Annotated in this window: 50 protein-coding genes and 1 tRNA gene (2 of these 51 cut by a window edge); 27 read left to right on the forward strand and 24 right to left on the reverse strand. The window is 69.2% G+C overall.

What is annotated here, in order from left to right; all coding sequences use genetic code 11:
• The 4 genes in view from PBN85_RS15655 to PBN85_RS15670 are tightly spaced (at most 60 nt apart) and all read left to right on the forward strand, a layout consistent with a single transcriptional unit that may run on beyond the window.
• A protein-coding gene (locus PBN85_RS15655; RefSeq protein ID WP_271299563.1) for a sialate O-acetylesterase crosses the window boundary here: on the forward strand, positions 1-564 show its 3' end. 1,380 nt of this gene lie to the left of the window's left edge; 564 of the gene's 1,944 nt are visible here — the last part of the coding sequence; the start codon falls outside the window, past its left edge; the stop codon is at positions 562-564.
• Positions 565-606: 42 nt separating this feature from the next.
• Positions 607-3,279: a glycoside hydrolase family 3 C-terminal domain-containing protein gene (locus PBN85_RS15660; RefSeq protein ID WP_271299564.1), complete on the forward strand. Its 2,673-nt coding sequence runs from the start codon at positions 607-609 to the stop codon at positions 3,277-3,279.
• Positions 3,276-5,156, forward strand: a complete 1,881-nt coding sequence (locus PBN85_RS15665; RefSeq protein ID WP_271299565.1) for an NPCBM/NEW2 domain-containing protein — start codon at positions 3,276-3,278, stop codon at positions 5,154-5,156. Before PBN85_RS15660 ends, PBN85_RS15665 begins: the two co-directional genes overlap by 4 nt.
• A 60-nt stretch (positions 5,157-5,216) precedes the next feature.
• Complete coding sequence (locus PBN85_RS15670) at positions 5,217-5,984, forward strand: FadR/GntR family transcriptional regulator (RefSeq protein WP_037535535.1); 768 nt, start codon at positions 5,217-5,219, stop codon at positions 5,982-5,984.
• A gap of 6 nt (positions 5,985-5,990) precedes the next feature.
• Here PBN85_RS15670 and PBN85_RS15675 read toward each other — a convergent pair whose 3' ends face one another.
• From PBN85_RS15675 to PBN85_RS15690, 4 genes are read right to left on the reverse strand one after another with little or no spacing between them, the layout of a single operon-like run.
• Positions 5,991-7,553, reverse strand: coding sequence for a glycoside hydrolase family 43 protein (locus PBN85_RS15675; protein ID WP_271299566.1), 1,563 nt, complete (start codon positions 7,551-7,553; stop codon positions 5,991-5,993).
• Positions 7,550-8,608, reverse strand: coding sequence for an alpha/beta hydrolase (locus PBN85_RS15680; RefSeq protein ID WP_271299567.1), 1,059 nt, complete (start codon positions 8,606-8,608; stop codon positions 7,550-7,552). The genes PBN85_RS15675 and PBN85_RS15680 overlap by 4 nt, the downstream gene beginning before the upstream one ends.
• Positions 8,609-8,628: 20 nt before the next feature.
• Complete coding sequence (locus PBN85_RS15685) at positions 8,629-10,065, reverse strand: arabinan endo-1,5-alpha-L-arabinosidase (RefSeq protein ID WP_271299568.1); 1,437 nt, start codon at positions 10,063-10,065, stop codon at positions 8,629-8,631.
• A gap of 16 nt (positions 10,066-10,081) precedes the next feature.
• The gene (locus PBN85_RS15690; protein ID WP_271299569.1) at positions 10,082-10,783 is read right to left on the reverse strand and encodes an acetylxylan esterase; all 702 of its coding nucleotides are present in this window, start codon (positions 10,781-10,783) and stop codon (positions 10,082-10,084) included.
• Positions 10,784-11,115: 332 nt separating this feature from the next.
• Between PBN85_RS15690 and PBN85_RS15695 the strand changes: the two genes are divergently transcribed.
• A complete protein-coding gene (locus PBN85_RS15695) occupies positions 11,116-12,744 on the forward strand; it encodes a glycoside hydrolase family 43 protein (protein WP_271299570.1) in 1,629 nt (542 codons plus the stop codon).
• A 57-nt stretch (positions 12,745-12,801) separates the two neighbouring features.
• Here PBN85_RS15695 and PBN85_RS15700 read toward each other — a convergent pair whose 3' ends face one another.
• The gene (locus PBN85_RS15700; RefSeq protein WP_373276437.1) at positions 12,802-14,226 is read right to left on the reverse strand and encodes a sugar porter family MFS transporter; all 1,425 of its coding nucleotides are present in this window, start codon (positions 14,224-14,226) and stop codon (positions 12,802-12,804) included.
• A gap of 41 nt (positions 14,227-14,267) precedes the next feature.
• The gene (locus tag PBN85_RS15705; protein WP_037535545.1) at positions 14,268-16,046 is read right to left on the reverse strand and encodes an IlvD/Edd family dehydratase; all 1,779 of its coding nucleotides are present in this window, start codon (positions 16,044-16,046) and stop codon (positions 14,268-14,270) included.
• A 337-nt stretch (positions 16,047-16,383) separates the two neighbouring features.
• On the opposite strand from PBN85_RS15705, the gene PBN85_RS15710 reads away from it, so the two are divergent.
• The 7 genes from PBN85_RS15710 to PBN85_RS15740 all read left to right on the forward strand — a co-directional run bounded on the left by PBN85_RS15710 (position 16,384) and on the right by PBN85_RS15740 (position 23,791).
• Positions 16,384-17,439 carry a glycoside hydrolase family 43 protein gene (locus PBN85_RS15710; protein ID WP_152542380.1) on the forward strand — a complete coding sequence of 352 codons (1,056 nt, stop codon included), beginning with the start codon at positions 16,384-16,386 and terminating at the stop codon, positions 17,437-17,439.
• 7 nt (positions 17,440-17,446) lie between these two features.
• Positions 17,447-18,889: a xylulokinase gene (xylB, locus tag PBN85_RS15715; protein ID WP_271299571.1), complete on the forward strand. Its 1,443-nt coding sequence runs from the start codon at positions 17,447-17,449 to the stop codon at positions 18,887-18,889.
• Positions 18,889-20,196, forward strand: a complete 1,308-nt coding sequence (xylA, locus tag PBN85_RS15720; RefSeq protein WP_037535551.1) for a xylose isomerase — start codon at positions 18,889-18,891, stop codon at positions 20,194-20,196. The genes xylB and xylA overlap by 1 nt, the downstream gene beginning before the upstream one ends.
• Positions 20,197-20,394: 198 nt before the next feature.
• Positions 20,395-21,279: an alpha/beta hydrolase gene (locus PBN85_RS15725; protein WP_271299572.1), complete on the forward strand. Its 885-nt coding sequence runs from the start codon at positions 20,395-20,397 to the stop codon at positions 21,277-21,279.
• A gap of 24 nt (positions 21,280-21,303) precedes the next feature.
• Positions 21,304-22,266 (forward strand): alpha/beta hydrolase, encoded by a 963-nt coding sequence (locus PBN85_RS15730; RefSeq protein WP_271299573.1) that lies wholly within the window; start codon positions 21,304-21,306, stop codon positions 22,264-22,266.
• A 108-nt stretch (positions 22,267-22,374) separates the two neighbouring features.
• Entirely contained in the window at positions 22,375-23,376 is a 1,002-nt protein-coding gene (locus tag PBN85_RS15735) for a glycosyltransferase family 2 protein (RefSeq protein ID WP_271299574.1), read from the forward strand.
• 46 nt (positions 23,377-23,422) lie between these two features.
• Positions 23,423-23,791: a hypothetical protein gene (locus PBN85_RS15740; protein ID WP_271299575.1), complete on the forward strand. Its 369-nt coding sequence runs from the start codon at positions 23,423-23,425 to the stop codon at positions 23,789-23,791.
• 8 nt (positions 23,792-23,799) lie between these two features.
• Here PBN85_RS15740 and PBN85_RS15745 read toward each other — a convergent pair.
• Positions 23,800-23,875, reverse strand: a tRNA-Lys gene (locus PBN85_RS15745).
• Between the two features lie 20 nt (positions 23,876-23,895).
• On the reverse strand, positions 23,896-24,372 hold the full coding sequence (folK, locus tag PBN85_RS15750; protein WP_271299576.1) for a 2-amino-4-hydroxy-6-hydroxymethyldihydropteridine diphosphokinase: 477 nt from the start codon (positions 24,370-24,372) through the stop codon (positions 23,896-23,898).
• A gap of 22 nt (positions 24,373-24,394) precedes the next feature.
• On the opposite strand from folK, the gene PBN85_RS15755 reads away from it, so the two are divergent.
• Positions 24,395-25,081 (forward strand): uracil-DNA glycosylase, encoded by a 687-nt coding sequence (locus tag PBN85_RS15755; protein ID WP_271299577.1) that lies wholly within the window; start codon positions 24,395-24,397, stop codon positions 25,079-25,081.
• Here PBN85_RS15755 and aguB read toward each other — a convergent pair.
• The 5 genes from aguB to PBN85_RS15780 form a co-directional block, all read right to left on the reverse strand.
• On the reverse strand, positions 25,069-25,929 hold the full coding sequence (gene aguB, locus PBN85_RS15760; RefSeq protein ID WP_037535447.1) for an N-carbamoylputrescine amidase: 861 nt from the start codon (positions 25,927-25,929) through the stop codon (positions 25,069-25,071). The two genes, PBN85_RS15755 and aguB, sit on opposite strands and share 13 nt — an antisense overlap.
• A gap of 187 nt (positions 25,930-26,116) precedes the next feature.
• Positions 26,117-27,106, reverse strand: coding sequence for an agmatine deiminase family protein (locus PBN85_RS15765; protein ID WP_271299578.1), 990 nt, complete (start codon positions 27,104-27,106; stop codon positions 26,117-26,119).
• The gene (locus PBN85_RS15770) at positions 27,103-28,743 is read right to left on the reverse strand and encodes a M28 family metallopeptidase (RefSeq protein WP_271299579.1); all 1,641 of its coding nucleotides are present in this window, start codon (positions 28,741-28,743) and stop codon (positions 27,103-27,105) included. Before PBN85_RS15770 ends, PBN85_RS15765 begins: the two co-directional genes overlap by 4 nt.
• Before the next feature lie 400 nt (positions 28,744-29,143).
• The gene (gene rpsD, locus PBN85_RS15775; RefSeq protein WP_037535444.1) at positions 29,144-29,758 is read right to left on the reverse strand and encodes a 30S ribosomal protein S4; all 615 of its coding nucleotides are present in this window, start codon (positions 29,756-29,758) and stop codon (positions 29,144-29,146) included.
• 169 nt (positions 29,759-29,927) lie between these two features.
• Positions 29,928-30,167, reverse strand: a complete 240-nt coding sequence (locus PBN85_RS15780; RefSeq protein ID WP_037535443.1) for a hypothetical protein — start codon at positions 30,165-30,167, stop codon at positions 29,928-29,930.
• A 107-nt stretch (positions 30,168-30,274) separates the two neighbouring features.
• Between PBN85_RS15780 and PBN85_RS15785 the strand changes: the two genes are divergently transcribed.
• Positions 30,275-30,580 carry a chorismate mutase gene (locus PBN85_RS15785; protein WP_271299580.1) on the forward strand — a complete coding sequence of 102 codons (306 nt, stop codon included), beginning with the start codon at positions 30,275-30,277 and terminating at the stop codon, positions 30,578-30,580.
• Here PBN85_RS15785 and PBN85_RS15790 read toward each other — a convergent pair.
• The 5 genes from PBN85_RS15790 to rpiB are packed head-to-tail and all read right to left on the reverse strand — an operon-like array spanning position 30,550 to position 33,717.
• Positions 30,550-31,308, reverse strand: coding sequence for an RNA methyltransferase (locus PBN85_RS15790; RefSeq protein WP_271299581.1), 759 nt, complete (start codon positions 31,306-31,308; stop codon positions 30,550-30,552). The two genes, PBN85_RS15785 and PBN85_RS15790, sit on opposite strands and share 31 nt — an antisense overlap.
• On the reverse strand, positions 31,305-31,781 hold the full coding sequence (gene nrdR, locus PBN85_RS15795; RefSeq protein WP_271299582.1) for a transcriptional regulator NrdR: 477 nt from the start codon (positions 31,779-31,781) through the stop codon (positions 31,305-31,307). The genes PBN85_RS15790 and nrdR overlap by 4 nt, the downstream gene beginning before the upstream one ends.
• An 8-nt stretch (positions 31,782-31,789) precedes the next feature.
• On the reverse strand, positions 31,790-31,963 hold the full coding sequence (locus PBN85_RS15800) for a hypothetical protein (RefSeq protein WP_271299583.1): 174 nt from the start codon (positions 31,961-31,963) through the stop codon (positions 31,790-31,792).
• 4 nt (positions 31,964-31,967) lie between these two features.
• Entirely contained in the window at positions 31,968-33,278 is a 1,311-nt protein-coding gene (gene glyA, locus PBN85_RS15805) for a serine hydroxymethyltransferase (RefSeq protein WP_037535439.1), read from the reverse strand.
• 4 nt (positions 33,279-33,282) lie between these two features.
• Positions 33,283-33,717, reverse strand: a complete 435-nt coding sequence (rpiB, locus tag PBN85_RS15810) for a ribose 5-phosphate isomerase B (protein WP_271300912.1) — start codon at positions 33,715-33,717, stop codon at positions 33,283-33,285.
• A 177-nt stretch (positions 33,718-33,894) separates the two neighbouring features.
• Between rpiB and PBN85_RS15815 the strand changes: the two genes are divergently transcribed.
• On the forward strand, positions 33,895-34,371 hold the full coding sequence (locus tag PBN85_RS15815; RefSeq protein WP_037535449.1) for a DUF3429 domain-containing protein: 477 nt from the start codon (positions 33,895-33,897) through the stop codon (positions 34,369-34,371).
• Positions 34,372-34,378: 7 nt separating this feature from the next.
• On the opposite strand, the gene hemA is transcribed toward PBN85_RS15815, so the two are convergent.
• On the reverse strand, positions 34,379-35,620 hold the full coding sequence (hemA, locus tag PBN85_RS15820; RefSeq protein WP_271299584.1) for a 5-aminolevulinate synthase: 1,242 nt from the start codon (positions 35,618-35,620) through the stop codon (positions 34,379-34,381).
• Between the two features lie 184 nt (positions 35,621-35,804).
• The gene (murI, locus tag PBN85_RS15825) at positions 35,805-36,599 is read right to left on the reverse strand and encodes a glutamate racemase (RefSeq protein ID WP_271299585.1); all 795 of its coding nucleotides are present in this window, start codon (positions 36,597-36,599) and stop codon (positions 35,805-35,807) included.
• 117 nt (positions 36,600-36,716) lie between these two features.
• Here murI and plsY point away from each other — a divergent pair, with 117 nt between their 5' ends.
• From plsY to topA, 3 genes are all read left to right on the forward strand, one after another.
• Positions 36,717-37,355, forward strand: a complete 639-nt coding sequence (gene plsY / locus PBN85_RS15830) for a glycerol-3-phosphate 1-O-acyltransferase PlsY (RefSeq protein ID WP_271299586.1) — start codon at positions 36,717-36,719, stop codon at positions 37,353-37,355.
• The gene (gene dprA / locus PBN85_RS15835) at positions 37,348-38,427 is read left to right on the forward strand and encodes a DNA-processing protein DprA (RefSeq protein WP_271299587.1); all 1,080 of its coding nucleotides are present in this window, start codon (positions 37,348-37,350) and stop codon (positions 38,425-38,427) included. The genes plsY and dprA overlap by 8 nt, the downstream gene beginning before the upstream one ends.
• 102 nt (positions 38,428-38,529) lie before the next feature.
• The gene (gene topA / locus PBN85_RS15840) at positions 38,530-41,130 is read left to right on the forward strand and encodes a type I DNA topoisomerase (RefSeq protein ID WP_271299588.1); all 2,601 of its coding nucleotides are present in this window, start codon (positions 38,530-38,532) and stop codon (positions 41,128-41,130) included.
• Positions 41,131-41,169: 39 nt separating this feature from the next.
• On the opposite strand, the gene PBN85_RS15845 is transcribed toward topA, so the two are convergent.
• Both PBN85_RS15845 and PBN85_RS15850 read right to left on the reverse strand, forming a co-directional pair.
• Positions 41,170-41,853, reverse strand: coding sequence for a type 1 glutamine amidotransferase domain-containing protein (locus tag PBN85_RS15845; protein WP_271299589.1), 684 nt, complete (start codon positions 41,851-41,853; stop codon positions 41,170-41,172).
• A 397-nt stretch (positions 41,854-42,250) separates the two neighbouring features.
• Positions 42,251-43,111 carry a hypothetical protein gene (locus PBN85_RS15850; RefSeq protein WP_271299590.1) on the reverse strand — a complete coding sequence of 287 codons (861 nt, stop codon included), beginning with the start codon at positions 43,109-43,111 and terminating at the stop codon, positions 42,251-42,253.
• Positions 43,112-43,443: 332 nt separating this feature from the next.
• Here PBN85_RS15850 and PBN85_RS15855 point away from each other — a divergent pair, with 332 nt between their 5' ends.
• Positions 43,444-43,962, forward strand: coding sequence for a hypothetical protein (locus tag PBN85_RS15855; RefSeq protein WP_271299591.1), 519 nt, complete (start codon positions 43,444-43,446; stop codon positions 43,960-43,962).
• Here the strand turns inward: PBN85_RS15855 and PBN85_RS15860 are convergent.
• Positions 43,941-45,023: a glycosyltransferase family 2 protein gene (locus PBN85_RS15860; protein WP_271299592.1), complete on the reverse strand. Its 1,083-nt coding sequence runs from the start codon at positions 45,021-45,023 to the stop codon at positions 43,941-43,943. The two genes, PBN85_RS15855 and PBN85_RS15860, sit on opposite strands and share 22 nt — an antisense overlap.
• Positions 45,020-47,512 carry a DegT/DnrJ/EryC1/StrS family aminotransferase gene (locus tag PBN85_RS15865; RefSeq protein WP_271299593.1) on the reverse strand — a complete coding sequence of 831 codons (2,493 nt, stop codon included), beginning with the start codon at positions 47,510-47,512 and terminating at the stop codon, positions 45,020-45,022. The genes PBN85_RS15860 and PBN85_RS15865 overlap by 4 nt, the downstream gene beginning before the upstream one ends.
• A gap of 193 nt (positions 47,513-47,705) precedes the next feature.
• Here PBN85_RS15865 and PBN85_RS15870 point away from each other — a divergent pair, with 193 nt between their 5' ends.
• The 8 genes from PBN85_RS15870 to PBN85_RS15905 all read left to right on the forward strand — a co-directional run.
• Positions 47,706-48,179, forward strand: a complete 474-nt coding sequence (locus PBN85_RS15870) for a MarR family winged helix-turn-helix transcriptional regulator (RefSeq protein WP_271299594.1) — start codon at positions 47,706-47,708, stop codon at positions 48,177-48,179.
• A complete protein-coding gene (locus PBN85_RS15875) occupies positions 48,176-49,579 on the forward strand; it encodes an efflux transporter outer membrane subunit (protein WP_271299595.1) in 1,404 nt (467 codons plus the stop codon). The genes PBN85_RS15870 and PBN85_RS15875 overlap by 4 nt, the downstream gene beginning before the upstream one ends.
• The gene (locus tag PBN85_RS15880) at positions 49,576-50,736 is read left to right on the forward strand and encodes an efflux RND transporter periplasmic adaptor subunit (protein ID WP_271299596.1); all 1,161 of its coding nucleotides are present in this window, start codon (positions 49,576-49,578) and stop codon (positions 50,734-50,736) included. Before PBN85_RS15875 ends, PBN85_RS15880 begins: the two co-directional genes overlap by 4 nt.
• A 121-nt stretch (positions 50,737-50,857) precedes the next feature.
• The gene (locus PBN85_RS15885) at positions 50,858-52,399 is read left to right on the forward strand and encodes a DHA2 family efflux MFS transporter permease subunit (protein WP_271299597.1); all 1,542 of its coding nucleotides are present in this window, start codon (positions 50,858-50,860) and stop codon (positions 52,397-52,399) included.
• A gap of 69 nt (positions 52,400-52,468) precedes the next feature.
• Positions 52,469-53,179, forward strand: a complete 711-nt coding sequence (locus tag PBN85_RS15890) for a response regulator (RefSeq protein ID WP_037534976.1) — start codon at positions 52,469-52,471, stop codon at positions 53,177-53,179.
• A gap of 304 nt (positions 53,180-53,483) precedes the next feature.
• A complete protein-coding gene (locus PBN85_RS15895; protein WP_037534975.1) occupies positions 53,484-54,794 on the forward strand; it encodes an ATP-binding protein in 1,311 nt (436 codons plus the stop codon).
• Between the two features lie 136 nt (positions 54,795-54,930).
• Positions 54,931-55,629 (forward strand): carbonic anhydrase, encoded by a 699-nt coding sequence (locus PBN85_RS15900; protein WP_271299598.1) that lies wholly within the window; start codon positions 54,931-54,933, stop codon positions 55,627-55,629.
• Positions 55,626-57,081, forward strand: partial view of a SulP family inorganic anion transporter gene (locus tag PBN85_RS15905; protein ID WP_271299599.1) — the 5' portion only. The gene runs 62 nt beyond the window's last position; only the first 1,456 of its 1,518 coding nucleotides appear in the window; it begins with the start codon at positions 55,626-55,628; the stop codon falls past the right edge of the window. Before PBN85_RS15900 ends, PBN85_RS15905 begins: the two co-directional genes overlap by 4 nt.

Genomic DNA, 57,081 nt, shown 5'->3' on the forward strand with positions numbered 1-57,081 from the left:
TTCGCCAGCCCGCGCGCCGCCGCGGGCATCGTCCAGCTCGCCTCCTACGGCACGCCGGAGATCGCGCCCTCCGACAGCGGCTGGGGTATCGTCCGCGACGCGCAACGCCGCGTCGCCGCCGCCGACCCGCTCGCCGGCATCGCGGTAGCGCTCGACATCGGCGACGTGCTCGACATCCATCCCGGCGAAAAGCACGAGGTCGGCCAGCGGCTCGCGCGGGTGATGCGTGCGACCGTCTATAAGGAAAGCATAGCCGCCTCCGGTCCGGCGATCGCCGGGGCGAGTGCGGCGGCGGGTGGCGGTGTCACGCTGCGCTTCTCGGGCGTCACCGGTGCGCTGCACGCGCGGGGCGCCGACCGCGCGATCGGCTTCCAGCTGTGCGACGCGGCGCCCGGCAGCTGCCGCTATGCGAGCGGCACCGTGGCGGGGACGACGGTGACGCTGCCGGGGGACGGCAAGCCGGTGACGCGCGTCCGCTACGCCTGGGCCGATTCACCGGCGACCAATCTCGCCGACGAGGCGCAATTGCCGGTCGGCACCTTCGAGGTGCCGGTAACACGATAAGCGGCAAATGCCGCGACGGGAGAGACAATGAAGGCGATCACCATGCGAGCGACGGCCCTGGCCACGGCGGGCGTCGCGCTCGCCCTCACCCCGGCGCTGGCCCGCGAATCCACGACGCCCGCCCAGACGCCGGCGCCGGCCGCGGCGCAAGGCGACGAGGCGATCCGCCTCGCCACCGCGACGGTCGCGCGCATGACGATCGCCGAGAAGCTGCCGCAATTGCTCAACGTCGCGCCGGCGATCCCGCGGCTGCGCATCCCCGCCTATAATTGGTGGACGGAATCGCTCCACGGCGCCCTCGGCGCGCGCAACACCACCAACTTTCCCGAACCGATCGGCCTTGCCGCCAGCTTCGACGCGCCGCTCGTCCATGATGTCGCCGGCGCGATCTCGACCGAGGTGCGCGGCCTCCATACGCTCGCGCGCGAGACCGGCCGGGTCGGGCGGATCGGCACCGGACTCGACACCTGGTCGCCCAACATCAACATCTTTCGCGATCCGCGCTGGGGGCGTGGACAGGAGACCTATGGCGAGGACCCGTTCCTCACCGCCACGATGGGCGTCGCCTTCGTCCGCGGCATGCAGGGGCCGAACCCCGATCGCCCGCAGGTGATCGCCACGCCCAAGCATTTCGCGGTACACAGCGGCCCCGAGGGCACACGGCACGAGGCCAACGTCTTCGTGTCGCCGCACGATCTTGAGGACACCTATCTGCCCGCCTTCCGCGCCGCGATCGTCGACGGGCGTGCCGGATCGGTGATGTGCGCGTACAACCGTATCGATGGCCAGCCCGCCTGCGCGAGCGACCTGCTGCTCAAGGAGCATCTGCGCGGCGCCTGGGGTTTCACCGGCTATGTCGTCTCCGACTGCGACGCGGTGAAGGACATCGCGGACAATCACAAATACGCCCCCGACAGCGCCACCGCGGTTGCCGCGGCGCTGCGCACCGGTGTCGACAGCGAGTGCAACAACGCCTCGACCGCCGATACCGCCGGTCTGGAGACCCGCTATCGCGAGGCGCTCGACCGCGGCCTGATCAGCGAGGGGGATGTCGATCAGGCGCTGATCCGCCTATTCGCCGCGCGCTACCGCAACGGCGATCTGCCCGGCCTGGCCGGCGCCCCCGCCGCGATCCCGACCGGCGCGATCGGCAGCCCTGCGCATCGCGCGCTCGCGCTCGCCGCCGCGGAACGATCGATGGTGCTGCTCAAGAACGACGGCGTGCTGCCGCTGCGCAGCGGCGTCAAGGTGGCGGTGGTCGGGCCGCTCGGCGATGCGACGCGCGTGCTGCGCGGCAATTATTCGTCGGGCCTGTCCGGGCCGCCGGTCTCGGTGCTCGAAGGCCTGCGCACCACGCTCGGCGCGAGCCAGGTGACGCTGGTGCCTTTCGGCGAGTCGATGACCGACGGTGACCGCGTGCCGACCAGCGCGTTGCGCACCCCCGACGGCAAGCCCGGCGTACTCGCCCGTTACTATAATCCGGCGACGCCGCTGCCGGCGCTGTTCGCCCCCGGGACGCGCGAGAAGACGATCGCCGCGGTCCGCTATCAGGCCAAGCCGGTGGTGACGCGGATCGAACCCGATGTCGGTGACCGCAACCTCGACCTCGCGCGCGTCGCCGACGTCCATCGCACGGTGTTCACCGGCTTCCTCGTCCCGCCTGCGACCGGCCGCTACCGCGTCGGCCTGTCGGGGTCGGGCGGGACGCTCGAGCTCGACGGGCGGATCGTCTCGGATCGGACCAAGGCGCGCTGGAACGATCTGCCCGGCATGACCACGATCGAGCTGACCGCGGGCAAGCGCTATCCGTTCACTGTCACCGGCGGCGGCGGCGACCTCGTCTGGAAGCGCGTCTCGGCGACGCCCGACGCCGATCTCAAGCGCGCCGCCGCCGCAGCCGACGTGCTCGTCGCGGTGGTCGGCCTGACCTCGGACCTCGAAGCGGAAGAGACCGGGGTGACGATGCCGGGCTTCTCCGGCGGCGACAAGACGACGCTCGACCTGCCTGCCGACCAGCTGGCGATGCTCGACCAGGCGCGCGCCACCGGCAAGCCGATCGTCCTCGTCGCGATGAACGGCAGCCCGATCAACCTCGCCTGGGCGAAGGATCATGCCGCCGCGGTGCTGGAGGCCTGGTATCCCGGCGAGGCGGGGGGGCTTGCCGCCGCCAATATCCTGACCGGCCGCACCAATCCATCGGGCCGGCTGCCGCTGACCTTCTACCGCAGCGTCGCCGACCTGCCGCCGTTCGGCGATTATGCGATGACCGGCCGGACCTATCGCTATTTCAAGGGCACGCCGGTCTATCCCTTCGGCCACGGCCTCAGCTACACGCGCTTCGCCTTCGCGCCGCTCACCGTCACCCCCGCGCCGGGCGGGGCCGAGACCGGCCTCAGCGTCGCCACCCGCATCACCAACAGCGGCGAGCGCGCCGGGGAAGAGGTGGCGCAGCTCTACCTCGACTTCCCGGATGCGCCCGGCGTGCCGCGCGTTGCGCTGCGCGGCTTCCAGCGCGTCGCGCTGCGCCCGGGCGAGGCGAAGGACGTGCGGTTCGACCTGTCGCCGCGCGATCTCAGCGCGGTGACGCCCGACGGCCGGCGGATGGTGATGGCGGGGCGCTACCGCGTTACCGTCGGTGCCGGCCAGCCGGGGACCGGCGTTCCCGGCCAGTCGGCCGCCTTCACCGCCCGTCAGTCCGCGGAGCTGCCGAAATGATCCGCCGCCTCCTGCTCGCCGGCGCCGCGCTGGGGCTGTTCGCGACTCCGGCTCTCGCCGCCGATCCGCTCGCCGCCACCGGCCGATGGAGCGCCAATACCGACGGCAGCGCCCCGACGCCGCCTATGGGCTGGAACAGCTGGAATGCCTTCAACAGCGATGTCGACGAGGAGAAGGTGCTCGCCTCGGCCCAGGCGCTGCTCGACACCGGCCTCGTCAAGCTCGGCTATCGCTACGTCAACATCGACGACGGCTGGTGGCTCAAGCGTCGTCAGCCCGACGGGCGGATGCTGATCCGAACCGATCACTTCCCCTCCGCCGCGACGGGTCGCGACCCGAGCTTCCGCCCCTTCACCGACCGGCTGCACGCCATGGGGCTGAAGGCCGGCATCTATTCGGACATCGGCCGCAACAGCTGCGGCCAGATCTACACGCCCGATTTCAAGAACCAGCCCGAGGGCACCGTCGCCGAACGGGAGATCGGCCTGTACGGCCATATCGACCAGGACATCGCACTCTACTTCCGCGACTGGAACTTCGACTTCATCAAGGTCGATGCCTGCGGTATCCGCGGCCTGCCCGCCGATGCGCCGCGCGTCCGATCGGGCCTGTACCGGGCTCTGCCGCCGCTGGTCGACATGCAGTCGCTCGGCGGCTCCGACGTCGCCGGCATCCGCGGCCTGTACCAGCAGGTCGGCGGCGCGATCCGCCGTTATGCGGGGGACCGGCCCTATGTCTTCTCGCTATGCCTTTGGGGTGCGGGCGACGTGCGCGCCTGGGGCAAGGACGTCGGCAACAGCTCGCGGACCAGCGACGATATCCAGCCGATCTGGACGCGGATGCTGACCAATTTCGACACGGTGACGCATCGCGCGCTCTACGCGCACCCCGGTTCGTGGAATGATCCCGACATGCTGTTCGTCGGCACCGGCGACTTCGATACGGCGCATCCGGTCGAGGCACGCTCGCACTTCTCGCTCTGGGCGATGCTCAACGCGCCGCTGATCATCGGCTATGACCTGCGCAAGCTGACCCCCGAGCTGCTGACGATCTTCGGCAATGCCGATCTCGTCGCGCTCAACCAGGATGCGGCGGGCAATCAGGCGGTACTCGCCTATGATTCAGATGACGTGCAGATCTTCGCCAAGACGCTGGCGGACGGCAGCAAGGGCGTCGCGATCTTCAACCGCACCGCCGCCCCGACCAGGGCGGTGCTCACCGCCGACCACCTCAAGCTGCTCCCCTCGGCCGACGTGCGGCTGCATGACCTGTGGAGCAAGGCCGACAGCCGCTTCCGCGGCGAGACGACGCTGACGCTCGCCCCGCACGAGACGCGCGTGTTCCGCGCCAGCGGCACGCGGCGGCTGGCGAACGGCCTCTATCTTTCCGAACAGACCGGCCGGGTCAATCCGGCGGTCGACGGCGTGGCGACGCCACAGGCCGATCCCACCATCCATCATTCGCCGACGCCCTGGGGTGGCACCCGCGGCACCGGCGACCATCCGCAATATGGCGGCTGGGGCGGTGCCGAGGCGGATCGCGCGCCTTATGGCAAGCTGATGCGCGTCGCCGGGCGGGAGTATGACACCGGCATCGGCATCCTTGCCAATTCGCGGCTGGAGGTCCGCAACCAGGGCTTCACCCGCTTCAGCGCGCAGGTCGGCGTCAACGACTCCGGACAGAAGGCCGGCAAGGTCACGTTCGAGATATGGGGTGACGGGCGGTTGCTCGGCCGTTCGCCGGCGATGGCGTTCGGCACGCCGGCCGCTCCCATGCAGGCCGACGTGCGCGGCGTGGCGATCGTCGAGCTGGTCGCGCGCGCCAGCGATGGCGCGATCCAGCCGGCAACCTGGGCCGAGGCCGCGCTGTCCCGCTAAGCACTATGCCAATACCTTCCGCTTATTGACTTATCCTGTGATCCGCGCCTTGTCTGTCGGGTGGCCAGCGAAGATGAGACCGACGGGGCAGCCGTGCCCGCACCCGATCCGCGGACGCGGCGACCGGGCCGGCGTCTGCGCGGCGCGGTCGCCAACAAGCTCGGCATCGCCATCCTGTCGGGCGAGTATCGCCCCGGCGACGTGCTGACCGGCGAAATCGCCGCGGCGGAGGCGCTCGACGTCTCGCGAGGCGCCTATCGCGAGGCGGTGCAGGTGCTGACCGCCAAGGGGCTGGTCGAAAGCCGCCCCAAGACCGGCACGCACGTGCTGCCGCGCGAACGGTGGAACCTGCTCGACCCCGATGTGCTCGCCTGGGCCTTTGCCGGCGAGCCCGATCCACGGCTGATCCGCAGCCTGTTCGAACTGCGGCTGGTGGTCGAGCCCGCCGCCGCCGCGCTGGCCGCCGATCGCCGCACGCGCGCGGATCTCAGCCGGATGGGCGAGGCGCTCAAGGGCATGCGCCGCCACACGCTGGCGACCCCGGAGGGCCGCGCCGCGGATCGCGACTTCCATGATGCGCTGCTGCACGCGACCGGCAATGATGCGATGATCGTGCTCGGCGCGTCGATCGGCGCGGCGGTGGCGTGGACGACGCAGTTCAAGCAGCGCACCCGCGCGCTGCCGCGCGACCCCATCCCCGACCATGCGCGCGTCTATGACGCGGTCGCGGCCCGCGATATCGCCGGCGCGACCGCGGCGATGCAGGCGCTCGTCGACCTCGCGCTCAACGACACGCGCAGCGCGATGCCCGCCGAAACGCGGGTCTGACGGTCGTCAGGGGCGCACCGGCCCGGCCGGCGCCAGCTTCGACAGGGTGAAGCCGTCGACGTCGATCCAGCCCCGGCTCGGCGCGGCGTTATAGCAGAACAGCGCATATTGCTCGCCCTGGAAGGTGCCCGTCCGCCACGCGAAGGCGAGCGGCACGTCACCGCCGAGCGCGGTCCAGCGCCGCCCGTCGAGGCTGTAGGCGAAGCGGCTGCGATCGGTGGTGAAGTCCATGTCGGTGCGCAGCCACAGCGCGTCGCTGCGCGGCAGAGCGGCGCTCGCCTGTGTCGTCGTGACCGCGCCCTCGACGCGATCCTCCGTGGTTTCCGCCAGCAATGTGGTCCGGCCGGCGGCATCGCGCGTCACCGTCAGATTGCCGCTATACTGGCCGAGCGTCCCGAAGCCGCAGCGGTCGCCCGCGGCGAAATGGCGGATGTCGAGCTTGACCTCGCCACGGCTTGCCGGCCCCTGCCCCTTCTGGGTCAGCGTGTTGCGCGCCGACCAGAAGCGCGGCGCCAGCGTCGGGTGCAGCCGCAGCCAGCCCGGGCGCTCGGTCAGCGACCAGCGCGCGGGATCGGGATTGTGGTTCCACTGCCATTGCAGCCCGAGCCGCGGGGCGGTGAACGTATCTGAGGTGCCGGGCTCGGCGAAGCGGCCGCCGGGAATCGGCTTGGCGGCGCGGCGCGGCACGCGGCCGGGCGCGGATGGCGTGCCCCAGACGGGCCAGCCGTCCTGCCAGAACACCGGGCTCATGTTGGTCATCCGCCCGATCGCGCCGCTGTCTTCCATGACGAAGCCGAACCAGCGCCCGTCGGGCAGATCGACCAGCGCACCCTGATGGCCGCCGGTCTTGTCGTCGATCTGGTCGCGCGTCTCCCACGGCCCAAACAGGCTGCGCGACCGCGACACGCTGAGCGCGAGGCGCGGCGGCAGCGCATTGAACAGATAATAATAGTCGCCGCGGCGGATGATCTTCGACCCTTCCGCCCCCTTGATATAGTGGATGCGCCGCGCGTCGGTGACATGCGCCAGCGCCGCATCGAGCGTCAGCAGCGTGATCGTGCCGTCGGCGGTGGAGGCGGTGGCGAGGTAGGCGCGGCCGTCGGGCTCGATGAACAGGCCGGGATCGAACGCCTCGCGCTCCAGCTCGTGATAGCGCCACGGCCCGCGCACGTCCTTGGCATACCAGATGCGCGTCTTCTGCCCGACCGGCGTGTTGGCGAGATAATAGGTGCCGGCATGATAGCGCAGGCTCGAGGCGAAGAGCCCCTTGCGATAGGCGTTGCCGCCCTGAAGATCGTATTGCGGCAGGCCTTCCAGCCGATCGACGAGATGCGAGACGATCGTCCAGTTGATCAGGTCGCGGCTGTGCAGGATGGTGATCCCCGGCACGTTGGCGAAGGTGGTGCTCGCCATATAATAATCGGAGCCGACGCGGATCACGTCGGGATCGGGATAGTCCGCGTAAAGCACCGGGTTGCGGAAGCTGCCGTCGCCCTGATCCGAACGCCACACCTGCGCCGACGCCGCGCCGGCGATCAGCAGCGCCGCACCCAGCAGGCCGAGCCTCATCGGCCGAACGCCAGCGCCCGGCCGAAGAAGGGCAGCATCACCCCCTGCACCCGCCCGGCGACGCCGCTGACGTGATCGCCCGGATAGACGGTGAAGCTGTTGGCGATACCGTAGCGGTCGAGCCCGTCGTGCAGCCGCGCGGCATCGTCCTTCAACCCGTCACGATCGCCGACGTCGATCCCGATCGCGGCATACCGTTTGAGATTGCCGGCATATTGGTCGAGCATCGCGAGCGGCGCATTCGCCGCCCAGCGGGCCAGCACGTCGGGCTGCGAGACGCCGTCCTTGACCGGCAGGTCGAGGAACAACGGCGGCGCCTTGGGATCGGGCGACCAGGCCGCCGCGGTGGCGAGCTGTGCCCGCAGCCCCCACGGCAGGCTCGCGCTGTCGGCGGGCGAGCGCAGCGCACGGATCGTCGCCTCGGCCGCCGCATCGGTCTGGCCGAGCGCGCGGGTGGAGAGACAGCACGGGCTCATCATGTAGAGCGCGCCGAACGTCTCGGGATGCTTCATCCCGATCCGTGCGGTGCCGTATCCGCCCATCGAATGACCGGCGAGCCCGCGGCTGCGCCGGTCGGCGAGGGTGCGGTAATGGCCATCGATATAGGCGACGAGATCGCGGGCGACGAACGTCTCGAAATCGCCGACCGTCACCGAACTCGAATAGAAGGAGCCGTTGTGCATCGTCTTGCTGTCGGGCAGCACGACGATCATCTCGCGCGTGCCTTGCGCAAAGGCGCCCTCGATCGTCTGCGGCACATGGATCTCCTTGACCCATTGCTCGACGCCGATCGAATAGCCGTGCAGCGCATAGACGACCGGATAGCGCTGCTTGGGATGGCTGCGATAGCCGGGCGGCAGCACCACCAGCACCGCGCGATCGGCGCTGTTGCCCTCCAGATTGCCTTCGACGCTGGGCGCATGGACGGTGATCCGCTCGACCGTCACCGGCTTGGCGCCGGCGACCGGCGGGGGCGCGGGCGTCGCGACCTGCGCCGGGGCGGAGGCAGCGCCGAACAGCGCGAGCGCGGCGGCGAGCAGGGGCAGTCGGATCATGCGGAGTCCTCGGTTTGCGCTCATGGCCGTCGGAAGGTCCAGCGCCCGGCCGGGCTCGCCGGATCGAAGGCGGCGAGCGACGGCGTGCTCGCGCCGATCGCGACCAGCGCCAGGTCGCGGCGGCCGCCCGGCACCGTCTTGGGCATGATGCGATAGCTGCCGTCGGTCAGTTGGTCGATCTGCCACAATTGCTCGGCCGCGCCGGTGAAGACGGGCACCGCCTCCACCTCCCCCGCGGCGGTCGCGGCCAGCGCCCGCGTCGTGCCGGCGATGATCAGCTTGTAATAGGGTGCACCGAACCAGCCGCCGGCCCCGGCGACCGGCGTGATCGTCCAGAGCTGATGCGGCCGGACCATATAATCGGCGAGGTCGACGCGGACCCGCCCCTGCGGCCAGCCGGCGCTGTCCTGCGCGAGGCTCTGGTCGGGCAGCGGCGCGACGGGATCGCTCGGCTTGGCCATGAAGCTCGCCCGCGCGTCGAACGGGATGCGGACGAAGTCGGTCGCGAGGCCGAGCGCATAGCCGCTGCGCTCCGAGGCGATCTCATAGGTGCCGGGCACGACATTCTCGCCCGCCACCGGCCAGCCGTCGCGCCACAGCAGCGGCTGGATGCCGAGCACGCTGCGCCCGCTGCGATCCATGTCCGCTTCGTAATGCATCGAAAATTTCTCGACCCCGCCGTCGAGCTGGATGCGGCCGAAATGCCCCGGTCCGATCGACCGGCCGCGCGCGCTCACCACCAGCTTGCCGCCGCCGCGCAGCAACGGCACGCCCATATGATCGAGATACGGCCCGAGCGGACTGCGCGCCCGGCCGACGCGGATATGATAGGTGGAGTTCGGGCCGTCGCAGCAGGTGCCGTGCGTGCCGAGCAGGTAATACCAGCCGTCGCGATACATCATCGCGGTCGCTTCCATGTCGATCGCGACATCGACCGGCTGGTTGCCGGCGACGCGCAGGCCGGTCTTCGGATCGAGCTCGACGATGCGGATCGGCCCGAAATAGGTGCCGTAGGTCAGCCACAGCCGCCCGTCGACGAGCAGGAAGGCGGGATCGATCGCATCCGCGGTCTCGACCCCGTCGCTCGACGCGACGACGCCGACGTCGTGGTAGCCGAAGCGTGGCGACTTGGGGTCGAGCGACAGCGTCCACATGATCTTGACCTGGCTGGCATGGCCGCCCGACATGCCGCCGCCGCCGACCGCATAGGCGACGTAATAGCGCTCGCCGATCTTGATGACGTCAGGCGCGACGCCGCCGCCGGGGCGGACGGGCCCGCCATGCCAGGTCCAGCCGTCGTCGGAGACGAGCCCGCCCTGCCGCGTCCCGAAGGTATACCAGCGGCCGTCCGACAGCGTGACGGTGGAGGGATCGTGGATGAACGGCTCGCCCGCCAGCTGCGCGGCGGCCGGAGTGGCAGATGCGAGCGCGAGCAGCAGGGCGGCGGAACGGATCATGGCGTCTCTCCCCGGATCAGCGCAGCACGGTGGACATAGCGGTGATCGGCTTGCCGTCCGCATCGAGGAAGCGGAGGCAGAAGTCGCTCAGCCCCGGGCCGTTGATCACCGCGCCACGGATGACGTTGCGGCCCTTGCGCAGCGTCAGCCGGTCCGACAGCACGTCGTCCATCACCATCCTCCGGTCGTTGAACAGGCCGACCGCCTCCTTGCCGTTGAGCCACCAGATCGACGCGGCGTTGGACCCCACCGCCATCCGCACGTCGCGCATCTCGCGCGGGGAATCGACCACGGTATAGGCCCAGAAGATCACGCCATAGGTCGGCTTGCCGAGCCCCTGGGCCAGGTTGAACAGCTTGATGTCGAAGCTGTTCGAATCAAGCGCATGCCAGCGCAGCGGTTCGGCGGCGCGCACCGTATCGCCGTCGCGCGGCGTTGCGGTGAACTGGCCGGGGAAATAGTCGGTGGTGAGCGCGGTACGCACATAGCTGGCGGTGAAGCCGGCGTTGCTGCGATTGGGCTTGGTGATCGGTTCGAGCAACAGCCAGCGACGCAGGAAGCCGTCACCGTCCGGCGTCGCGGGGGCCGCGGCGGCGGGCGTGAAATAGGGTGCGATCCCGGCTGCCGGAGCCGCCTGCTGCCCGGCGGATGCAGGCGTCGCACCGATCAGCAGCGCCGCCGTCGCTGTCGTCAGCCAATGCGGCAGCGACGCACGCATCTGCGATCCCCGAAGGAACGAGAATCGCCAGCGGAAGCGGCGATTACTCCGAGCGTCACGGTCGATGGGCATCGCGGTCATCCCCTCCTGTCGTCACGCGGGCTGCAGTCTGCGATCGTCCGATCGCGCCGCCTCTGTCGTCCCGTGCGTGATGCGGAACCTATGCTGGTAACGCTATCGTGTCTATCGGCTGCGACGCTATTTCTTGGAGTAATAGTCTTTTACCCCGACGCACTTGCTGGCGCGCCGCCTTGGTAGCGGTATAACTCGGGCAACGGCCGACGCATCCGGCGTCAGGACGATCGGGAGAGACGAGGATGGCAAGACGAGCCATGGTTTTGGCGCTGGCGCTGGCCGGCAGCAGCGCGGCGATGGCAAGCGAGGCGCCGCGCTTCAGCCGCTTCACCTATCAGGGGCAATCGCAGGAGCAGGCGACACCGGCGGCAGGCGAATATCGCAACCCGATCCTGTCCGGCTATTATCCCGATCCGTCGGTGACGCGCGTCGGCGACGATTATTATCTGGTCAATTCATCCTTCGCGCACTTCCCCGGCCTGCCGGTCTTCCACTCGAAGGATCTCGTCCACTGGACGCAGATCGGCAATGCGATCGACCGCCCGGGCCAGCTCGACTTCACCGGCCGCCGCACCTCGGAAGCCGTCTTCGCGCCCGACATCACCTATCACGCCGGCACCTTCTACATCGTCAACACCTGCGTGTCGTGCAAAGGCAATTTCGTCATCACCGCGAAGAACCCGGCGGGGCCGTGGTCCGACCCGATCTGGCTGCCGTTCGAGGGGATCGATCCGTCGATCTATTGGGAGGGCGACCGCGCCTATATCGTCAACAACCGCGCCCCCGCCGAACCGCCGCGCTACGAAGGCCATCGCGCCATCTGGGTGCAGGAATATGACTGGCGCGCCGGCAAGATGGTCGGCGAGAGCACGCAGCTGATCAACGGCGGCGTCGACATAGCCAAGAAGCCGGTGTGGATCGAAGGGCCGCACATCTTCCGCAAGGACGGCTATTATTATCTCACCGCGGCGGAGGGCGGCACCAGCGTCAACCATTCGCAGGTCGTGTTCCGCTCGCGGGAATTGCGCGGTCCGTATCAGCCGTTCGCGGGCAACCCGATCCTGACGCAGCGCGATCTCGATCCGGCCCGCCCCAATCCGATCACCTCGGCCGGTCATGCCGAGCTGGTGCAGACGCAGACCGGCGACTGGTGGGCGACCTTCCTCGCGGTGCGGCCCTATCAGGGCAATTACTATAATATCGGGCGCGAGACCTTCCTGCTGCCGGTGACGTGGCGCGACGGCTGGCCGATCATCCTGCCGCACGGCCAGACGATCCCCTTCACCGCCGCCGCACCCCGGCTGCCGCAGCAGCGCCCGCCGGCGCTGCCGACCAGCGGCGACTTCGCCTATACCGACACCTTCGCCGGACCGAAGCTGGCGATGCAGTGGATCGGCGTGCGCACGCCGCAGACGCCGGTCTATCATATCGACCGTCACGAACTGGTGCTCGACCGCGGCGCGGCGATGGGCGACCTCACCGGCGTGCCCGCCTTCGTCGCGCGCCGTCAGCAGCATCATAACGCGACGATCAGCACCACCGTCCGCTTCACCCCGGATGCCGATGGCGAACGCGCCGGCCTCGCGGCGATGCAGAGCGACCAGAACTTCCTGTTCTTCGGTATCACCCGCCTCGCCGGCAAGCCGATGGTCGCGCTCTATACCAGCGACAAGGGCGCCGAACGGCTCGTCGCCTCCGCCCCGCTCGCCGCGGCAGGCCCGGTGACGCTGACGATCCGCGCCACCGGCGGCACGATGGCCTTCGCCTATCAGGCGGGCGGCGCGACGCGGACGCTCGCCAGCGACGTCGATGCGCGCTTCCTTAGCACCGAGGCGGCGGGCGGGTTCGTCGGCACGCTGATCGGCCCCTACGCCTTCCGGCGCTGAAACGAAGGGGGGCGGCCCCGCAGGACCGCCCCCCCGTTCATTGCGATGACCGGCGGATCAGCCCGCCATGTCCTCCAGTTCGCGACCGGCGGTCTCGTTGACCATCTTACGGACGAAGAAGAACGACGCCGCCGCGAAGAAGGCATAGCCGAAATAGGTCACCGACAGGCCCGGCGACACGGCCAGCGCCGGGAAGCTGACCGAGATCGCCGCATTGGCGATCCACTGCGCGAAGCCCGACACCGCAAGACCCGAGCCGCGGATCTGGTTCGGGAACATTTCGCCGAGCATCACCCACATCACCGGGCCCCAGCTGCCGTTGAAGAAGATGACGTAGAGGTTGGCGGCGATCAGCGCGATCATGCCGTTATGCCCCGGCAGCGAGACGGCGCCCGCCGCATCGGTGACCGCGGTCGAGAAGGCCCAGGCGACCACCGCCAGCGTCACCGCCATGCCCGCCGACCCGACGAGAAGCAGCGGCTTGCGGCCGATCTTGTCGACGGTCGCGATCGTGAACAGACACGCCGCGATCGACAGCACGCCCGACAGGATGTTGATCTGCAACGCATTGTCTTCGGTGAAGCCGACCGCTTCCCACAGCACCGCGCCATAATAGAAGACGACGTTGATGCCGACGAGCTGCTGGAAGATGGCAAGGCCGATGCCCGCCCACAGGATGGGACGGATCTTGCCGGTGCGCTTGTCGCGCAGGTCCGACAGCTTGGGCTTGTGGTGATCGGCGGCGAGCGAGTTGCGGATCTCGCCGACCTTGCGATCGGCCTCGGCCTTGCCGAACAGGCGGGTGAGCACGGTGTGCGCCGCCTCCTCACGCCCCTTGGCCATCAGGAAGCGCGGGCTTTCCGGAATGACGAACAGCGCGACGAGATAGATCGCCGCCGGGATCGCCTGCAGCCAGAACATCCAGCGCCACGCCGGATAGCCGAGCCAGAACGGCGCGGTCGAACCGCCGGCATAGCGGGCGAGGACGAAATTGGCGACGAACGCGCCGGTCAGGCCGGTGATGATCATCACCTGCTGCACGCTGGTCAGCCGGCCGCGGATCGAGGCGGGGGTGACTTCCGAGATGTAGACGGGCGAGATGACGCTCGCCGCACCGACGCCGAGGCCGCCGATGATGCGCGCGAAGATGAAGATTTCCGACCCGCTCGCCGCGCCGGCGAGCAGCGCGCTGACCAGGAACAGCAGGGCGGCGAGCATCATCACGTTGCGGCGGCCGATCGCATCGGCCATCCGCCCGGCGCCGAACGCGCCGATCGCCGAGCCGACCAGGATCGCGCCGACGTTGACGCCGATGCCGAGCCGGCCGAGCGCGAACGCTGCCTCCAGCCCCTTCTGGGTGCCGTTGATCACCCCCGAATCATAGCCGAACATGAAGCCGCCGATCGTCGCCACCGCGACGATCGCGGCGATGAAGCCGTGATTCGTGGCGGTCCCCCCCGCCCCCCTTGCCATATCCGTCATCGTCTCTCCTGTGCCGGTCACCGCCGGCGAATGAATGGACCTTAGTGGTTATGCCGTGGCGTACGCGCGGCGATACCCCGATATTTGAGTGCGAAGTCGAGGACGCCGCCCTGCCCGAGCTGGCCGGTCTTTTCCCGATACAGTTCCTCCCACGGCGTGTGGCTTTCGGCAATGGGGGGCGCATCACCGCCGCGCCGGATCGCGATCTCGGCCGCGTCGACCAGGGCGTCGCACCGTCCCGTATTGAGATCGACGCGGATCCTGTCGCCGGTCCGCAGCCAGGCGAGCCCGCTGCCGACCGCGCTTTCGGGGCTGGCGTTGAGGATCGACGGGCTGTCCGACGTGCCCGACTGCCGTCCGTCGCCGAGCGTCGGCAGCGTCAGGATACCGCGCTGGATGAGGTGATCGGGCGGCTGCATGTTCACCACCTCCGCCGATCCCGGCCAGCCGATCGGGCCGGCGCCTCGGATGACCAGCATCGAATTCTCGTCGATCCCGAGCGCGGGATCGTTGATGCGATGGTGGTAATCGTCCGATCCCTCGAACACCACCGCCTTCGCCTCGAAGACGTTCTCGCGCCCCGGCACGGTGAGATAGCGGTCGCGGAAGGCGGGGGAGATCACGCTGGTCTTCATGATCGCGAAGTCGAACAGATTGCCGGTCAGCACCAGGAACCCCGCCTGCTCCTTGAGCGGCTGGTCATAGGGCCGGATCACCTCGCGGTCGCTGGCAACGCGGCCGGCGCAATTCTCCGCGACGCTGCGGCCGGTGACGGTCAGGCAGTCGCCGTCGAGCTTGCCCGCGGCGAGCAACTCGCTCATCACCGCCGGTACGCCGCCGGCGCGGTGGAAGCGTTCGCCGAGGAACCGCCCCGCCGGCTGGACGTCGACGATCAGCGGCAGGTCGTAGCCATGATCCATCCAGTCGCTGGCGCGCACCTCGATCCCGGCATGCGCCGCCATCGCCTGGATATGCGGCTGCGCGTTGGACGATCCGCCGATCGCGGTGACCAGGCGGATCGCGTTGAGGAAGCTTTCACGGCTGAGGATGCGCGACGGGCGCAGATCCTCATAGGCCATGTCGACGATGCGACGGCCGGTCTCATAGGCGATCTGGCCGCGCTCGCGATACGGGGCGGGAATCGCGGCGCAGCCGGGCAGCGACAGGCCGAGCACCTCGGCGACCGCATTCATCGTCGAGGCGGTGCCCATCGTGTTGCAATGGCCCGCCGAGGGCGCGCTGTCGGTGGCACGCTGGAGGAACTCCTCCTCGTCGATCTCGCCCGCGGCGAGCTTCCGGCGCGAGCGCCAGATGACGGTGCCCGAACCGACCAGCTCGCCTTCATGCCAGCCGTCGAGCATCGGCCCGCCCGACAGGACGATCGCTGGAATGTCGACGGTGGCGGCGGCCATGATCCCCGACGGCGTCGTCTTGTCGCAACCGGTGGTCAGCACCACCGCGTCGATCGGATAGCCATACAGCGTCTCGACCAGTCCGAGATAGGCGAGGTTGCGGTCGAGCGCCGCGGTCGGCCGGCGGCAGTTTTCGAAGATCGGATGAACCGGAAATTCGAGCGGGATGCCGCCCGCGTCGCGGATGCCGTCGCGCACCCGCCGCGCCAGGTCGAGGTGGATGCGGTTGCACGGGCTGAGGTCGCTGCCCGACTGGGCGATGCCGATGATCGGCCGGCCCGAGCGCAGTTCCGCAGGGGTCAGGCCATAATTCATGAAGCGTTCGAGGTAGAGCGCGGTCATGTCGGCGCGGGCCGGGTCGGCGAACCAGTCGCGCGAGCGGAAGGGACGGACCGGTTGGCGTGACACGCTATACTCTCCACCTGGGCGATGCACTCGCTCACCCCTGTTGGTATCGCTATCAGGCCAAGCCCGCACGTCAAGGCCGCAAACGGTCGTACCCGAGACGCCGACCTCCCCGCAACCGGCGCAATCCCGTTTCGATACGATCGATCGACGATCGATGCGCGGGCACCGCCTCCGACATCGAAATCCCCGGCCCGAACCGCTTGCGGAAAATCGATCGCCTGCATATGGTAGCGCTATCCCGCACTCGCGGCAGCTGCAGGCCTCGTCAGAAGGCCGTCATTAGGAAGGATCATCCGCCATGAGGCTTCGCCTCGCACTCTGCCTGACCGCCGCGACGATGGGCGCGACCGCCACGCTCGCCCTCGCGCAGGTCGCCAAGCCCGCCGCCAGCGAGCCGCGCAGCCCGGACGGCAAGCGCTATACCGCACAGCCGCTGGTCAAGAACCTCTATTTCGCCGATCCGTCAGCGCACGTCTTCAACGGCAAGCTCTACGTCTATCCCAGCCATGACGTCGACGCGGGCATCCCCGACGACGATCTCGGCACGCAATATGCCATGCATGACTATCGCATCCTCAGCATGGATCGCCCCGGCGGTCCGGTGACGGTGCATCCGGTGGCGATCGACGTGAAGGACATCCCCTGGGCGTCGAAGCAGACCTGGGCGCCCGACGCGGCCTATAAGAACGGCACCTATTATCTGTACATCCCGGCGCGCGACAAGGACGGCGTGTTCCGCATCGGCGTCGCCACCGGCAAGTCGCCGACCGGCCCGTTCAAGGCCGAGCCGCAGCCGATCAAGGGCAGCTTCTCGATCGACCCGGCGGTGTTCACCGACAGCGACGGCCAGAGCTATATGTATTTCGGCGGCATCTGGGGCGGCCAGTTGCAGCGCTGGACCACCGGCCGGTTCGACCCCAATGCCGGCGACACCGACCTCAAGCAGGACGACAAGCCCGCGCTGTCGCCCAAGATCGCGCGCCTGACCCCCGACATGAAGCAGTTCGCCGAGGCGCCGCGCGACGTCGTCATCACCGACGAGACCGGCAAGCCGGTGCTCGGCGGCGACCATGATCGCCGCTTCTTCGAGGCGTCGTGGACGTTCAAGCGCGGCGGCAAATATTATTTCACCTATTCGACCGGCGACACCCATTACCTCAATTACGCGATCGGCACGTCGCCCTACGGCCCGTTCCGCTATACCGGTCATTTCCTGATGCCGGTGCAGGGCTGGACCTCGCACCATTCGATCGTCGAGTTCAAGGGCAAGTGGTGGCTGTTCTATCACGACACGCAATTGTCGAATAAGAACTACCTCCGCTCGGCCAAGATGACCGAGCTGACGTTCAATAGCGACGGCACGATCCGTCCGATCAACCCGTTCAAGGACTAAGACCGGCATGTTCCTCGGCATCGATATCGGCACGTCCGGCGTCAAGGCGGTGGTGCTCGATACGCACGGCAGCGTCGTCGGTCAGGGTACTGCCGCGCTGACCGTGCAGCGGCCGCAGCCGCTCTGGTCCGAACAGGATCCGGACGCCTGGTGGCAGGCGACCACCGCCGCGGTCCAGGCGATCGACCCGGACGTGCGGCGCGCGGTACGCGGCATCGGCCTCGCCGGGCAGATGCACGGCGCGACGCTGCTCGACGCGGACGACCAGCCGCTGCGCCCGGCGATCCTGTGGAACGACGGCCGCTCCTTCGCCGAATGCGCCGAGCTCGAGGTGGCGACGCCCGATTTCCACACGGTGGGCGGCAACCTCGTCATGCCGGGCTTCACCGCGCCCAAGCTGCAATGGGTCCGCCATCACGAGCCCGAGCTGTTCGATTCCGTCGCCACCGTGCTGCTGCCCAAGGACTATGTCCGGTTGCAGATGACCGGCGACAAGGTCTCGGACCTGTCCGATTCGGCGGGCACTCTGTGGCTCGACGTCGCCGGGCGGCGCTGGAGTGAGACGCTGCTCGCCGCCACCGGCCTGACCGAGGCGCAGATGCCGACGCTGGTCGAGGGCAGCGCGGCGACCGGCCGGCTGCGGCCCGAGATCGCCGAGCTGTGGGGCATGGCCGCGGTGCCGGTCGCCGGCGGCGGCGGCGACAATGCCGCGGGCGCGGCGGGCGTCGGCGCGGTGCGCGACGGCGATGCGTTGCTGTCGCTCGGCACGTCGGGCGTGATCTTCGTCGCCACCGATCGCTTCCGCCCCAATGTCGCGGGCGCGGTCCATGCCTTCTGCCACTGCCTGCCCGACCTGTGGCACCAGATGGCCGTTCACCTGTCCGCCGCCTCGTGCATCGACTGGGTTGCCAGGATCACCGGCGCGGCGGGCGCCGCGGACCTGTTCGCGCGTGCCGAGCGCGCGGGGCCGGGTGCCGGACCGGAGCTGTTCCTCCCCTATCTCTCCGGTGAGCGCACCCCGCACAATGACGCGCAGGTCCGCGGCGCCTTCCTCCGGCTCGACAATGACACCGGTCCCGACCGGCTCGCGCAGGCGGTGCTGGAAGGCGTCGGCTTCGCGCTCGCCGACGGCCTGCGCGTGCTGCGCGACGCCGGCACGACGATCGAGCGCCTGTCGGTGATCGGCGGCGGCGCCCGCTCGCGCTACTGGGGCGAGACGCTCGCCGCGGCGATGGACGTCGAGCTCGTCTACCTTCAGGGTGGCGAGGTCGGGCCGGCACTCGGCGCCGCGCGCCTCGCCCAGCTCGCCGTCGACGGCGGCAATCCTGCCGAGGTCTGCGCCGCGCCGCCCGTCTCGCACGTCATCACGCCCGATCCGGCGCTCGTCGAGCGCCTTGCTCCCAAAGCCGCCGCCTTCCGCGACGCATACACCCGCATAAGGACCCTCTAATGGCCGACTTTTTCGCCGACATCCCGCAGATCCGGTACGAAGGACCGGACAGCGACAATGAACTCGCCTACCGCTTCTACGACAAGAACCGCGTCGTGCTCGGCAAGACGATGGAAGAGCATCTGCGCTTCGCCGCCTGCTTCTGGCACACCTTCTGCTGGCCGGGTTCCGACGTATTCGGCGGCGGCACCTTCAACCGCCCGTGGCACCGTGGCGCCAACGACAGCGCCGCCGCGGCGGAGAAGCGCGAAGTCGCGTTCGACTTCTTCCAGAAGCTCGACGTGCCCTTCTATTGCTTCCACGACGTCGACGTGATGGCCGATGCCGCCAATGTCGGCGAGCATCGTCGCTATTTCGCCGAAGCGGTCGACCACCTCGAAAAGCTCCAGGCCTCGTCAGGCCGCAAGCTGCTCTGGGGCACCGCCAATCTGTTCAGCCACCCGCGCTTCGCCGCCGGCGGCGCGACCAACCCCGATCCCGAAGTCTATGCCTTCGGCGCGATGCAGGTGCGCGACGCGCTCGAAGCGACGCATCGCCTCGGCGGCCAGAACTACGTCCTGTGGGGCGGCCGCGAGGGCTATGAGACGCTGCTCAACACCGACATGAAGCGCGAGCTCGACAATTTCGGCCGCTTCCTCAGCCTCGTCGTCGAGCACAAGCACAAGATCGGCTTCACCGGCACGATCCTGATCGAACCGAAGCCGCACGAGCCGACCAAGCATCAGTATGACTTCGACACCGCGACGGTCTACGGCTTCCTCAAGCGCTACGGCCTCGAGAACGAGGTGCGCGTCAACATCGAGGCGAACCACGCGACGCTGTCGGGCCACACCTTCGAGCATGAGATCGCCACCGCCGGCGCGCTCGGCATCTTCGGGTCGATCGACGCCAACCGCGGCGATCCGCAGAACGGCTGGGACACCGATCAATTCCCCAATTCGGTCGACGAGCTGACGTTGGCGATGATCGAGATCATCCGGGCGGGCGGCTTCACCACCGGCGGGTTCAACTTCGACGCCAAGGTGCGCCGCCAGTCGATCGACGCGGTCGACCTGTTCCACGGCCATGTCGGCGGCATCGACGTCGTCGCCAAGGGCTTGCTCAACGCCGCGGCGCTGATCGAGGACGGTCGTCTCGATGCCGCCAAGGAAGAGCGTTATGCCGGCTGGACGGGTGAGTTCGGCAACAAGATCGCCGGCCTCGACCTCGCCGGCATCGCCGATCTCGCGGTCGAGCAGAACATCGATCCGCAGCCGCGCTCGGGTCGTCAGGAGCGGCTGGAGAATCTGATCAACCGCTTCCGCTAAGAGGAGGGGGCGGGGCGTTCGTCGCCCTGCCCGCGCCGTTTATCCGTCAGGCCGGCCATGCCGCGCCTGACGGGCAAGCGCACCGAGGTCGCCGCCACGCCGATCACCGGCGCACGCCCGCGGGACCGCATACCGACACCGGCGCCCCCAAGGGTCGCCATCCGGGACGCCGCAGACGGTGACCGGCGATTTGGGAGGATGACGATGCGCCGAGCCTTTGCCCTCGCCGCGCTGCTCGCGACCGCGCCGCTACCGGCGCAGGATCCCGCGCCGCAGCCGCCGCCGCACTATACCGCGATCCCGCTCTGGCCGGACGGTGCCCCCGGTGTCACCACGCGTCGCCGCGAGCCGGAGGTCGGCCGCGACTATTGGGTGCGCAACATCCACGATCCCTCGCTGATCGCCTTTCCTGCCGATGCGAAGAAGCGCAACGGCGCGGCGATCGTCATCATGCCCGGCGGCGGCCATAAATTGCTCGTCTGGACCAACGAGGGCACCAAGGTCGCCACCGCGCTCAACCGCATGGGCATCACCGCCTTCGTGCTCAAATACCGGCTCGCCAACGAACCGGGCTCGACCTATTCGGTCGAGGGCGACGCCGCCGACGATGCGCGCCGCGCGATCCGCTGGGTGCGCGCGCATGCCGCCGATTACGGCATCGACCCGGCACGCGTCGGCGCGATGGGCTTTTCCGCGGGCGGCGAGCTCGTCTCGCAGATCGCCGACAATCCCGAGCCCGCCGGTCGCCCGGTGCGCGACGCGATCGACCGGCTGCCCGCGCGGCCCGACTTCCAGGTGCTCGTCTTCCCGGGACCGCGCGGCATTCCCGCCAAGGCGATCGCCGCCGCGCCGCCCGCCTTCCTCGTCGCCGGCAGCCGCGATGCCTGCTGCGCCGCGCCGTCGGTCGCGCTGTACGAGCAGTTGCGCAAGGCCGGCGTCTCTGCCGAGCTGCACATGTACGCCGACAGCGATCACGCCTTCAATCTCGACGAGTCGGACCGGATCTCGATCCTGCACTGGCCCGACCGGTTGAACGACTGGCTCGCCGACAGCGGCTGGCTGTCGCCGCGCACCGCCAAATAATCCAAATCATCGGGAGAGAGACGCATGACGAAACGACTCCACGCCTTCGCCATCGCGCAATTGCTGCGCCCCCTCGCCATCGCCGGCACCGCGTGCGCGGCCGCGACGCTGCTCGCCGCGCCCGCGGCAGCGCAGGACGACAAGATGGTGCCGATCGCCATTCCGGCGCAGCCCAACGCGATCACGCTCGCCACCGGCAAGCTGCCCGGCAATCCCGCGCCCGAGGCATGGCATCGCCAATATGGCAGCGTCTTCGCGCGCAACGTCACCGTCGCGACGCTCACCCCCTTCCTGCCCGATCCCGGCAAGGCAAGCGGGGCGGCGGTGATCGTCGCGCCCGGCGGCGGCTTCCGCACGCTGTCGATGGAGAATGAGGGCTGGGACGTGGCGCGCGCGCTCGCCGCCAAGGGCGTCGCCGCCTTTGTGCTCAAATACCGGCTCAACCCGACGCCGGCTGACATGCCCGGCTTCGAAAAGTCGATGACGGCGATGTTCACCCCCGGCGCCCGCCCGCCGCGGCCCAACGCCGGCGCGATGGCGGCGACCCTCGCGCCGCAGATCGCCGATGCGCGCGCCGCCTTCGCGCTGGTCCGCCAGCGGGCCGGTGAGTGGCATGTCGATGCCGACCGGATCGGCATGATCGGCTTTTCCGCCGGCGCGATGCTGACGATGGCGACGACGCTCGACGGCGGCGACGCCAAGCCCGCCTTCATCGGCAACATCTACGGCCCGCTCGCCGCGGTCACCGTGCCCGCCGACGCGCCGCCGATGTTCGTCGCGCTCGCCGCCGACGATCCCTTCTTCGGCAACGGCGGCTTCGGCCTGATCGGCAGCTGGCGCACCGCCAAGCGGCCGGTCGAATTCCATCTGTTCGAACAGGGCGGCCACGGCTTCGGCATGTATCCCAAGACGACGACGAGCACCGGCTGGTTCGACGAATTCGCCCGCTGGATGGATATGCACGGCTGGCTCAAGCCGCGCGGCTGAACGACGGCGGGGCGGATCGCATCCGCCCCGCCGGGCTGCAACGAAGACCCGCGACGGCCGGATAAAAGATGGTTAAGGATGCGCCCTTCGTGACGAGAGGGATCGCGGGTGCAGACCGGTGCAGTGTCCGTCGCCATGGCGACCTTCAATGGCGAGCGGTTCCTCGCCGAGCAATTGCGCTCGCTGGCGCAGCAGGATCACCTTCCCGCCGAACTCGTCATCTGTGACGATCAGTCGACCGATCGCACCGCGGCGATCATCGCGGACTTTGCGCGCACCGCCCCCTTCCCCGTCCGCTTCCATCGCAACGAGACGCGGCTGCGCTTCTCCGACAATTTCATGAAGGCGATCGCGCTGTGCGAGAGCGACCATATCGCCTTCTGCGATCAGGACGACGTCTGGCTGCCGGGCAAGATCGCCCGGTCGCTGGCAGCGATGACGGCGACGGGCGCGCTGATGTGCTCGCATCGCGTCGAGCTGATCGACGAGGCGGGCGCGCGGATCGGCACCTCGACCAACCTTTCGCGCCGTGCGCTGCTGGAGGGTGCGGGCTTCGAGCCGTGGGGCGTCTTCCTCGGCTTCACCTGCACGATCGATCGCCGGTTGCTGCATCTGATCGATCCGGCGATGCGGCCGCACGACCTGATCGAATATGAGCGGCCGATGTCGCACGATCGCTGGTTCTACCTCGTCGCCGGCCTGTTCGGCAGCCTCTGCTATATCGACGAGCCGCTCGCGCTCTATCGCCAGCATGGCGCCAATGTCTTCGGCCGCACCCGCACGACGAAACTCCATGGCCTCGCCAAGGCAGTGCGCAAATATCCGGCCTATATCCGGCAACGGGGGCGCATCGCCGCCGAGACCGCCAGCCTGCTGGCGCGGGTGCGCGATGCGATCGCCTCGCCCGAGTTCGACGGCGCGGCGGAGCGCTGGTCGGGCGTCGCCGAATTCTATGCCGTGCGCGAGGCGGTCTTCAGCCAGCGGGCCCCGCTCACGCGGCTGCGGCGGCTGTTCGCCGCCTATCGGCGCCAGCTCTACAGCCGCGGCTGGGGACGCGGCGGGCGGTCGCTGATCGTGCAGGATGCCATCGCCGCGATCATCGTGCGTTAGCCCCGCCGGGTGGACGCGCCGGGCCGGGCACCCTAGGGGCGCGGCCATGACAGGCTTCTCCCAGGCGCGCCTCGCGCCGATCACGCGGCTGCTGTTCTGGGCCGCCCTCGTCTTCGCGCTGGTCATGGCGCTGTCGCCGAAGCCGCCGATCACCGTCACGATGGTCGACAAATGGCAGCATATGGCGGCCTTCGGCACGCTGACGGTCTTCGCCTGCGCCGGCTGGCCGCAGGCGCGGCTGCTGCGCATCGCCGAGCGGCTGAGCTTCCTCGGCGCGATGATCGAACTGGTCCAGTCAATCCCGATGCTGCACCGCGACTGCGACATCATGGACTGGATCGCCGATACGGCAATCATCCTCGGCGTGGTCGCGGTGGTGGCGCTGGCGCGGCGCGGGCAGGCGCGGATTTTGTGAGAACACGATGGTGGGTCCGCCGGGGCTCGAACCCGGGACCTCTCGATTAAAAGTCGCTTGCTCTACCGACTGAGCTACGGACCCCCGCCATCGATCCGGCGCACCTAAGCGCGGGGGCGCGGTCGGTCAACTGCATGTGCCAATTGTCTTACGCTGCGCCCGACCGGCGGCACCCGCCAGTCGGGCGCGATCGCCGCCAGCGGCGCCAGCACGAAGCTGCGCGCAGCGAGCGCCTCGTGCGGCACGCGAAGCCGGGGTTCGCGCCAGACGCCGCCCGACCAGAGCAGGATATCGAGGTCGATCACCCGCGCCCCCCAGCGGCGGCCGCGTCGCCGCCCGAACGCCGCCTCGATCCGCTTGAGCCGGGCGAGCAGCACCGGCGGCGGCGCGTCGCTGGCGATCAGCACCGCGGCATTGGCGAATCGGCGGATCGACGGACCCAGCGGCGCCGATGCGATCACCGGCGACACCGCGACGATGCCGCCGATCGCATCGATCGCCGCCGCCACCTCCGCTGCCGGGCCGCCGTGCCGCCCGCGCCGGTTCGACCCGATCCCGATCGCATAGATTGCCGTCGTCATGGCGGGGCTTTAGGCGAAAGCGATGACCTTCGATACGCTTGCCCCCGCCCCGCCGGCGCCCGCCCCGCTCGCCGCCGTCGAGCCGCCCTATGATTGCCCGCGCTGCCCACGCCTCGTCGCCGCGCGCGAGGCGCTGCGGCGCGACAATCCGAGCTGGTGGAACGCCCCCGTCCCCGGCTTCGGCGATCCTGCGGCATGGCTGGCGATCGTCGGCCTCGCGCCGGGGCTGCACGGCGGCAATCGCACCGGGCGCGCCTTCACCGGCGATCATTCGGGAGCGCTGCTCTATGCGACGCTCGCCAAATTCGGCCTCGCCACCGGCAGCTTCGCCAACCGCGTCACCGACGATCTCGCGCTGACCGGCGCGATCATCGTCAACGCGGTCAAATGCCTGCCGCCCGCCAACAAGCCGACGCCGGAGGAGATCCGCACCTGCCGCCCGTTCCTGGAGAATGAGGTGGCGGCGCTGCCCAATCTGCAGATCGTCGTCGCGCTCGGGCAGGTCGCGCACCAGTCGGCGGTCAAGGTAATGGGCGGCCGCCTGCCCAAGGCGACCTTCGCCCATGGCGCCGAGCATCGCATGCCCGACGGCCGCATCCTGATCGATAGCTACCACCCGTCACGCTACAATCAGAACACCGGCCGCATCGACGATGCGATGTTCGAGGCCGTGTTCGCGCGCGCGGTCGCGCTGCGTCAGATGTCCTGAGTCAGCCGCCCGTAGAGTTCGGGCCGGCGATCGCGGAAGAAGCCGAAGGCGGCGCGGTGCCGCTTGACCCGGTCGAGGTCGAGCGTCGCGACGATCACGCCTTCCTCGTCCCGGCCGAGCTCGGCGAGAATGTCGCCGCGCTCGTCGGCGATGAAGCTGGTGCCGTAGAAGGTCTGGCCGTGCTCGACGCCGATCCGGTTGGCGGCGACCACCGGCACGACGTTCGACACTGCATGGCCGACCATCGCCCGCCGCCACAGCCGCGCGGTATCGAGGCTGGTGTCATGCGGCTCGCTGCCGATCGCGGTCGGGTAGAAGAGCACCTGCGCCCCCATCAGCATCAGCGCGCGGGCCGTCTCCGGATACCATTGGTCCCAGCAGACGCCGACGCCGAGCGTCCAGCCCGGCGCGGCGGCGGGCGCGGGCCATACCTTGAAGCCGGTGTTGCCGGGGCGGAAGTAGAATTTCTCCTCATAGCCCGGCCCATCGGGGATATGGCTCTTGCGATAGACGCCCTGCACCTCGCCGTCCGGGCCGATCATCGCCAGGCTGTTGTAATGGTGCGGCCCGTCCGCCTCGAAGAAGCTGGTCGGGATGGTCACCTTGAGCGCCTCGGCGAGCGCCTGCATCGCCAGCACCGCCTTGTGCTCGCCGACCGGCGCCGCCTGGGCGAACAGCCCCTCGTCTTCGACGCGACAGAAATATTCGCCCTCGAACAATTCGGGTGGCAGGATCACCTGCGCGCCCCGCCCCGCCGCTTCGCGCACCAGGCGCGAGACGTTGGCGATATTGGCGTCGATATCGTCGGAGAAGGCGAGTTGCAGCGCGGCGACGGTGAGCTGGGTCATGCGCGCCACATAAGACGGCGCGGGCGAGTCGTCACCCCTTGCCGCGAATCCCGCCCTCCGCCCGGGGCAAGCTCAACGCGCTCTCACTCAACCGTTCGGGCTGAGCCTGTCGAAGCCCGAGCTCGCGATCGAAGCCCGCCCTTCGACAGGCTCAGGGCCAACGGAGGAGTAGGAGGGCGGACCCGACTTATCTGTCAGTCGCGGGCGCGGCCGGCACCTGCTGGCTGATGCAGTGGAAGCTGCCGCCGCCGGTCAGGATATGATCCGCGCGCAACCCCACCGCCTCGCGGTCGGGGAACAGCGCCTGTACCGCGCGCACCGCCGCCGCATCATTATCGGCGCCGTACAGCGGCACGACCACCGCGGCATTGCCGATGTAGAAGTTCATATAGCTCGCCGGCACGACCTCCTCGTCGCGCAGCACGCGCCCCGGCGAGGGGATCGTGACCACCTCCAGCCCCGCCGCGCGGGCATCGCGCAGCGCATGGCTGTAGACCTGCCAGTTGGGGTCGTTCTCCGCCGCCTCGGGCAGCGCCAATTTGTCCTCGCCGACGAAGCGGGCGAGATTGTCGACATGGCCGTCGGTATGGTCGTTGAGCAGCCCGTCGCCGAGCCACACCACCCGCGTCAGCCCGAGATCGCCGCGCAGCCGCGCCTCGATCTGCGCCTGGTCCATCGTCGGGTTGCGATTGGGGTTGAGCAGGCATTGCGTCGTCGTGACGACGGTGCCCGTCCCGTCGCCGTCGATCGCCCCGCCTTCGAGCACCCAGTTGCAATAGCCGACGCGCCGGCCGAGCCGCTGCGCCAGCCGCAGCCCGATCGTATCGTCACCGGGCAGATCATATTTGCCGCCCCAGCCGTTGAAGCCGAAATCGCACGCCTCGCCGTTGCCGAGCAGGATCGGCCCGGTGTCGCGCAGCCAGATGTCGCCGAACGGCTCGACCACCACCTGGGCGAACGGCGCGAGCGCCTGTGCCGCGGTCGCCGCCTCGGCGTCGGCGGCGACGAGGATCACCGTCTCGCCGCGCCCGTCGGCATGGACCGCCCGCGCGAAGGCGGCGACTTCGGCGCGGGCGGGATCGAGGTCCTCCTGCCACAGATCGGGATGGCTCGGGAAACCGATCCACACCGCGTCATGCTTGGCCCATTCGGCGGGCGGCGGCGGCACGGGGCTCATTTGGCGGCTCCCGCACCGGCGCGGCTCTTGTCGCGGATCGCGCGGAATTCGTCGCCCGGCAGCCAGTTGGGCCACGTGCGCCCGTCCGCCAGATCGCGGGCGATCATGTAATAGAGGCCGACGTCCTGCTGCACGCCGCTCCAGTCCCAATTGGGATCATATTCGTCGGCGGGTGCGTGGTAGCGATGCTCCTCATAATCCTTCGCCGCCGCCTGCCCTGCGGCAAGCCCGCCCTTGACCAGATTCTGGCCGGTCTCGAAATAGACCATCGGCACGCCATGCTTGGCGAGGCTGAAGTGATCGGAGCGGTAGTAGAAACCCTTTTCCGGCGTCGGCTCCGGCGTCGCGGTCCGCCCCTGCCGCTTGAGCGCGGCGTTGAGATAGCCATCGAGTTCCGACTTGCCCGGGCCGATGACGATCACGTCCCTGGCGGGACCGTACATGGCGAGCGCATCCATATTGGCGCCGCCGACCGTCTGGCTGAGCGGATAGACCGGATTGTCGCCATAATAGGCCGAACCGAGCAGCCCCGATTCCTCGGCGGTCAGCGCGACGAACACCATCGAGCGGCGCGCCGGCCCCGCCTTGGCATTGGCCTGCGCCAGCGCGACCAGCGCCGCGACGCCATCGGCATTGTCGACCGCGCCGTTGCAGATGCCGTCGCCGTTGACCGGCGTGCAATGGCCGAGGTGATCCCAATGCGCCGAGAGCAGCACATATTCATTCGGCGCCTCACGTCCCGGCAGGATGCCGACGACATTGTGCGAAATCTGCTTCTTGATCTGATTGTCGAAGCTGACCGACGCCTTGACGCCGAGCGGCACCGCCTTGAAGCCCTTCACCTTGGCGGCGGCGGCGAGCTGGTCGAAATCCTTGCCCGCGCTCGCGAACAGCGCGCGCGCCTGGTCGAGCTGCATCCAGCCGTGCGCGGCGGTGTCGTCCATATGGCCGTTGGCGGCATCGGCGACATGCGCCGCGCCGGTGTTGCTCGATTCGACGACGTTCCAGCCATAGGCGGCCGGTTCGGTCTGGTGGACGATGATCACCGCCGCCGCGCCCTGCCGCGCCGCTTCCTCATATTTATAAGTCCAGCGGCCGTAATAGGTCATCGCCCGGCCGCCGAAATCGCCGGTCAGCCCCGGTGTCTGCCAGTCGGGGTCGTTGATCAGGACGATCACTGTCTTGCCCTTCACGTCGAGCCCGGCATAGTCGTTCCACCCCTTCTCGGGCGCGACGATGCCATAGCCGGCGAAGACGACGTCGCTGTTCCGGACGTCGATATGCGGCGTGACGCGATAGGTGCCGACCACCATGTCCTTGCCGTAGGCGAGGCTGAGCGGGGACGTGCCGCCGGTGAAGGTCAGCGGCGAGACGTTCTGCGCGGTGATCTCGACCAGCGGCACGTCCTGCAGCCAGCTGCCCTTGTTGCCCGGCTTGAGCCCCGCCTGCGCGAACGCGGTCTTGAGATAGGCGAGCGTCTTCTCCTCGCCGGCGCTGCCCGGCGCGCGACCTTCGAACGCATCGGACGACAGCGTCTTGGTGACCGTCTTCATCGTCTCGACGGAGATCGGTGGCGCGGATTGCGCCAGCGCCATCCCCGGCGTGGCGAGCAGGGCGGCAAGAATGAGACGACGCATCGATGACTCCGGAAGGCGACTGGCAGCGTGGCCGGTCTTTTGCCGCCGGCGCGCGGTCTTGTCCACGGTGGGGCGCGACGGTTTTGCGCGCAGAGGCGCAGAGGACGCAGAGTGGTTCGGCCCCGTGCGCCGGCCGAAGGCGCCTGTTCACTTGGCGCAAGCAGCGCCCGGCGTGCCGCGTCGCAGGGATGATTCACGCGAAGACGCGAAGCCGCGAGAAGACGGAGACCGGGCCTCGCCTGCTACGATCGGTCCCATCCCCCCAACACACCATCGTCGCGTCTTCGCGCGAATTATTCAATTGACCGCATCATCCTCCGCGTCCTCCGCGGCTCTGTGCGCAAACAAAAAGGGCGGCCCCGCAGGACCGCCCTTTTCGAACCTGAATACCTCAGGAAGATCAGCGCGAGTAGAACTCGACGACCAGGTTCGGTTCCATCTTCACCGGATAGGGCACTTCGTCGAGCGTCGGAACGCGGACGAAGGTGACCTTGGCATTGCCGTCCGGCGCGACGTAATCGGGGATGTCACGCTCGGCGAGGTTCTGCGCCTCGAGGATCAGCGCCATTTCCTTGGCCTTGGTGCCCAGCGTGATCTCGTCGCCGACGAAGCAGCGGCGCGACGCGATGTTGCACTTCACGCCGTTGACGCGGATGTGGCCGTGGCTGACGATCTGGCGCGCGGCGAAGATCGTCGGCGCGAACTTGGCGCGGTAGACGATCATGTCGAGACGCTGCTCGAGCAGGCCGATCAGGTTCTGGCTGGTGTCGCCCTTCATCCGGGCGGCTTCGGTGTAGCAGGCCTTGAACTGCTTTTCGGTGACGTCACCGTAATAGCCCTTGAGCTTCTGCTTGGCGCGCAGCTGGATGCCGAAGTCCGACACCTTGCCCTTGCGACGCTGGCCGTGCTGGCCCGGGCCGTATTCGCGCTTGTTGACCGGGCTCTTCGGCCGGCCCCAGATGTTCTCGCCGAGACGACGGTCGAGCTTGTGCTTGGCGCTATGGCGCTTCGACATGATAATTCCTTGGCAACTGTAACGACGTGACCCCGTCCCATGGCAAGCCATCGGGCGGGCTGGTCCCGGTATCGCTCTGCTGGTCCTTGCGGGGCAGGCCATCCGCTTCACCGGGGTGCGGGGGCTGTTGCGAAGGCGCGCGCCTAGCTCGCACGCCGTGTCATGTCAATCAGTTCCCGCTGCTGTTGCGCCGCGCGCCCAGCGTCGATTCGACGTTGCGGGCATTGGCCGCGTCGATCTCCGTCCACTCCGACTTGGTGTGGCAGGTGTGCTTGGGCAGCGTCGATCCGGTCGGCACCTCGCTGCGGCAGATGCGCTTTTCCTTGACCGGCGGGGTCGGCGTGGCGGCGGCGTCGGGCGTCGCCTGCGGCGAGAGCGTGGCGAGGCCGAGCAGCAGCGAAACGATCATGACGCAATGTCCTTCGGTGGAAACACTTCAGCAACTATGACGTATTCCGCCGCGCCGGCAAGCCCCCGCCCCCTCGACTTGGCGGCAGCCCGCGTTAAGGACGGCACATGTCCGACGCTCCGCTCCCCGGTCCGCTCTGTTCGACGATGCAGGAGGTGCGCGCCGGCGTCGACGCGCTCGACCGCGAGCTGGTCGCACTGCTCGCCCGCCGCTTCGCCTATATGGACGCCGCGGCGCGGATCAAAGCCGAGCGCGGCCACGTCCGCGACGAGGCGCGCAAGGCGGCGGTCATCGCCAACGCCCGCACCGCGGCGGAGGCGCTCGGCCTGCCGGGTGCGGTCATCGCCGATCTATGGGAACAGCTTGTCGAGGCGTCGATCGCCTACGAACTCTCCGCGTTCGATCGCCGCTGAGCCTCGACCCGGCGTTCCTTGGCGCCGTCGAGCGCCGACAGCACGCCGCGCAGCGTCCGCACCTCCTGCGACGACCAGCCCGGTTTGGTCAGCAAGGTGCGCAGCGTCCGCCGCGTCTGGAACACCTTGTCGGGCGGGAAGAAGAAGTTCGCCCGCTCGAGCATGTCGTCGAGCTGGAGGATCATGCCTTCCAGCTGCTCCTGCGACGCGGGCGGTTCGATCGGGTTGATCGACGGCTGCGCGAGTGCGACGCCCTTCGACCATTCATAGGCGACGAGGATCACCGCCTGCGCGAGGTTGAGGCTGCCGAATTCCGGGTTGATCGGCACGGTGACGATCGTCCGCGCCAGCGCGACGTCATCGGTCTCCAGCCCGGAGCGTTCCGGCCCGAACAGGATCGCCGATCGCTCGCCCGCCGCATGGATGTCGCGCGCCGCGACTTCGGGCGTCACGACGGGCTTGGTGATGCCGCGCTTGCGCACCGTCGTCGCATAGACGTGCGCGCAATCCGCCACCGCCTCGGCGACGGTGTCGAACAGCTGCGCCTGCGCCAGCACGCTGTCGGCACCGCTCGCCGCTGGCCCCGCCTGGGGATTGGGCCAGCCGTCGCGCGGCGAGACCAGGCGCATGTCGGTCAGCCCGAAGTTGAGCATCGCGCGCGCCGCCTTGCCGATATTCTCGCCGAGCTGCGGGCGGACGAGCACGATCGCCGGTTGCGGCCCGCTCATTCCGCGCGCCCCGCCTGCTCAACCGTGCCGGCGAACTCCTCGAAGTCGCGCGCCTCGCTGAAGTCGCGATAGACGCTGGCGAAGCGGATATAGGCGACCGAATCGAGGCCCTTGAGCCCGTCCATCACCATCTCGCCGATCCGCTTCGACGATACCTCGCTCTCGCCCTGCGTCTCGAGCTGGCGCTGGATGCCGCTGACCAGTTTCTCGATCCGCACCGGCTCGATCGGCCGCTTGCGCGTCGCGATCGATACCGAGCGCAGCAGCTTCTCGCGATCGAACGATTCGCGCCGCACGCCGTCGCCGCCGGTGCTCTTGATCACCCACAGGTCGCGCAGCTGGATCCGCTCGAACGTCGTGAACCGCGCCGCGCAGCCTTCGCACTGGCGCCGACGCCGGATCGCCGCCCCGTCTTCGGTGGGGCGGCTGTCCTTTACCTGGCTGTCTTCATGGCCGCAGAACGGGCAGCGCATTCAGGCGATCACCCGTTGCGCTTGGCATAGGCGACGCTCGCGCCGACGATCGCGCCGAGCACCGGACCGACGAACGGCACGGGGATCGCCACCACCGCGCCGATCGCGCCATACTTGGCCATCTTCTTGCCGAGGCCGGGGGTGTTCTTGACGGTCGCCTGGACCTCTTCGATCTTCGACATGGTGTTATCCTTGGTAGATGGGGAAGCGTGCGCACAGCGCGCGCACCCGACCCCGAACGTTCGCCTCGACCTCGGGGTCCCCGTGTTCGCCCTTCTTCGCCAATCCGTCGAGCACGTCGGCGACCATATGGCCAATCTCGCGGAACTCGGCCGCACCGAAACCGCGCGTCGTGCCGGCAGGCGAGCCGACGCGGATGCCGCTGGTCTTGACCGGCGGCAGCGGGTCGTTGGGAATGCCGTTCTTGTTGCAGGTGATGCCGGCACGCTCCAGCGCCTCGTCGGCATCCTTGCCGGTGATGCCGAGCGGGGTGAGGTCGATCAGCGCGAGATGCGTGTCGGTGCCGCCCGAGACGACGTCGCTGCCCCGCTCCTTTAGCGTCGCGGCGAGCACCTTGGCATTCTCGACCACCGCGGCGACATAGCTCTTGTAGCCGGGCTGGAGCGCCTCGCCGAAGGCGACCGCCTTGGCGGCGATGACGTGCATCAGCGGCCCGCCCTGCAGGCCGGGGAAGACCGCCGAGTTGATCTTCTTCGCCAGCGCCTCGTCGTCGGTCATGATCATGCCGCCGCGCGGGCCCCGCAGCGTCTTGTGCGTCGTGGTGGTGACGACATGGGCGTGGCCGAACGGCGTCGGATGCAGGCCCGCGGCGACGATGCCGGCGAAATGCGCCATGTCGACCATGAAATAGGCGCCGACCTTGTCGGCGATGGCGCGGAAGCGGGCGAAGTCGATGACGCGAGGATAGGCGCTGCCGCCGGCGATGATCAATTTGGGCTGATGTTCGACCGCGAGCGCCTCGACCTGGTCATAGTCGATCAGATGGGTCACCGGGTCGACGCCATATTGCACGGCGTTGAACCACTTGCCGCTCATCGCCGCGCGCGCGCCATGGGTCAGGTGGCCGCCGGCGTCGAGGCTCATGCCGAGGATCGTCTCGCCCGGCTTGACCAGCGCGAGCATCACCGCGCCGTTCGCCTGCGCGCCCGAATGCGGCTGGACGTTGGCGAAGCCGCAGCCGAAGATCTGCTTGGCCCGCTCGATCGCGAGGCTCTCGACCACGTCCGACGGCGCGCAGCCCTGATAGTAGCGCTTGCCGGGATAGCCTTCGGCATATTTGTTGGTGAACACCGATCCCTGCGCCTCAAGCACCGCCTTGGAGACGATATTCTCCGAGGCGATCAGCTCGATCTGCGTCTGCTCGCGGGTCAGTTCCTGCTCGATCCCCGCGAACACCGCGGGATCGGCCTCGGCGAGCGTTTCGCTGAAAAAGCCCGAATGGCGGATGTCGGAAAAGTCGGTCGGCTGGGTGCTCATGGGGTCAGTCCTTTCGCGCGAGCTTGTCGACGCGGTGCTGGTGACGGCCGCCCTCGAAGGGCGTGGCGAGGAAGGCTTCGAGACAGGCCTTGGCGAGATCGGGGCCGATCAGCCGCGCGCCCATCGCGAGGACGTTGGCGTCATTGTGCTGGCGCGCCAGCATCGCCGACAGCGGTTCACCGACGAGGGCGCAGCGGCAGGCGGGCTCGCGATTGACCGCGATCGATATGCCGATGCCGGAGCCGCACAAGGCGACGCCGCGCTCCGCCTCGCCCTCGGCGATCGCACGGGCGAGCTTGTAGCCGAAGTCCGGATAGTCGACCCGCGCCTCGCTGTCCGGGCCTAGGTCGACCACCGTGTGGCCCAAGGCCTCGGCATGCGCGACGAGCAGCGCCTTGAGCGCGACGGCGGCATGATCGGAGGCGAAGGCGATGCGCAAGGCGAGCGTCCCGAATGGCAATGGCCCGAAATGGCACGGGCGTCCGCGCGCCTTAGCCGGGCGCCGGGCCAAATGCCACACCTGTTGCGGAACGTTGCGCTTCCCTCGCGCGCTAAGCGGCTGGATAATGTAGGATACGAACATGCCTCAAGCCGCCCTTCCGGCCGGATGCCCGGCATGACCCCCTCACCACCGCCACGCGGCAAGGTCGGCGAATCACCGCTCATCCTCGGCTATGCCGGCCTGTTCCCGCAGGTCGCGGCGCTGGCGACCTGTTTCTTCGGGCGCGATACCGACGTCGGCCCGATGTTCGCCTTCGCCTATGCCGCGCTGATCCTCAGCTTCCTCGGCGGCATCTGGTGGGGATTCGCGATGAACGGCGGTCGCGACCAGGGCAGGATCGCGACGCTGGCGGTGATCCCGTCATTGTTCGGCGCACTGCTCATCCTGCTGTCGATCAGCCACATCCTGTCGCTCGGGTTCGCGCTGGTGCTGATGGGATCGGCGGTGATGATGACGCTGCTGATCGACCGCCGGCTGGTCGCGAACGATATCGCCCCGCGGGGCTGGATGGCCCTTCGCATCCCGCTGTCGATCGGGCTCGGCAGCCTCACCATCCTGTGCGGCGTGCTGTGCGCCCTGTCGGGGAGCTAGGCGCGGCTCAGGCGGCGCGGCGCAGTTCGAGCCGGCTCCAGATCTCGACCAGCGCATCGGTCAGTTCGCGCATCATCTCGGGCGTATGGCTCGGCCCCGGGGTGAAGCGCAGCCGCTCAGTGCCGCGCGGCACCGTCGGATAATTGATCGGCTGGACGTAGACGCCATATTCGGCGAGCAGGATGTCGCTGATCCGCTTCGCCTTGACCGGATCGCCGACCAGCACCGGGACGATATGCGTCTCGCCGAGCATCACCGGCAGCCCCGCCTCGCTCAGCATCGTCTTGAGCAACGCCGCCGACGTCTGCTGCCCCTCGCGCTCCGCGCTCGACGCCTTGAGGTGGCGGACGCTGGCGAGCACCCCGGCGACGAGCACCGGCGACAGCGAGGTGGTGAAGATGAAGCCGGGGGCATAGCTGCGGATCACGTCGATGATCGTCTGGTCCGCGGCGATATAGCCGCCCATCACCCCGAACGCCTTGCCGAGCGTGCCTTCGATGATCGTCAGCCGGTCGGCGACGCCTTCCTGCTCCGAAATCCCGCCGCCGCGCGCGCCATACATCCCGACGGCATGGACTTCGTCGAGATAGGTCAGCGCGTTATATTTGTCGGCGAGGTCGCAGATCGCCGCGATCGGCGCGACGTCCGCCTCCATCGAATAGACGCTCTCGAACGCGATCAGCTTGGGCACCGCCGGGTCCTCGGTGGCGAGCAGCTCTTCAAGATGGGCGAGATCGTTGTGGCGGAAGATGCGCTTCTCGCAACCGGCGTTGCGGATGCCGGCGATCATCGAGGCGTGGTTGAGTTCGTCCGAGAAGATCACGCAGCCCGGCAGGATCTTGGCGAGCGTCGACAGCGTCGCCTCGTTCGAGACATAGCCGCTGGTGAACAGCAAGGCGCCCTGCTTGCCGTGCAGGTCGGCCAGCTCCTGCTCGAGATCGATGTGATAATGCGTGTTGCCGCCGATGTTGCGGGTGCCGCCCGATCCGGCGCCGACGTCGTGGAGCGCATCCTCCATCGCCGCGATCACCTTGGGATGCTGGCCCATCGCGAGATAGTCGTTCGAGCACCAGACGGTGATCGGCTTGGGGCCGTTGTGCCCGGCGAAGCAGCGCGCATTGGGGAAGGCCCCCTTGTTGCGCAGGATGTCGATGAAGACCCGGTACCGGCCCTCGCTGTGCAGGCGATCGATCGCCTGGGTGAAGACGCGCGAATAATCCACGCGTACGTCCGTGCCGTCGCTGCTCATGACATCGTCATGTACCGATGCGGCGAGGCGCTTGCCAGCGAAGAAACGCGTTCAGCGTGATCGGCGGGCTGGACATTTTGTCCTACCCCGGCATGTCGCGGCAGCGATATGGGCTGCACGGGGGCGTCGCCCGACACTTCCGACGGGCAACAGCGAATCGCCCGCCGGCCGCCAGCGCGGGCGATCACAGCGACTCGATCACCCCGATGCCATAGGCGGCCAGCGCCGGCGCGAGTGCGCGCTCCGCCTCCCCCAGCCGGGTGAAGACCGCGCGATGCGCCGGCACCGCCTCCGCCCAGGGCTGCCCCTCGGTGAGGAAGGCGATGCGCCGCGCGATCCCGGCGCCGCCGTCGACAAACTGCATGCCCGCCGGCGCGGCCGCGGCCAGTTCGTTGGCGACGAGCGGGAAATGCGTGCAGGCGTTGACGATGACATCGATCCGCTCGCCCTCCGGCTGATCGAACAGCCCGGCGAGCACCGCGCGATAGCGCGCCGGATCGGTCGCGATCCCGGCGAGCTTTGCCTCGGCGAGCCGCACCAGCTCGGCCGAGCCATGGCGCAGCACCACGCAATCACCGGCGAAGCGCGCCGCGAGATCGTCGACATAGGCCTGGCGCACCGTCGCATCGGTGCCGAGCACGCCGATCACGCGGCTGCGGCTCAGCGCCGCGGCGGGCTTGATCGCCGGCACCGTGCCGACCACCGGCAGGTCGAGCGCGGCGCGCACCACCGGCAGCGCGATCGTCGAGGCGGTGTTGCAGGCGATCACCACCAGCCGCGGCCGATAGCGTTCGACCAGCCGCCCGAGCAGCGCCGGCACGCGCGCGGCGATCTCCGCCTCGCTCTTGATGCCATAGGGAAATCCGGCCGAGTCGGCCGCATAGACGATCGGCGCGTGCGGCAGCAGCGCCTGCGTCGGCGCGACCACCGACAGCCCGCCGACCCCCGAATCGAAGAAGAGAATTGGTGCGGAGGCCATGCCGCCTCCCATAATCAGCCCGAAGCGGCGACGCCAATATTGATCGAGATCAGTCAGCACGCCATTGGCCAAGCGCGCGCGCAGCCGCTATGATCGTGACGGGAGGACGGGGCAGTCTTGCACACGGAGATACTCTGGTTCGCACCGGCGGCCGCGTTGCTGCTCGGCTATCTGCTCGGATCGATTCCGTTCGGCGTCATCCTTACCCGCATCGCCGGCGCGGGCGATCTGCGCAGCATCGGTTCGGGCAATATCGGCGCCACCAACGTGCTGCGCACCGGCCGCAAGGGGCTGGCGGCGGCGACCTTGCTGCTCGATCTCGCCAAGGGCGCGGCGGCGGTGTGGCTGGTCGCCTGGCTGTTCCCCGGCAACGAGCTGGCCGCCGCGGCCGCGGCATTCGTCGGCCATTGCTATCCGGTCTGGCTGCGCTTCCGCGGCGGCAAGGGCGTCGCGACGCTGATGGGGATCGTGCTCGCGCTGCACTGGCCGATGGGGCTGATCTATGCTGCGGTGTGGCTGGGGCTGCTGGCGACGCTGCGCATCTCGTCGGTCGCCGGCATGGCGGCGGCGGTGAGCGCACCGGTCAGCGGCGCGCTGTTCGGCCGGTTCGACTATGTCATGCTGCTGCTCGCGCTCGCCGCGATCGTGTTGTGGAAGCACCGCGACAATATCGAACGGTTGCTCGCCGGCACCGAGCCGCGGATCGGCGGCGGCAAATCCGATCCGACGCGCGACGAAGCGGCCGCGGATGGCTGAACGCGCCATCGCGCGTCTCCGCCTGTTGCGTACCGCCGGAGTCGGCCCGGTCACCTACCGCCAGTTGCTTGCCCGCTTCGGCTCCGCCGCGGCGGCGCTCGACATGCTGCCGACGCTCGCCCGGCGCGGCGGCGGCAGCGCGCCGCGCATCGCCGAGCGTGGCGCCGTCGAGCGCGAGATGGCGGCGACCGCGGCGCTCGGCGCACGCTATCTGTTCCTCGGCGATCCCGACTATCCGCCGCTGCTCGCGCAGAGCGAGGCGGCACCGCCCGCGCTGATCGTACGCGGCGACCTGTCGCTGTGCGCGGCGCTGACCATCGCCATCGTCGGCGCGCGCAACGCCTCCGCCGCCGCCTGCCGCCTCGCCCGCGGCTTCGCCCACGACCTCGCCGCACAGGGCGCGACGATCGTCTCGGGCCTCGCCCGCGGCATCGACACCGCGGCGCATGTCGGCGCGCTGCCGCGGACGGTCGGCGTCATCGCCAGCGGCATCGACATCGCCTTTCCGCCCGAGAATGCGCGGTTGCAGGAACAGCTCGCCAGCGAGTGCCTGGTGATCGCCGAACAGCCGCCCGGCGCGCAGCCGCTCGCCCGCCATTTCCCGTCGCGCAACCGCATCATCGCCGGCCTCGCGCTCGGCACTCTGGTGGTGGAGGCGGCGCCGCGCTCGGGATCGCTGATCACCGCGCGGCTCGCCGGCGAGCTGGGGCGCGAGGTGATGGCGGTGCCGGGCAGCCCGCTCGATCCGCGCGCGCAAGGGTGCAACCAGCTGATCCGCGACGGCGCGACGCTGGTGCAGAGCGCCGCCGACGTGCTCGAACAGCTCGGCCCGATCGATCCGCGCGCGCTGCGCACCCCGCCCGCGCCCTACGCCCCGCCGCCGCCCGCCGAGGCGAGCGACGCGGATCGCAGCCGCATCGCCGCGCTGCTCGGCCCGGTGCCGACGCCGGTCGACGAACTCGTCCGCCAGAGCAGCCTCACCCCGGCGATCGTCCAGACGGTGCTGCTCGAACTCGAGCTTGCCGGGCGGCTGGAGCGGCATGCCGGCGCGCGGGCGAGCCTGGTCGGCTGATCGCCGCCGCCCGTTGACCTTTTCGCCCCGGCCCCCGACTTGACGGCGACACCCGCCGCTCGCCACCCTCGCGCGTACACGTAAGGACGCTATTCAACCGCCATGCAGCTCGTCATCGTCGAATCGCCCGCCAAGGCGAAAACCATCGAAAAGTATCTGGGCTCGGACTTCCGCGTCCTCGCCTCCTACGGCCATGTCCGCGACCTGCCGGCGCGCGACGGTTCGGTGAACCCTGACGACGGCTTCGCGATGGAATGGGAGAATTACGCGGACAAGTCGAAGCAACTGAAGGCGATCGCCGATCTGTCCAAGACCGCCGACCGCCTGATCCTCGCCACCGACCCCGATCGCGAGGGCGAGGCGATCAGCTGGCACGTGCAGGAGGTGCTGCGCGGGCGCAAGGCGCTGCCCAAGGACGTGCAGCGCGTCACCTTCAACGCGATCACCAAGCCCGCCATCCTCGCCGCGATGCAGGCGCCCCGCGAGCTCGATACCGATCTGATCGACGCCTATCGCGCCCGTCGCGCGCTCGATTACCTGGTCGGCTTCACGCTGTCGCCGGTGCTGTGGCGCAAGCTGCCCGGCGCCAAGTCGGCGGGCCGCGTCCAGTCGGTCGCGCTGCGCCTGATCGTCGGCCGCGAGCGCGAGATCGAGGCATTCAAGGCGCAGGAATATTGGTCGGTCACCGCGCAGATGGAGCAGGACGGCACGCCCTTCCTCGCCCGCCTCGTCCAGTGGGACGGCAAGAAGCTCGACCGGCTGTCGATCGGCACCCAGGGCGACGCGCTCAAGGCCAAGGCGGCGGTCGAAGAGGGCCGCTTCTCGGTGCAGAGCGTCGAGACCAAGCCGGCGACGCGCAACCCGCCGCCGCCCTTCACCACCTCGACGCTGCAGCAGGAGGCGGCGCGCAAGCTCGGCTTCTCCGCCGATCATACGATGCGGATCGCGCAGGGGCTCTACGAGGACGGCGCGATCACTTATATGCGGACCGACGGCGTGCAGATGGACGGCAGCGCCATTTCCGCCGCGCGCCTTGCCATCGCCAACCGCTATGACGCGGGCTACGTCCCCGACTCGCCCCGCCAGTATCAGACCAAGGCGAAGAATGCGCAGGAAGCGCATGAGGCGATCCGCCCGACCGATTTCGGCAAGGACCGCGTCGGCGGCGGCGATCATGCCCGCCTGTACGACCTGATCTGGAAGCGCGCGCTCGCCAGCCAGATGGCGTCGGCGCGGATGGAGCGCACCACCGTCGAGATGGCGGACGGCACCGGGCGGCACGTGCTGCGCGCGACCGGGCAGGTCGTACTCTTCCCCGGCTTCCTCGCGCTCTACGAGGAAGGATCAGACGATACGCAGGACGAGGAGGCGCGCCGCCTGCCCCGGCTGCGCGAGGGCGATGCCCCCGCCAGGAAGAGCGTCGATGCCGAACAGCATTTCACCCAGCCGCCGCCGCGCTTTTCCGAAGCGAGCCTCGTCAAGCGGATGGAGGAGCTGGGGATCGGCCGCCCGTCGACCTATGCCTCGATCATCAAGACGCTGAAGGACCGCGCCTATGTGCGCGTCGAGAAGAACCGCTTCTTCGCCGAGGAATCGGGCCGGCTGGTCACCGCCTTCCTCGAACGCTTCTTCGAGAAATATGTCGGCTTCGACTATACCGCCGAGCTGGAGGAAGAGCTCGACGACGTGTCGGGCGGGCGCGCGCAATGGCAGGCGGTGCTCGACGCCTTCTGGCGCGACTTCAAGCCGCGCACCAACGAGGTGATGGAGCAGCAGCCCTCGGCGATCACCGCCGAGCTCGACCAGTTCCTCGCCCCCTATCTCTTCCCCGACAAGGCGGACGGATCGGACCCGCGGCTCTGCCCCAAGTGCGAACAGGGCAAGCTCGCGCTGCGCGGCGGCAAGTTCGGCGCGTTCATCGCCTGCTCCAACTATCCCGAGTGCAAATACACCCGCCGCTTCGCCCAGCCCGGCGGCGAGGCGGGCGAGGACAGCGGCCCCGAAGGCCTCGGCAAGGACCCGGCGACCGGCCTCGAGGTCGAACGCAAGTCGGGGCGGTTCGGCCCGTACATCCAGCTCGGCGAGGGCAAGGAGGCGAAGCGCGCCTCGATCCCCAAGGACCTGCCCGGCGAGCTCGACCTCGAATGGGCGCTCAAGCTGCTCAGCCTGCCGCGCACGATCGGCACGCATCCCGAGACGGGCGAGCCGATCACCGCCTCGATCGGCCGCTACGGCCCCTATCTCGCCCACGCCGGCAAATATGCCCGGCTGCAATCGACCGCCGAGGTGTTCGAGACCGGGATGAACGCCGCGGTGGTCAAGCTCGCCGAGGCGGCGGCGGGCGGCGGCCGTCCGGCCCGCGGCGCGGCGCGCGCGCCGTTGCGTGAACTCGGCAAGCACCCGCGCACCGAGGCGGAGATCAAGCTGATGGAGGGGCGCTACGGCCCCTATGTCACCGATGGCGAGACCAATGCGACGCTGCCCAAGTCGATCACGCCGGAGGCGCTGACGCTGGAGGAGGCTGCCCAGCTGATCGACGACCGCGCCGCCGCCGCCCCCGCCAAGGGCAAGAAGAAGGCGCCGGCCAAGAAGGCCGCGGCGAAGAAGCCGGCGGCCAAGGCGCCCGCCAAGGCTGCGGCCAAACCGGCGGCGAAAAAGGCCCCGGCGAAGAAGCCGGCGGCCAAGAAGGCCGCGGCGGAATAAGACGGCGACCGGCCAGCACGCCGGTCGCCGCCCCCTGCCTCAGCGCGGCGCGATCATCGCCAGCAGCCGCTCCGCCGCCTCGGCAGACGAGGCCGGGTTCTGGCCGGTGACGAGGCGGCCGTCGGCGACAACATAGGACTGCCAGTCGGCGCCGTGCCGATAGTCCGCGCCATGGTCGCGCAGCATGGCCTCGACGAGGAACGGCACGACCTCGGTCAGGCCGACCGCGGCTTCCTCGCTGTTGGTGAAGCCGGTCACCGTCCGCCCGGCGACCAGCGGCGTGCCATCGGCCGCCTTGACGTGGCGCAGCGCCCCCGGCGCATGGCAGACGAGCCCGACCGGCGTGTCCGCCGCCAGCGTCGCCTCGATCAACCGGATCGACGTCGCGTCCTCCGCCAGATCCCACAGCGGACCATGACCGCCGGGATAGAAGACGGCATCGAACTCGGCCGTGGAGACATCGGCGAGCGGCACCGTCGCGGCGAGCGCCGCCTGCGCCTCCGCATCGGCGAGGAAGCGCCGCGTCGCCTCGGTCTGCGCATCGGGCGCGTCGCTCTTCGGATCGAGCGGCGGCTGGCCGCCCTTGGGCGAGGCGAGCGTGATCGCGGCGCCGGCATCCTTGAAGACGTAATAAGGGGCGGCGAGCTCTTCGAGCCAGAAGCCCGTCGGCTTGCCGGTGTCGCCGAGCCGGTCGTGCGAGGTGAGGACGATCAGGATGTTCATGCGAGGCTCCGTGGGAAGGATTGTCGGCCGGTCATATGGTCACGGTCTTCGCCGGTTCCAGCCGGCGGCGGGGGCTTGCTGCGTCGGATCGCTTTACGGCTGCGGGAAGCTGACTCGTTAGCGGCGGCGGGAGATGAGGATGCGCCTTACCGCCACGCCGTTTCCTGGCTAACGCTCGTTTGGTTATTCTGGACAGCGCCGATCCAGCCATGATCCTGCTACTGTGACACGCTATGCAGGGATGGAGAACCACGCGCGATAATGCAGGTCGCGCTAGGCGTGTCATAATCGTGGGACCGGGCAGGCCGGGTATACGGGGGAAACCGCGCTCCCTCCGCTTTGATCTACCCCCTCGCATATCTCTAGCAATTTCAGGTCGTAGGCGGTTTGGCTTAGCCTACTTGTTGCGGCGGGTAGATGGTCGCTTCTCCCCTCCCCAATGCAGGTCCGGCCGAACGAACCAGCTAGAGTCCTGATGGTCAAAATGCTTCAGCTCTATGGGCCTAAGGCCTAATGCCTCCCCCAGCATCTTGGGTGACATGACGCGCGTGGTCAGGCCCTTAATAACCGCCCTTTCCCGTTGGGCATTGATAATCCGCAACAGTGATGCTTCCATTGTGAGGAAGCAGTACAAGCCATTCACCTCAGCCGTTCTTATATGCCATGCGTCTTGCGAGTTCTTTTGCCCCATAACTCTGACTAACTCCAAATACAGCTTGTCAGTGGAGTGAGATAGAACGGTCTTTATGTCGTCAGGCGCAGGAGCTTTAGGGTTAAACGCGGTCATTAGTATCTCGTCTGATGGATCACCATCGATACTCGGTAGCTCACCTCGACCAAACAGATTGAAGTCAAACCAGCCAACGTCGGTAAAGCGCGCCCTAGGATGGCCATCACGTTCAAGCAAAAGATGATGGGAGGTCCATAGCTTCGCCCGACCGATCTTATCTAGTTGGGCAATGGCCGCGAGGTAGCAAACGTTTTCGTATGTGCTAGACTTTGAACCCTGCCGGAAGACAGGCACTCTTGGTGCATAGCCTGTTGCCCTAATGGTCGGGCCAAATCTCTTCTCTCCGGTCGATATCCAGCCAGTTTCGTGCGTGACGGTATGGTGGTGCACATTGCTATCGACCAATATGCCGATGGGATCAGCAGGTAGGGTTCGCTCTGCTATTGCAGTGCTGTTACGGATAGCGCGCCTACTGGCCCATTCACGGTATGTAGCCGCTATCCGCTTAATTTGACGATCAAGTCTCATGGCGATTGGCTATCATAGCCTTGCCCAGTCGCCTACGCGACGGTTCGAGTCCTGCTACGGACCCACATCGGTCAACCTCTTGCCACGGCTAGTACAAAAGCCTAATACAACCGCCCCGACGCTGTTTAAAAAACCGCAGAAATCCGCCCTTTCTGGTGCCAACCGTAAAATCCTCTTCTGGGCACCGATCTGCATCTTAACCAATCTACCCAGACGCCACCTACGGCCAAGCCTCCCCCTTGAGGCCGCCCCGGCCGCGCGCCCCTTGCGTCCCCCACCCGAGCCTGCGACCAAGGCCACCGAAGCCCGCCAGTGGCGCCAAGGAGTCCAGGATGCACCCCCACCGTCCCGCCCGCCATGCGCGCGCCTGCGCCATAGCCCTCGCCCTCGCGCTCGCCGCCTGCTCGGGCGGCGAAACCGCCAACAATGAATCGAGCGGCGGCAGCGCCGCGGTCGAGCCGACGCCGACCAACCTGACCGACGATCCGCAGAACAGCGTCGTGCCCATTCCCGCGCCCAGCCCCTCCGCGGTGGCGACGATCCCGGCCGGTTTCCAGGGGCATTGGGGGATGGTGGTCGAGGATTGCGACCGGGCGAGCGGCGCCGACAAGGGCGCACTGACGATCACCGGCAACCGCCTCGCCTTCTTCGAATCGCGCGGCGAGGCGACAGGCATCCGCCAGCTCCGCAGCGACCAGATCGCCTTCGACCTGCCGCTGAGCGGCGAAGGCATGACCTGGCAGGAACCGACGACGCTGACGTTGCTCGATGCCGGCAAGACGCTGGTGCGCGAGGCCAAGGGCGGCCCCGATCGCGCCGGCTCGTTCCGCTACAGCCGCTGCCCGGCCTGATCCGCCGCCGCGCGCCGCTCCTGCATGCGCCGCACCGCGCCGACCGCGGCGCACCAGGCCAGCGTCTCGATCCCGGCATAGCCGAGGCCGAGATGCGGCGGCCGCGCGCGCACCACGTCGCCGAGCCGCACCGCGCCCGATCGTAGTCCGGCGCGCCCGATCCGCGCCCAGCGCCGCGCCGTTTCCCAGCGGATCAGCTGGCGGCTTTCGGCATCGGGCCGCTCCTGCGCGAGGAAGGCGGTCTGCAAGGTGGTGATGCCGGCGCCGAGCCGTTGCAGCGTCGCGCGATCGGGCACCGGCACCCCGCCCATATTGTGCAGCACCAGCAGCCGCGCCAGCTCCTCCGCCGCGGCGACGCCGAGCACCGCGGCATGGCGCTCGGCGAGCACGCGCATCGCCGACTGGCGCATCGTCTCGGTAAAGCGCTGCGATGCACCGGCGGCATGCTGGCGATAGCGGAGCAGCGGCATGTCGAGCCGCGCGATCCGCCCGAACGCGCCGACGCGGTGGTAGAGGTCGAAATCCTCGGCATAGAGGATCTCGGGCCGGGTGAAGGGATCGAGCGCGCGCGCCACTTCGCTGCGCACCATCACCGTCGACCAGACCAGCGGATTCTCGATCCAGCTCAGCCAGGCGATCAGATCGGGCGTGGTGTGCGGCGCATAATGCATCGCCGAGACGCGGCCGTCGCGCAATTGCTCGGCCTGCGCGCCGACCAGCACGACGTCGGGGTGCGCGTCGAGATAGGCGACCTGCCGCGCCAGCCGCTCGGGCAGGCAGAGATCGTCCTGGTCAAGCCCGGCGATGAACCGGCCGCGTGCCGCCGCGACGCCGCGGTTGCGGGTGCGCACCGGCCCGCCGTTGACGGCATTCTCGATCAGCCGCACGCGCGGATCGGCCCAGCCGCGCACCAGATCGCGGGTGCCGTCCGCCGAGCAATCGTCGACGACGATCGCCTCCCAGTCGGTCAGCGTCTGCGCGGCGAGCGACGCGAGCGTATCGGCGAGGAACGCCTCGCCATTATAGCCGGGGATGACGATCGAGACGATCGGCGCGGTCATGCCGCCTCCTGCGCCTCCCGTTCGAGCAGCTGGTCGACGATCATCTGGCCGACGTCGTTCTGCCACAGCCACAGGCCGTTGGCCTGGCCGCGGAAGCTCGCCTCGCCGCCGAGCCGGCCCCAGGGGACGAAGCCCGCCGACAGGCCGATGCCGAACGCGCCGGGCACCGGCCGGTCCTGCGCATCGAGCAGGCGGCAATGGCGGTCGACCATCGGCCGCCCCGCCTGATGGGCGAGCGCGAGCGGCGCCCCGTCGCTGCCGAACAGCGGCACCGCACGCGGGCGATAGCCGAGCGCGCCGATCACCAGATCGGCATCGGCGATGATCGCGCGCGCCGCGGCATCGTCGTCGCCGGCGATGCGGTGCGCGGCGACGCGCGGATCGGGCACCCGCCCGCCGAGCGACAGCATGCGCAGCACCAGCTCGCGCGATTCGAGCCGCAATCCGGCGAGCCGCAGCACGAAGCCGCTCACCGGGCAGATGTCGTCGTCGTCGAAATCGGTGAAGCCGTCGGCATGCGCCGCCGCGACATTCGGATAGAAGGGCTTGAGCGGCTGGCGATGCAGCAGCGTCACCGCGCCCGCGCCGAAGGCGAAGCCCGGCTGATGCTTGAGCAGCAGCACCGCCGCGGCGATCGCGCTGGTCGAGGCACCGATGATCGCGACGCGCGGCGCCGCCACGCCGCGCAGCCGCGCCTCCACCTGCGCGACGCCGCCGAGCCGCAGCAGCGCGTCCGACCGCATCAGCCGCTCGCCCGCCAGCGCGACCAGCGGCACGCCGGCGACGCGCTGGGCGGCGACCTGCTCGTCGGTCTGATAACCGCCGGTCGCGATGACGACGTTGCGCGACACCAGGCTGCGCTCGCCGCCGGCTCCGTCCCGCACCGTCGTCTGCCAGCGGCCGTCGGGCGTGCGCTGGACGCGCTCCGCGCGATGGCCGGTGAGCACCGATCCGCCGTGGCGCGTCACGATCCCGGCCAGCCGGTCGGCGGTGACCGACAGCAGCGGCGCGGTATCGACCAGCGGCGCGCCGAGTTCGGCAACGTAACGGCCCATCAGCTGCCCGGCGGGATGATGCTCCAGCGCGGCGAGTTCGGGATGCGGATTGTTCTTCACCGCCGACAGGAAGGTTTCCGCGGTGGTGTCGGAGCGGATGGCGTAGCAGCCGAGCTCGCCCGCCCCCATCCGCGCGCGCGATTCGACGATCGCGAACCCCGCCTCGACGAGGGGGGCGAGCTTGCCCTGCTTGCTCGCCGCGGTCAGCATCGCGGTGCCGGCGGGGCCGCCGCCGATCACCACCGTCGTCAGATCGTCCATCGCCGCTCCCTGCTGCTGCGATCCCTGCCGCCCGACCCACGCCGTCTCCTGCGCCAGCACGCGCCGCAACCGCCCGGCGATCACCGGCGCATCCGCGGCCTGCATCGCATCGGTGATCGGCAGGCTCAACATCCGTCCGCCGATCGCGTCGGCGACCGGCGTCGGCTCGATCAGCGCGGTCTCGCGGAACAGCGGCTGCTGGCCGATATGCGGGCTGAAATACTGACCGACGCCGACCCCCTCCGCGGCCATCGCCGCGACGATCGCATCGCGGCGCGGCGCGAGCGCGGGCGGCAGCAGCACCGGCATGAACTGCGTCGCCTGCCGCCGGCCGCAGCTGCACTGCATCGTCAGCTCGGGCAGCGCGGCGCGATAGGCGGCGTCGATCCCGGCGCGATGCGCGCAGACCGTATCGATCTCGGCGAGCTTGGCGCGGGCCATCAGCGCGATCACCTCGGGCAGCTTGGCGTTGATGCCCGGCAGAGTCGCGCTGCGTCCCTGTTCGAAGCCGAAATTGACCATGCCGCGCATCTGATCGACCCGCGCGGTATCGCCGCTGTAGATCAGCCCGCCCTCGGCGACCGAAAAGGTCTTGGTCGCATGCATCGAATAGACGATCGCGAACGGCGCCCCGGTGCCGAAGCCGCGGCCCGCCGCATCGATCGTGCCGAGCGACGCCGCCGCATCGATCACCACGCCGACCCGATATCGCGTGGCGAGCCACGCATAGCGATCGAGGTCGATCGCGGTGCCGAAGGTCGCATAGGGCACGATGACGCCGATCCGCTCGCCGTAGCGGGCGAGCAGCGCCTCTTCCTGCCGCGGGTCGGCGGTCCAGCCGTCGGGCTCGATGTCGCAGATCAGCGGGGTCAGCCCCGCCCATAACGCCGCCTGCGCGGTCGCGGCGAAGGTGAGCGCCGGCATCAGCGCCAGGCTGTCCGCGCGCGGCCGCAGGCCCGCCGCCTGCCGCAGCGCCACCATCAGCCCGAGCGTCGCATTGCCCACCGCAAGGCAGGCGCCGCTGCCGCCGAACAGCCGCTCGGTCGCCTCCGCCTCGAAGGCGCGCACCTCGGGGCCGTTGTTGCTGAACACGCCCGAAGCCTCGATCCGGCGCAGACCGTCCGTCATGGCACTGAGTCGCGGCGGCTGCGGCGCGATTAACGGAAATTCCATATCGGCGTCCTGCGAAATCTACCCTTCGGCCTAGTCCAGCAGCCCTAAAAAGGAGTTAGCACCGAATCACGCCGACCGCCGCAGGATAAGACGCCGGAATGGCCGCGATGCGGCGCAGCGGAAAAATGCTGCATTGCGAAACAGTTCGTAACAAGCGATTGACTGCCGAGGCAACCATTGCCAAGGCAACCTTATGGCGCATTACTCCGAGCATAATTTCACGCCCGAAAATTCGATCGGCTATCTCGTCCGCCGGTCGGAGCAGCTCGGCACGATCGCGCTCGAACCGATCTTCAGCCGCGCCGGCATCACCAAGACGCAATGGAGCGCGCTGGTCTCCCTGCATTTCAACGGTGCGCAAAGCTGTGCGGAGATCGCCCGCGACCTGTGCCACGACAAGGGCGCGATCACCCGGCTGGTCGATACGCTCGAGGAGCGTGACTGGGTGCGGCGCGACCGCGAGAGCGGCGAGGATCGCCGCGTCATCCGCCTGATCCTGACCGAGGCGGGCGAGCAGATCGCCTGCGCCGTCCGTGACGAGGTCGTCCAGCTCTGGAACCACTGGCTGAAGGACTGGGACGCCGCCGATGTCGACCGGTTGACCGAGCTGCTGCGGCGGCTGCGCGACACCATCCAGAATGGCCCCGAACAAGGCACTCCAGCGTGACCACCAAGATCCTGCCGCCCGCGGCGCTCCTTCTTCTCGCCGGCTGCGCGGTGCCGGCCAGCCCGCCCGCGGTGCAGGCGGTCGCGCCGGCGTCGCTCGGCCTCACCGGCGCGCCGGCACCGGCGATCGCCGACAACTGGTGGACCGGCTTCGGCGACCCGCAGCTCGACCGGATCGTCGCCGAGGCGACCGCGGGCAATCCGACGCTCGACGCCGCGCTCGCCCGTATTGCGCAGGCACAGGCGATGCTGTCGAGCCGCCGCGCCGACACCGGCCCCGACGTCTCGCTCGACGCCAACGAACAGGTGCAGCGCCTGTCGGGCCGCTACATCATCCCGCCGCCCTATGGTGGGTCGGTGCGCTTCGTCGGGACGACGCAGGCCAATCTGAGCTGGAACCTCGATCTGTTCGGCCGGCAGAAGGCGGCGATCGCCGGTGCGCGCGCCTCGGCCGAGGCTGCGGCGCTCGATCTCGCCGCGGCGCGGCTGGCGATCGCCGGGTCGGTGGTGCAGACCTATATCGACCTCGCCCGCGCCGAGGCGGAGGCGACGATCGCCCGCCGCACCATCGCGACCCGGCAGCAATCGGTACGCCTCGTCGCCATCCGTATCCGCAACCGGCTGGCGAGCAATCTGCAGGCGACCGCCGCGCAGACGCTGCTCGCCCAGGCGCAGAGCGCGCTGGTGCGGGCGGAAGGCGCGCGGGCGCTGGCGGTGAATGCGCTCGCGGCGCTTGCCGGGCGCGGGCCGGACTATGCCGCAGCGATCGTCCGCACGACGGTGCAGCTCGACGCCGCTTTGCCGCTGCCCGCGCAGGTTCCCGCCGACCTGCTCGCCCGGCGGCCCGACATCGCCGCGGCGCAGGCGCGGATCGCCGCCGCCGCCGCCGGCCGGCAGGTCGCACGGCGTGCCTTCTACCCCAACGTCAACCTCACCGCGCTCGCCGGTTTCCAGGCGATCGGGCTCGGCAATCTCGTCAGCCTCGACGCCGGCACCGCCGGCGCCGGTCCGGCGATCCACCTGCCGCTGTTCGACAATGGCCGGTTGAAGGCGGACCTCGCCGGCGCGACCGCGGCGCTCGATCTCGCCACTGCCGATTATAATGATCGCGTCATCGGCGCGGTGCGCGACGCCGCCGATGCGATCGCGCTGGTCGCCAACCTCGCCGAACAGCGCGCCCGCACCGCCGAGGTGGTGCGCGGCTTCGGCGAGACCAACCGTCTCAATGCGATCCGTGTCGCCAGCGGCCTCGATAGCAAGCTCGACCTCGTCGACAACGACGTCCGCCTGCTCGATGCGCAATTGACCCAAGCCAATCTCGCCGCCGATGCGGCCCGCCAGCGCGTCGCGCTGGTGCTGGCGCTCGGCGGCGGCTTCTCTCCCCAGGAACCCCGCCGATGACCGATACGCAAGCGTCCGCGCCCCTCCCGCCCGCCGGCAAGCCGCAGGCCCGCCGCCGCGGGCTGCTGATCCTCGGCATCGTCGTGGCAATCGGGCTGATCGCCTGGGCGGTGTCGCACTTCCTGCTCGCCAAACCCGCCGAGGAGACCGACGACGCCTATGTCGCCGGCGACGTCGTCGCGATCACCGCGCGCGATCCCGGCCAGATCACCGCGATCCACGCCGACAATACGCAGACGGTCAAGGCCGGCGCGCCGCTGCTCGACCTCGACCCGGCGACCGCCGACGTCGCGCTCGCCTCGGCCGCAGCGGAGCTCGCGCGCGCGGTGCGCGCCACCCGCGCCGACATCAGCAAGGTCGGCGAAAGCGGCGCGGCGGTGGTGCAGGCCGAGGCGCAGCTCTCCGCCGCCACTGCCGATTATGCGCGCCGGCGCGGTGCCGCCGCCCAGGGCGCGATCTCGGGCGAGGAGCTCGCCCATGCCGCCGATGCGGTCAAGGTCGCGCGCGCCAACCTCAACCTCGCACGCAGCCAGCAGGCGCAGTCGCGCTCGACGGTGCAGGGCACCGATACCAGCACCAACCCCGCGGTGCTCGCCGCCGCCGCCGCCTATCGCCGCGCCGCGATCACGCGCAGCCACATGCACATCGTCGCGCCGATCGACGGCGTGGTCGCGCAGCGCACCGTGCAGATCGGCCAGCAGGTCGCCGCCGGCACGCCGCTGATGGCGGTGGTGCCGCTGTCCAAGGTGTGGGTCGACGCGAACTTCCGCGAGACGCAGCTCAAGGATCTGCGCATCGGCCAGCCCGCGACGGTGACCGCCGACATGTACGGCGACGACATCGTCTTCCACGGCAAGGTGATCGGCGTCGGCGCCGGATCGGGCAACGCCTTCGCGCTGCTGCCGCCGCAGAATGCCAGCGGCAACTGGATCAAGATCGTCCAGCGCGTGCCGGTGCGGATCGCGCTCGATCCGCGCGAGCTGAACGCCCATCCGCTGCGCGTCGGCCTGTCGGTCAATGCGACGGTGGATACCGCCAATCGCTCGGGCGCGCTGCTCGGCCAGCCCGCGGCGCAGGCCTATGCCGGCCGCGCCACCGACGGCAGCGATCCTGCGGTCGAGGCGCGCATTCGCCAGATCATCGCCGCCAATCGTTGATGTCGCCTCCGCTGTCGCCACCCTGTGCCGCCCCCGCTCCCGATCGGGAGCGGGACGTTGCCCGCCCGGCGCAGCCGGGTGGCAGGGGTGAGGACGGCAAGTCCGTTTGGAACATCCTGTAATGGCCACCCAAGCCCAAGGCCCCGCCCCGCTCGTCGGCGGCCAGCGCGCGCTGATCGCCTTCGCGCTCGCGCTCGGCACGTTCATGATGGTGCTCGACAGCACGATCGCCAACGTCTCGCTGCCGACGATCGCCGGCAATCTCGGCGTCTCCAGCGACAATTCGACCTGGGTGATCACCGCCTTCGCGGTGGCGAACGGCGTCGCGGTGCCGCTGACCGGCTGGCTGATGGGGCGGTTCGGCGTGGTGCGCACCTTCTGCACCGCGGTGGCGGCGTTCACCGTCGCCTCCTTCCTGTGCGGCATCGCCTGGGACCTGCCCTCGCTGATCGCCTTCCGCATCCTGCAGGGCGCCTGTTCGGGGCCGATGATGCCGGGCAGCCAGGCATTGCTCATCTCGATCTTCCCTCCCGACAAACGCTCGACCGCGCTCGGCGTCTGGTCAATGACGACGCTGGTCGGGCCGGTGATGGGGCCGATCCTCGGCGGCTATATCAGCGACAATTACCATTGGAGCTGGATCTTCCTGATCAACCTGCCCTTCGGCCTGTTCACCACCCTGGTCTGCTGGAACGGCCTCAAGAGCCGCGAGACGCCGACGCGCAAGCTGCCGATCGATACGGTCGGGCTGATGCTGCTGGTGCTGTGGGTCGGTTCGCTGCAGATCATGCTCGATCTCGGCAAGAACGCCGACTGGTTCAACGATCCGGCGATCTGCGTGCTCGCGGTGGTCGCCGCGGTCGGCTTCGTCGCCTGGATCATCTGGGAGCTGACCGATGCCAACCCGGCAGTCGACCTGTCGCTGTTCGGCAACCGCAACTTCCTGATCGGCACGCTCGTCTTCTGCCTCGGCTATGCGGTGTTCTTCGCCAACACGCTGATCCTGCCGTTGTGGCTGCAGACGCAGCTCGGCTATACCGCGACCTGGGCGGGGCTGATCGCGGCGCCGAGCGGCGTCGTCGCGGTGGTGGTCTCGCCGCTCGCCGCGCGGCTGTCGGGCAAGGTCGATGCGCGGCTGCTCGCGACCATCTCGTTCGTCGCCTTCGCCGTCTCCTATTGGATGCGGTCGAATCTGGTCACCGGCGCGACCGTCTTCGACTTCATGCTGCCGCTGCTCGTCCAGGGAATCGGCATGAGCATCTTCTTCCTGGCGATGGTGACGATCCTGCTCGACGGCATCGCCCCGCCGCGCATCCCCTCGGCGACGGGCATCTCCAATTTCGGGCGGATCGTCGCAGGCTCCTTCTCCGCCTCGATCATCACCACCGCCTGGGACCGGCGCGAGGCGCTGCACCAGAGCCGCCTTGCCGAGGCGATCGGCAGCGGCATGCCGTTGCAGATGGCGACCGAGACCTTGCAGCGGCTCGGCGCGAATGCGGTGCAGGCGAGCGCGATGATCACCCGCCAGATGGTCAATCAGGCGTATCTGCTCGCCTCGACCGACCTGTTCCGCCTGTCGGCATGGCTGAGCGCGGCGATGATCGTCCTCGTCTGGTTCACGCGTCGGCCCAAGGGCGGGCACGGGCCGGTCGCGGCGGACTGAGCCAGCGCGAGGAACGGAAGGCCCGGCCGCGGTTGACCGCCCCGGCCGGTGTGCCTACCTCTCGCGGTCATGACCGCCCCCACCATCCTCCTGGTAGAGGACGATCCCGCCCTCCGCACGCTGACCACCAGAGCGTTGCAGGAAAACGGTTATCTCGTCCGCCCCGCGTCCGCCGCGCCCGAGATGTGGCTGGCCCTGGAGGCGGGGCCGGTCGATCTCATCCTGCTCGACATCATGCTGCCGGGGACGAGCGGCATCGATCTCTGCCGCGCGCTGCGCCAGAAGAGCGAGGTGCCGATCATCTTCATCAGCGCCAAGGGCAGCGAGACCGACCGCGTCGTCGGCCTCGAACTCGGCGCCGACGATTATATCGCCAAGCCGTTCGGCAGCCGCGAGCTGATCGCGCGAATCCGCGCGGTGCTGCGCCGCGGCTCGCTGGAACGCAGCCCCGGCGAGCGCGAGGAGGGCGTGCTGACCTTCGACGGCTGGCAGGTGACGCTGCCGCGCCGCGAGCTTACCTCGCCGACCGGCGCGGTGGTCGACCTGACCGGCGCCGAGTTCGACCTGCTCGTCAGCCTCGCCGATCACGCCGGCCGGGTGATCGCCCGCGAACGGCTGATCGAGCTGTCGCGCACGCGGTTGGGCGACAGTTCGGATCGCAGCATCGACGTGCTGATCAGCCGCCTGCGTCGCAAATTGTCGAGCGCCGGCAAGGATGCGCCGATCATCACCGTCCGCGGCGTCGGCTATATGCTCAACACCGAGGTGACGCGCCGGTGACGGCGGGGGTGCCGACCCGACATCCTGCGTTCGCTCTGCGTCTGTCTGTGAGCGGGTTGATGCCCATCTCCGCCTCGCCTGTGCCACGATGGGCTTCGACCGGCTCAGCCCGAGCGGGGAAAGGGCGGCATGTGCCCACCTTCCCCAAACCGTTAGCCCTGAGCCTGTCGAAGGGCGGGTTTGTGCAAACACTGCCCCCGCCCGTGGCCTGGCGTGCTTCGACAGACTCAGCGCGAGCGGTGGCGGCCCGGCGGCCTCGACCCGCCGCCCCCTGCCCCGCCGCCCCCTGCCCCGCCCGAGGCCGATGACCCGCTTCGTCCGCCCCTCGATCGGCCTGATCGGGCAGATCGTCGCGATCCTGCTGCTGACGATGGTGATCGAATTCGGCGTCAGCACGATCCTCTACGAGCGCGCCAGCCAGTTCGCGGTGCGCGACGACGAGGCGCGGCGGCTCGCCGAGCATCTCGTCATCGCACGTCGGCTCGTCGCCGAACAGCCGCCGGCGCGGCGCGATGCGATGGCGGAGGATCTCACCACCGAACGCTATGCGCTGCACTGGCGGCGCGACCTGCCGCCGCCGCCGCCGATCGCCCCCGCGCTCGACAGCATGCGGCATCAGGTGATCGAATGGGAGCCGACGCTCGCCGCCACCGACCTGCGGCTCAAGCTGACCTCGCCGGGGCGCAGCTCGGTCGTCACCGGCGGGTTACGGCTGCCCGACGGCAGCTGGCTGTATTTCCGCACGCTCGAACGGCTGCACAATATGGAGCTGGCGACCGAGCGCATCCTGCTCGCGCTGATCCCGGCGCTCGGCCTGATGCTGATGGGCGGGCTGCTGATCCGCCGCGCGCTGCGGCCGATGCGCCAGCTCGCGATCGCCGCCGATACGCTGGGCGATGCCGAGCATGACCCGATCCCGGAGGCGGGCCCCGGCGAGGTACGCCGCGTCGTCGCCGCGTTCAACCGGATGGCGGCGCGCATCCAGCGGCTGATCGTCGACCGCACCCAGGCGCTCGCCGCGGTCGGCCATGATCTGCGCACGCCGCTCCACCGGCTGCGGCTGCGCGCCGATGCGGTGGGCGACGAGGCGACGCGCGCCGCGATCCAGCGCGACATCGGCGAGATGGAGGCGATGGTCAATTCGCTGCTCGCCTTCCTCGGCGGCGGCAGCGATCCCGAGACGCCGGTGCTGATCGATCTTGCCGTGCTCTGCGCGACGCTGATCGACGAGGTCGAGGATCGCGGCCTGCCCGGTCGCTACGAAGGTCCGGCGCATTGCGAGGTGGTAGTCCGCCCGCTCGCGCTCAAGCGCGCGCTCGGCAATCTGATCGACAATGCGCTCCACTATGCGGGCAACGTGACGCTGCGGCTGGACAGCGAGCCCGCCGGCGTGACGATGATCGTCGAGGATGACGGCGCCGGCATCCCGGAGGATCAGTTGCGCAGCGTGCTCGAACCCTTCGTCCGGCTCGATACGGCGCGGCCGCGCGACACCGTCGGCTTCGGCCTCGGCCTGCCGATCGTCGGCCGGATCGTCGAGGCGGAAGGCGGTACGCTGACGTTGTCCAACCGGCGCGAAGGGGGCCTGCGCGCGGCGATCATGCTGCCGCGCTGATCCAGGTTGGCGCGAAAGCCGGCCAAACGATCCCCCGGCAACATAATAAAACATCCCCGCTGCGGAGCGGCAAGCCGCGCGCGCTATCGCTCGTCGATCAACTGCGGCGCCCGCCGCAGGTTCGGGAGCAACCAGCGTGAACGAAGTCATCGGCCGCGTCCTCAGTTTCGAAAAGAAGGTCTTCCAGGACCAGCAGGCGCTCTATTCGACGCTGGCGCATGACGGCCAGTTTCCGAAGGCGCTGATGATCTCCTGCGCCGATTCGCGCATCGTCCCCGAACATATCATGCAGGCGCAGCCCGGCGATCTGTTCGTCTGCCGCAACGCCGGCAATATCGTCCCGCCCTTCTCGGCGCATACCGGCGGCGTGTCGGCGACGGTCGAATATGCCATTTCGGTGCTCGGCGTGCGCGACGTCATCGTCTGCGGCCATTCGGACTGCGGCGCGATGAAGGGCCTGTCGGGCGATCCCGCCGCGCTCGCCGCGGTGCCGACCGTCGCCAACTGGCTGAAGCATGGTGCCGCCGCGCGGCAGGTCGTCGACCAGAGCTATCCCGACCTCACCGACGGCGAGCGCATCCGCGCGCTCAGCCTCGAGAACGTCGTGTCGCAGCTCGCCCATCTGCGCACCCATCCGTCCGTCGCGGCGGGGATCGCGCAGGGGCATATCACGCTGCACGGCTGGTTCGTCGACATCCATGAAGGCGTCGTGCTCGGCCTCGACGGCATCACCGGTCGCTTCGTGCCGATCCGCGAGGGCGATGCCTTCCCGGTCGCGCTCCACGCCGCGCCGCGCCGCGCCTCCGACGTCGCCTTCGCGGATGCGGCGGAATGAACCGGCTGCGCGCGCTGCTGCCGAGCGGGCCGACGGTCACGCGTGACCTCACCGCCTCGATCGTCGTCTTCCTCGTCGCCATGCCCCTGTGCATGGGCATCGCCGTCGCCTCGGGCGTGCCCGCCGAAAAGGGCCTGATCACCGGCATCATCGGCGGCATCATCGTCGGCGCGCTCGCCGGATCGCCGTTGCAGGTCAGCGGCCCCGCCGCCGGCCTCGCCGTCGTCGTCTTCGAGCTGGTCCGCGATCAGGGCCTGTCGGCCTTGGGGCCGATCCTCGTCCTTGCCGGGCTGATCCAGGTCGTCGCCGGCATCGCCCGGCTCGGCGGCTGGTTCCGCGCCATCTCGCCCGCGGTGGTGCACGGCATGCTCGCCGGCATCGGCGTGCTGATCGTCGTCGGACAGTTCCACGTCCTGTTCGACGCCAAGCCGCTGCCGAGCGGCCTCCAGAACCTCGCCGCCGCGCCCGGCCGGCTGTTCGGCCTGTCGCCGAGCAACATCGCCGCGACCGAGATCGCCTTCGGGGTCGGCATGCTGACCATCGCCGCGATGCTCGGCTGGGAGAAGTTCCGCCCCGCGTCGCTGCGCCTCGTTCCCGGCGCGCTGGTCGGCGTGCTCACCGGCACCTTCGTTGCGCTTGCCTTCGGGCTCGACGTCGCCCGCGTCAACGTGCCCGAATCGATCGCCGGCGCGGTCGCCTTCCCCGGCGTCGGCCTGTTCGCCAAATGGGCCGATCCGTCGATCATCACCGCGGCGCTCGCCATCGCCTTCATCGCCAGCGCCGAGACGTTGCTCTCCGCCGCCGCCGTCGATCGCATGCACGACGGCGTCCGCACCAATTACAACAAGGAGCTGCGCGCGCAGGGCATCGGCAATCTGCTCTGCGGCCTTGCCGGCGCACTGCCGATGACCGGGGTCATTGTCCGCTCCTCGGCGAACGTCCAGGCCGGCGCGACAACCCGCCTGTCGACGATGTTCCACGGCTTCTGGATCCTCGGCTTCGTCGCACTGCTGCCCTGGGTGCTGCGCGAGATCCCGATGGCCGCGCTGGGCGCGATCCTCGTCATCACCGGCTGGCGGCTGGTCAGCCTCGCCCATGCGCGTCACCTCTTCTCGCATTACGGACCGCTGCCGGCGCTGATCTGGCTGGCGACGCTGGTCACGGTCGTCGTCGAGGATCTGCTCACCGGCGTGCTGGTCGGCATCGGCCTGTCGATGCTCGAGCTGGTGCCGCATCTGCGTCGCCTTGGCCTCAAGGTGTCGGAAGGCGCACAGGGCGGCGCGCATGCGATCAACCTGTCGGGGTCGGCGACCTTCGTCTCGCTGCCCAAGCTCTCCGACACGCTGGAGCGCGCGCCGGCGGGCACGCCGGTCCGCCTCGACGTCACCGGCCTGTCGACGGTCGACCATACCTGCGCCGAGCTGATCAAGGACTGGTTCCAGCGCCGGCGCG

It is taken from the genome of Sphingomonas sp. CV7422, from assembly GCF_027945725.1.
In the GTDB taxonomy this organism is placed as follows: Bacteria; Pseudomonadota; Alphaproteobacteria; order Sphingomonadales; family Sphingomonadaceae; genus Sphingomonas; species Sphingomonas kyungheensis.

Excerpts from the sequence above, each read along its gene's own strand:
- PBN85_RS15660 (WP_271299564.1), top strand. The coding sequence starts at position 607 with ATGCGAGCGACGGCCCTGGCCACGGCGGGCGTCGCGCTCGCCCTCACC.
- PBN85_RS15665 (WP_271299565.1), top strand. The coding sequence starts at position 3,276 with ATGATCCGCCGCCTCCTGCTCGCCGGCGCCGCGCTGGGGCTGTTCGCG.
- PBN85_RS15675 (WP_271299566.1), bottom strand. The coding sequence starts at position 7,553 with ATGAGGCTCGGCCTGCTGGGTGCGGCGCTGCTGATCGCCGGCGCGGCG.
- PBN85_RS15680 (WP_271299567.1), bottom strand. The coding sequence starts at position 8,608 with ATGATCCGACTGCCCCTGCTCGCCGCCGCGCTCGCGCTGTTCGGCGCT.
- PBN85_RS15685 (WP_271299568.1), bottom strand. The coding sequence starts at position 10,065 with ATGATCCGTTCCGCCGCCCTGCTGCTCGCGCTCGCATCTGCCACTCCG.
- PBN85_RS15690 (WP_271299569.1), bottom strand. The coding sequence starts at position 10,783 with ATGCGTGCGTCGCTGCCGCATTGGCTGACGACAGCGACGGCGGCGCTG.
- PBN85_RS15695 (WP_271299570.1), top strand. The coding sequence starts at position 11,116 with ATGGTTTTGGCGCTGGCGCTGGCCGGCAGCAGCGCGGCGATGGCAAGC.
- PBN85_RS15700 (WP_373276437.1), bottom strand. The coding sequence starts at position 14,226 with ATGACGGATATGGCAAGGGGGGCGGGGGGGACCGCCACGAATCACGGC.
- PBN85_RS15710 (WP_152542380.1), top strand. The coding sequence starts at position 16,384 with ATGGGCGCGACCGCCACGCTCGCCCTCGCGCAGGTCGCCAAGCCCGCC.
- xylB (WP_271299571.1), top strand. The coding sequence starts at position 17,447 with ATGTTCCTCGGCATCGATATCGGCACGTCCGGCGTCAAGGCGGTGGTG.
- xylA (WP_037535551.1), top strand. The coding sequence starts at position 18,889 with ATGGCCGACTTTTTCGCCGACATCCCGCAGATCCGGTACGAAGGACCG.
- PBN85_RS15725 (WP_271299572.1), top strand. The coding sequence starts at position 20,395 with ATGACGATGCGCCGAGCCTTTGCCCTCGCCGCGCTGCTCGCGACCGCG.
- PBN85_RS15730 (WP_271299573.1), top strand. The coding sequence starts at position 21,304 with ATGACGAAACGACTCCACGCCTTCGCCATCGCGCAATTGCTGCGCCCC.
- PBN85_RS15740 (WP_271299575.1), top strand. The coding sequence starts at position 23,423 with ATGACAGGCTTCTCCCAGGCGCGCCTCGCGCCGATCACGCGGCTGCTG.
- folK (WP_271299576.1), bottom strand. The coding sequence starts at position 24,372 with ATGACGACGGCAATCTATGCGATCGGGATCGGGTCGAACCGGCGCGGG.
- PBN85_RS15755 (WP_271299577.1), top strand. The coding sequence starts at position 24,395 with ATGACCTTCGATACGCTTGCCCCCGCCCCGCCGGCGCCCGCCCCGCTC.
- aguB (WP_037535447.1), bottom strand. The coding sequence starts at position 25,929 with ATGACCCAGCTCACCGTCGCCGCGCTGCAACTCGCCTTCTCCGACGAT.
- PBN85_RS15765 (WP_271299578.1), bottom strand. The coding sequence starts at position 27,106 with ATGAGCCCCGTGCCGCCGCCGCCCGCCGAATGGGCCAAGCATGACGCG.
- PBN85_RS15770 (WP_271299579.1), bottom strand. The coding sequence starts at position 28,743 with ATGCGTCGTCTCATTCTTGCCGCCCTGCTCGCCACGCCGGGGATGGCG.
- rpsD (WP_037535444.1), bottom strand. The coding sequence starts at position 29,758 with ATGTCGAAGCGCCATAGCGCCAAGCACAAGCTCGACCGTCGTCTCGGC.
- PBN85_RS15780 (WP_037535443.1), bottom strand. The coding sequence starts at position 30,167 with ATGATCGTTTCGCTGCTGCTCGGCCTCGCCACGCTCTCGCCGCAGGCG.
- PBN85_RS15785 (WP_271299580.1), top strand. The coding sequence starts at position 30,275 with ATGTCCGACGCTCCGCTCCCCGGTCCGCTCTGTTCGACGATGCAGGAG.
- PBN85_RS15790 (WP_271299581.1), bottom strand. The coding sequence starts at position 31,308 with ATGAGCGGGCCGCAACCGGCGATCGTGCTCGTCCGCCCGCAGCTCGGC.
- nrdR (WP_271299582.1), bottom strand. The coding sequence starts at position 31,781 with ATGCGCTGCCCGTTCTGCGGCCATGAAGACAGCCAGGTAAAGGACAGC.
- PBN85_RS15800 (WP_271299583.1), bottom strand. The coding sequence starts at position 31,963 with ATGTCGAAGATCGAAGAGGTCCAGGCGACCGTCAAGAACACCCCCGGC.
- glyA (WP_037535439.1), bottom strand. The coding sequence starts at position 33,278 with ATGAGCACCCAGCCGACCGACTTTTCCGACATCCGCCATTCGGGCTTT.
- PBN85_RS15815 (WP_037535449.1), top strand. The coding sequence starts at position 33,895 with ATGACCCCCTCACCACCGCCACGCGGCAAGGTCGGCGAATCACCGCTC.
- hemA (WP_271299584.1), bottom strand. The coding sequence starts at position 35,620 with ATGAGCAGCGACGGCACGGACGTACGCGTGGATTATTCGCGCGTCTTC.
- murI (WP_271299585.1), bottom strand. The coding sequence starts at position 36,599 with ATGGCCTCCGCACCAATTCTCTTCTTCGATTCGGGGGTCGGCGGGCTG.
- dprA (WP_271299587.1), top strand. The coding sequence starts at position 37,348 with ATGGCTGAACGCGCCATCGCGCGTCTCCGCCTGTTGCGTACCGCCGGA.
- topA (WP_271299588.1), top strand. The coding sequence starts at position 38,530 with ATGCAGCTCGTCATCGTCGAATCGCCCGCCAAGGCGAAAACCATCGAA.
- PBN85_RS15845 (WP_271299589.1), bottom strand. The coding sequence starts at position 41,853 with ATGAACATCCTGATCGTCCTCACCTCGCACGACCGGCTCGGCGACACC.
- PBN85_RS15850 (WP_271299590.1), bottom strand. The coding sequence starts at position 43,111 with ATGAGACTTGATCGTCAAATTAAGCGGATAGCGGCTACATACCGTGAA.
- PBN85_RS15855 (WP_271299591.1), top strand. The coding sequence starts at position 43,444 with ATGCACCCCCACCGTCCCGCCCGCCATGCGCGCGCCTGCGCCATAGCC.
- PBN85_RS15860 (WP_271299592.1), bottom strand. The coding sequence starts at position 45,023 with ATGACCGCGCCGATCGTCTCGATCGTCATCCCCGGCTATAATGGCGAG.
- PBN85_RS15865 (WP_271299593.1), bottom strand. The coding sequence starts at position 47,512 with ATGGAATTTCCGTTAATCGCGCCGCAGCCGCCGCGACTCAGTGCCATG.
- PBN85_RS15870 (WP_271299594.1), top strand. The coding sequence starts at position 47,706 with ATGGCGCATTACTCCGAGCATAATTTCACGCCCGAAAATTCGATCGGC.
- PBN85_RS15880 (WP_271299596.1), top strand. The coding sequence starts at position 49,576 with ATGACCGATACGCAAGCGTCCGCGCCCCTCCCGCCCGCCGGCAAGCCG.
- PBN85_RS15885 (WP_271299597.1), top strand. The coding sequence starts at position 50,858 with ATGGCCACCCAAGCCCAAGGCCCCGCCCCGCTCGTCGGCGGCCAGCGC.
- PBN85_RS15890 (WP_037534976.1), top strand. The coding sequence starts at position 52,469 with ATGACCGCCCCCACCATCCTCCTGGTAGAGGACGATCCCGCCCTCCGC.
- PBN85_RS15895 (WP_037534975.1), top strand. The coding sequence starts at position 53,484 with ATGACCCGCTTCGTCCGCCCCTCGATCGGCCTGATCGGGCAGATCGTC.